Raw genomic sequence first — 57671 nt, 5'->3', positions numbered from 1 at the left:
TGCCCGGCGCCCTCGGCCAGGGCCACCTCGCCGCCCAGGCGGCGGACGGCCTGGGCCATCTCGGCGCCGACCGGCCCGCCGCCGAGGATGAGCAGGCGACGCGGGACAGCCTTCATGCCGGTCACCTCGCGGCTGGTCCAGATACCGTCCAGCTCGCGCAGGCCCGCGACGGGCGGTATGACCGGGTCCGAGCCGGTGGCCACCACCACGTGCCGGGCGGTGTGGGGCACGCCGTCGACCTCGACCACACCCGGCCCGGCCAGCCGGCCGGTGCCCCGGATCAGGTCGATGCCCTTGCCCGCCAGATATTGCTGCTGCCCGGCGTCGGAGTAGTCCGAGACCATGACGTCACGGTAGGCCAGCGCCTCCTGTACGTCGACGCGCGCCGTGGCCGCCGCCTCACGAGCGCCGTGCACCGCCTCGCCGGGCCGCAGCAGCGTCTTGGACGGGATACACGCCCAGTACGAGCACTCGCCCCCGACCAGATCCCGCTCGACCACGGCCACGCGCAGGCCGCCGTCGGCCAGCTCGCCGGCGCAGTGCTCGCCCGGCGAGCCGCCGCCCAGGACGATCACGTCGTGGTCGCTCATCGCTCGGGCAGCTCCTCTCCGGCCTGCTCCCGGACCACGTACTCGGCGTACCAGTCCGGCCGGTCCGGGTCCGGCTGGCCGATCCGGCCCTCGAGCTGGTCATCTACTGGGTGGTACTGGGATCACGGCCGGTCTGCGGACTGGCCGCGCAGTGTTTCCTTCCCCGCGCCCGACCGACTACTGCTCCAGGTCGGGATGGTGCGGCGGGTGGCTGCCGAGCAGCAGCCATCACGGGCCGGGCCGGTCCGCGGCCTCGGCCAGGAGCACGTCGGCGCCAAGGTCCAGGCTGACCATCGGGAGCAGGACCGGACGAGCCCGCATCTCAGCTCAGGCGCTGCCCACGCTCGCGTGCCGGACCGGCCTCGCCGTGTCCGCGCCGCGGGAACGCCGTTGGCCCCGGGGTATGAGGGGGTCGGTGTGCTGGGGGCGGTCTGTTGCCCGGTCAGGGCGGGCGCCCACCCTGGCCGTGTCTCGCGGGCGCGGAAGGTCGAACATGTTCCTGTCGGATTGGGGCAACCGCACCAGTGTGGTTCGACAACTCCCACGCACTGCACTGCTAGCGGTGCTGATGCTGACGATGCGCGGAAATGTCCCGTCGAGCCCGCTACTAACCAACCTTGCCAGCATGAACAGAGAGCGAAGACGGACAGACTGGGATGGAGGCGGACTGAGATGACCGAACGTTCCGGGACGGTCGCCCTGGTCGCCGGAGGTAGCCGCGGCATCGGTGCGGCTACCTCGCGGCTGCTGGCATCGCTGGGCATGCGGGTAGTGGTGAACTACCGGTCCAGCGACGCGGACGCGGACGCGCTGGTCGAGGCGATCCGCGCCGCCGGCGGCGAGGCCATAGCGTTACGAGCCGATGTGCGCGACCCCCGCGAGGTAGACGAGTTGGTCAAGGCGGTGTCCGCGCGGTGGGGCGCGGTCGAGGTGCTGGTCAACACTGTCAGAATCCCGTTTGCCATCAAGTCCTTCCAGGACATGAGCTGGGAGGAATTCGGCGGCAAGCTCCACGACGAGATGCTGGCCGCCTTCACGCTCACCAAGGCCGTCGCACCGGCAATGATCGACCAGGGCTACGGCCGGATCGTTCACATCGCGACCGGCCTGGCTCGGCAGCCACGGACGGAGATGATCGCGCTCGGCACGTCCAAGGCAGCACTGGTGCAGTTCGCCCGCTACGTGGCCCAGGAGCTGGGCCCCTTCGGCATCACCGTCAACGTGGTCTCCCCGGGCATGGTAGAAACCGACGTCGCCGGGAAGGTGTCCCCGCAGGTCAGGGCTCGGTTGGTCGCGGCGACCCCGCTGGGGCGGATCGCCCGGCCGGAGGACGTGGCTGGGGTCGTCGCCTTCTACGCAAGCGACGAGAGCGGCTTCATGACCGGTACGTACGCACCGGTCAATGGCGGCCTCGCGATGGACTGACGGCGCCGGACCGATCGACAGCAACGCAATCCCAACCGCTGCACCGGGGGTGGCACCCGCCATGCAGACACTCGACCTCGCCTATGTCGGGCGGGGGATCCACGAGGAACTGGTCGCCTATGTCGCCGACCAAGAGGACTACTACGCCGACGAGGGTGTACACGTCGCGCTGCGCGACGGCTGCGGCTGGGATATCGAGCGGTTGCGCCGAGGCGCGACGATCGGCCTGGGCCGCGCGATGTTCTCCCGGCTGACCGACCACATCCCGTGGACGGCGCTGAGTGTGAACACCCACCGGCCGCTGTTCTGGTTCCTCGGCCGCGGCGACCTGACCTCCCTGCAGGACTTGCAGGGCCGCCGGCTCGCGGTGCACCACCCGCTCACGCCACCCGGCTGCTTCGCACGCATCGTGCTGCGCCGCAACGGCCTCGACCCCGACCGCGACGTCAAATGTGTCGCCCGTAAGCCCGGTGACTACGGACTGGACCTCCGCGGGCTGCGCAAAGGCTCGATCGACGCCGCACTCGTCGGCAGCACCATGGCACCCGAGCAGGTGGCCGCCGAGGAAGGATTCCAGGTCCTGGCCTTCGTCGGGGACCACTTCCAGATCCCGACCGTCGGGGTGGCCGTGGACCCGACCCACGTCCCGCTCGACACCCCGGCGCTGCACGCCGCGGTCCGGGCCAACCGCCGCGCTCTGCGCACCATCCGGGAACACCCCGAGATCGCCGTGACGCACATGCAGGCGTTCCTGGGCCGACACACCCCGGACGAGGTCCGCCACCACTACGACCAGTTCATCGCGCCGTACTACACCGATGACGGCCAGGCCGACCTCAAGATCGGCGACGCCGCTATCAACACGGTCGCAGCAGAACTGGGCGTCACCGCCGAATTCCGTGCGGCCGAGGTGTACCGAACCGACCTCGTGGCCGCGGACGGCGACGCACCAGTGCCATGACTCGAGCCGGCTGGCACCCATCAACTGGTGATCGGCGTTCGGCTGCTGGAACAGTTACGCCAGTTGCAGGCGGAGACCCATCTGGTGTTCACAGGTGAATGCCGGCCGCGATCGGGCTGGAGTTCCGTCGCCGTGATCACCGCCAGCGGAGTCGAACGCTGCGGTGAACTTCGTGTCTCGGTCTCGTAGCAGGAAGCGCAGCCTGCTGGCGTGCTGGTCGAGGTTCATGAGCAGATTCCGGGCCTGTTGTGTGACCCAGGCGCCGGTCGGGTGGGCGGTGACGCCGGCGATGTGGACCTGTCGGGTGGCGAGTTCGATGAAGAACAGTACATAGATCCGTTTGAGCAGCACGGTGTCGACGGTGAAGAAGTCGCAGGCCAGGATTGTGTGGGCCTGTGCGGTGAGGAACTGCTGCCAGGTCGGTCCGGTCCGGCGGGGTGCCGGGTCGACGCCGGCCCGGTGCAGGATCTTCCAGACCGTGCTGGCCGCGATCCGGTGGCCCAGCCGAGCCAATTCCCCTTGTACGCGGCGATGGCCCCAGGTCGGGTTCTCAGCGGCCAGACGCAGCACCAGGTCGCGGACCTCCCGGTCCACGGGTGGCCGGCCGGGAGGCGCATGCGGATACGTCCAGTGCCGAGCGATCAGCTGCCGGTGCCGGCGCAGCTCGCAGCAGCCGCAGCCGAGCAGCAGCGGCACCACCAGAGCGGTGACAACCAGGTTGGCAAGGCGGGACCGGTGGGGCATCGGCATCTACACATCACGATCGATGGTTCGAATCCGCCGGGGGCACTCTCACCGGGCGGTCAGCTCGGCTGGGTCTCCTGTTTGTTGCGGAGCGCCTGCTCGACGGCCTCCTGCACGCGGGCGTCCTCGCGGAGCTTGCGCCGTGCGCGGCTGCGGCGGACGAGAACGGGGGTCACGACGATGACAGCGATCAGTACGACGACCAGCAGCACCAGCATCCACGGGAGGGCCCAGCTGTGCGTCGTGGCCTGGACCTGCTTGCGCGAGGTGGTGGAGCCCGACGCGTCGGTGAGCCGGGGTGTGAGAGTTGCGGTCGCAGCCAGCCTGAGTGCGGGCGACACGCCGTGGACGGTCGCCGTCACGTTCCAGCTCTCACCGGGGAGAAGCTCCGGCGACGCCGCGATCCCGCTCGCTTCGGTCCGCAGCCACCCGAACGGGCCGGATACCGACACCGTCTGCTGGGCCGAAAGGATGGCGTTGCCGGTGTTGTGGATCGTGTACGTGACGGTCGCGGTGCCCTTCGCGAACGGGTTGAGCGAGCCGGCGTAGTCGACGTGGAGGTCCTCGATCGCAAGGTTCGGCTTGATCTCGCCGCTGACCCGCAGCTTGACCCGGATACCCAGGCGCCGCTCGACGTTGATGCCCTCAGCGTCGTTGGGCTGCGTCAGGGAGGTGACGATGCCGCCCACATAGTCGCCGGGCGTGGCGTTGTCCGGAACGGTGACCGTGAAGGGCACGTCGGCGGACTCCCCGGGCTTGATCGCGATGGTGCCGGGGTTCGCGTGGACCCAGACGCCGATCCCGATGGACTTCTTGTCCTTGGTGATCAGGTCGAGCTGGCCCGTGCCGGTCGTGAAGCCGTCGGCGGCGTAGACGGCCAGGTTGAGCGGAGCCGTGCCACGGTTGGCGACGACCATGGTGTCCTCGACCCGCCCACCGGGGTTGACGGAATAGCTGAAGCTGGACCGATCGGCGCCGTAGCTGTTCGAGGCCGTCCTGACCGTCCAGGCGACGTCGCCCTCCTCGGCCAGGGCAGTGCCCGCACCCAACCCGACGACCGCGAAGGCGGCGAGCAGGGCCAGGACGGCGATACGGACGAGGGCGGCGACGGTTGGCTTCCGACGCGGTGCGGGCGCATGCATCTGGGGGTCCTCGAGCAATCTGGAGCAGGTCTGGAGCAGGTCTGGAACAGGTCTGGAACGAGAGGGCGGGGCGGGCACCCGAAGGTGCCTGCCCCGCCTTGTCAAACGTGTCCGGTCAGCTGCTCAGCGCAGTGATCGTGAGGGTGGCACGGTAGCCACCCTTCTCGACGCTGCCCGGGATCTTCAGATCCAGGTCAGCGCCCAACCGGGCGGTACCCTTGGCGTGGCCCTGGTTGGCCCAGCCGAGACCGCGTGAGACGGACAGGCCCTGGCCGTGGTCGTCGTAGCCGGAGGCCACCGACCCGCTCGCCTGAGCACCAGCGCCGGCCTCGATCACCTGCGGCGTCCAGCCGAGGTAGGCGCCGGAGAAGGTCTTGTCGCCGTCCCGGAAGTCACTCACGCTGGCCGAGATCGACCACGGCGCGAGCGAACGCCGGTTGTCCGACACGACGATCGGGTTGATGTGGCCCGCCGCCGCGAAGTAGTCGCCGTTGTGGTCCTCCGCGGTGCCGAGGTTCACGAGGCCGTTGTAGCCGTCGATCGTCCAGCCGAACTCGCCGGGAGCGGCGTTCGGCACGTTGACCTGGATGGCCTGGCCGTCGCCCTGGTACGGGTGGACGGTGACCGAGTCGACGATCGAACCGACCGGCTGGTTGGCCGGCGAGTTGTTGCACCAGGCGCCACGCTCGACGGCCGCGTTCGGCGCAGCACAGGTGCCGCTGCGGACATTCTCGACGACGAGCTTGTCGCTGCGAACCTGGACCTTGACGTAGGTCCGGACGTGCTCCTGGTTCTGGACCGAGTTGTACCAGTAGCTGTTCGGGTTGAGCGGGTCCGCACCGTTGCCGGCGCCGCTCGTGCCGCTGTTGTCCGGAGCGGTGATGTCGTAGTACTTCGAACCCGAAGCCGAGTTACCCGTAACGTAGATCACACCACCGGGACCGGGGAACACATCAGCGGCGCCGGGCTGCTCGGCCGGGTTCGCCTTCGCGCCGTTCTTGATCTCGTAGCTGCGGGAGTAGCTGTGGTCATGCCCCTGCAGCACCACGTCGACGCCCAGGTTCGAGAAGGCGGTCGGGAAGTCGACCCGACGCACCTTGTTGTCCGAGTCCTTGGCGTGGTCAGCCGGCGAGTAGATCGCGTGGTGGTAGACGAGCACCGTCCACTTGGCCTCAGCGCCGTGCTGGTTGATGACGTCGGTCACGTAGGCGATGTGCGCCTCGTCACCGCCGCCACCCGAAGCGGTGCGGTAGCTGTTGCTGTTCAGGTCGATGAACAGGACATCCTTGTAGATGTACCAGTAGTCACCGCCCGACGTGTTGGACGCCGGGTTCCCGTTGGAGTACAGCCGGGCCGAGCGGTCCGTGTTCGGCGTGAACAGGTGCTGCTCGTACGCCTTGCTACCCACATCGTGGTTACCGATGGTGGCAGCCCAGGGGTACTGGCGCAGCTTGTCAGGTGCGAGGAACGCGGTCCACTGGGACTCTGTGCCCGCCGTCTCGACCTGGTCACCACCCGACACCAGCAGTTCGGCGTTCGGGTTCGCGGCGAGCGAGACGTCCAGGGTGTCCTGCCAACCGGCCTGGTCCTTCGCCACGTCACCCGACGCACCGATCTGCGGGTCGCCGTAGAACAGGAAGTCGTAGTCGCCTTCGAAATCCTGCGTCTTGAAGGAGTACGTCGGGGACCAGTTGCCCTCGGCACCGACCCGGTAGGAGTACGCCGTCTGCTCCTGCAGGCTGGCGAGCGTCGCGTGACGGTTGAAGCCGCCACTGGTCGCGATGTTCGCCCCGCCGATGGCGTCGAAGGTGGCCGCACCGGCCGGGAACTCGCCGTTGGCGAGCGTGGCGGTCGGGGCGAGCTGGACCTTCTGTGCGGTGTCGGCCGACGAGTACCAGGTCACGATGCGCTGGGTCTCGTTCGCGCCGACGCCGAGGATGATGCCGCTGAGCGTGACGGGGTCCGCAGCGCTGGCGGGGGTCGCCAGACCGCCGCCGATGGCCACAGCCAGGCCCAGGAACGCCGCGGTGGTCCCAGCGACCACGCGACGCCGCGCAGGCCCGGAGGCCTGCTTGGAGGTGCTTACTTTCACGGTTTTCTTCCCTTTTCCGATGGAGGTACGGGAAAGCGACCTCAACGTTTCGCCATTCGATGAATCGACCGTGAATTCGATCTTGCGGCCAGTTGCATGTCCATGAAGACCTGCGGCTATTTCAGAGCCCGAACACCCGTTGTGTGAACCAGATCAACCCCATAACGGACACGCCCGCAGAAATTGCGCCGGTCGTCCACAGGCCGGTTTTCGGCGCGCGATGGCGCAGCACGATCAGCAGCGGAAATACGACAGCGATGATCGTCAGTTGCACAACCTCGATGCCGACGTTGAACACGAGCAAAGACCACAGCAGGGTCCACGACCACGCCTCGTCGATCCCCAGCGCACCGGCGAAGCCCAGGCCGTGCACGAGGCCGAAGCAGAACACGACCCCGAGGCGGGTCCAGCCCGAACGATCCAGGCTGAAGTGACCGCGTCCCACCGCCTCGAGGTCGGTGGCATGGTCGCCGCACCGCCAGATCCGCCACAGGTACCAGCCGGCGACCACGGCGATCGACAGCGCGATGACGGGCTCCACGACCCGCGCAGGTACGTCGACCAGACCGAGGGCGGCAAGCATGAACGTCACCGAGTGCGCCAGGGTGAAGCTCGTGGCCGCGAGCACGATCTCACGCAGGCGCCGTGACCCGGCGATGAGCGCCAGCAGGAACAGGATGTGGTCGATCCCGGTCAGCAGGTGCTCGGCGCCCAGGCGGAAGAACTCCCAGAACCGTTCGTACCACGTCTGACCGGTCGAGAAGGACGGCTGATCGGCGTCGAGCGCGGCGCTGCCCGTATGACCGTCGATCTCGTAGGTGACGATCGTCTTTGTGCCGGTGACATAGCCCTCGGCGTCGGGGAACAGCTTGCTGCGCACCTCGTGCTCGTCGCCCCGCTCAGGACAGGCCCAGTCGAGCAGCAGTTTGGCGTACGGCACACCCTCCTGCTCGCCGATCGTGACGTCGCCGACCTTTGTCGGCGTGCAGATCTTGCCGTCCACGGTGACCGAGAAACGCTCCGTGACGTAACCGACGACCGACTTCGCATGAGTGTTGAGCGCCGCGGCCTGTCCGTCGGTGTCGCGGGCGTCGAATGCGGCGGTTCCCGTCCGGAAGAGGGGATCGTCGTCCTCGAAGTCAGCGGCGGACACGACCAGCAGGTCGTACTCGAGCTGCAGCGTCGTCCGGACGTGACCCTCGTCGCCGGCGGTGACGTCGACGTACACGGTCGACGAAAACCCGTGGGCGAGCGCCGGCGCGGCGCTCAGGAAGGCGATCACCGTCGCGAGGATCCCGATGACGGTGAGGCGGGCGCGTTGGGACATGCGGCTCCTTCGGTTGGCCAGTGCACGTTGCACGTCACGGGCGAACACGAGCCGGACCGCCGACGAACCGCTGGCGAACAAACTGCCAGGACGACTTCCGGCGGACTGAACGAGGCAGGAACTGAGATAGGAAGAAGCACGCACGCTCCCCCACCCGAAGGACGATCGCCTTGCGCCCTATGCTTCGGGCCGTTGCCATGCTGGCCACGGCCTCCGCACTGGTCACCGGATGCGGCTCCGGCGACGACTGGTCACAGCCGCGCCCTAAGCCCGCCCCCGTCGGGACGCTCGGCCCAGGGTTCGTCGACCCCTCCGCCTCGCCCACCCCGGAGGCGACCATCACGCCACGGCCCGGTTCCTGGACCGGGGTCCACCCACCGAACAACTACCGTGTGGTACTGCTCACCGTGGGTGACGACGGCCCGACCAGAGCCCTTGTGACGGCGGTCAAGGACTGGGCCGAGGACGAGCACGTCGATCTCAGAACGGTGGTCGCCGGCGACCCGCACAACCTCGTTCCCAGCATCACCAAGGCCCTCGAGATGGGCCCGGACCTCATCGTCACCGCGGGCAACGACCTCATCGACCCACTCGCGCTGGTCACCGCGAGCCACCTGTCACAGCAGTTCCTCGTGGTGGGCGCGGAGCTGGCCGAGCCCACCCACAACGTCACGGCGGTCGACTGGTCCGGCGCGTCGTTCCGTGGCGAAGGGCTCGGCATGTCCTCGACGTACGACCCCGAATCGTTCACCGCCGAGCGCTGCGCGGCCTCCATCAGAGCGGGCGTCGCGGCCGTGCTCAACGACCTGACCGGGATCGTGATCTGGCTCGATCAGCTCTAGACCCGTCTTTCGCACATCGTTGTGAGTGGCGGCGTTTTGGAAAGGTCCTGGTGGGATAGGCGGTCGGGGTAGAGGCGGCAACGGGGACGTCCTGGTGGAGGTCACGATGTGTTCGTCGGGCACCGTTGCGTTGTTCGATCGGGTGACGCGGTGAGTCCGATTCCCTGTCGGCTCAGATGGCCGCGGCGAGCTCGGCGAACGCTGCGGCGACGCGGAGTCCGTGTGTTGCATTGAGCCCGAGTTCGTAGTGGCCGCGGCGGAGATTCTGCATGAACGCGTGTCCGGCGATGATCGTCTGCGCGGTGCGGTCGGTGCGGAGTCCGCGCATCGGTCTGAGCCGGTGCTTGAGTTGGCTGTGGTCGGCTTCCACCCGGTTGTTGGCGTGGCGTTCGACGTGGTGCCACGCGGATGGGACCAGCTCATCGAGGACCGCTGGGTACACCGGTGCAGCGTCGGTGATCACCTCGGTGGGTCGCACCTTCAACGTGGCCATCGCCCTGCGGAAGAACCGTCGTGCCGCCGCGGCATCACGGCGGGCCGAGACGAGCACGTCGATGACCTGGCCGTGCTGGTCGACGGCGCGGTACACGTACCGCCAGACGCCGCTGACCTTGACATAGGTCTCATCGGTGAACCACCTGTCGCCAGGCGCTACCGCAGGTAGAGCCGGACGGTGACCATGATGACGTCGGGTGGAAACCGGAACCCGGCGAACGCCGACCGTGCTGGCTGGGCTGGACGCCGCCGGTTCGAGTGCTTCACCGTTCAAGCCTGCCTGACCAGGCCATCGATCAATGAAACAGACCCCGCTCCCCCAGTAAGAGGCCGACGATTGGCGGCGAGCCACCCTCTCGGCGCCACCCGAACTCCGTGAGCAGGTCCGCAGTGCGCCAGGTGGTGGCGCGGTGCAGCACCAGCCGAACTCGGCGACGCGGCCCTCCGGTTCGCGGAGGCCGGCCGTTGCGCTCAGTCGGCGGGGGCTGCGCTCCTGCGGGCGCCGACAGCGACCGCGGCGGCGGCCTGCCGGACGGCCACCGCGCCGATCGTCAGCACGGTCCGGGCCAGCGACCACGACAGCATCGGCACGAAACGCCACAGCGGCGGCCGGACCAGCGACGTGCGGCCGACCGAATGCCACGCCGCGTCGCCGCCGGTGTCCCGCATCCCCTCCTGCGTCCTGGCGATCACCTCGGGGTCGAAGCTGTAGCCGGCCTTCTTCACGACGACGGCCCGGCCGGTGAACCGGTGCATCGTGTACCGGTAGTTCGAGCACGTCTCATTCTTCGTGTACTTGGTCAGGGCCAGCCCGACGATCGCGTTCGCACCCAGCCGCTCGGCCTGCTGCCGGAGGATGTCCTTGGCCTCGTTCGGATCGTTGGACTCGCCCCAGGCGTCGTGCGACAGCACCCGCACGATGATGAACCCGCGGACCTCGGGCGCCCGGGTCATGATGAAGTGGTCAGGATCGATGTAGACCGGCCGGCCCTGCGGAGTGCGGCCCGACACGGCCACCGAGCGGGCTCGCAAACCCTTGGCCGTCCGACCGGGGGTGAAGGACACCGCCTGACCCGTCGACGGCGCCCCGTGCCCAGTGACGTCGTCGAGGTGGAAGAAGTAGTCCTGCCCGTCGTCACCGGTGATGAAGCCGAAGCCGCGGGCGACAACGAAGTTCCGTACCCAGCCGTGCATGCACCACCCTCCCGCCTGATATTTACCACAGCGGATGTAGTCCACCAAGTACGGCATGTGCATACTGCAGCCTTGCGCCTGCCCGCCACGGGCCGGCCTTCATCGGGGAAGTCGAAGCTCAGCCGGCCGAGCAGGCAGGCGAGCACAGCGTCAAGCATGCCTGTTAGCTGCTGCAGGCCTCCAGGTCCGCCTACTACCGCCGCAATCGTGTGCCCGACCGGGCCCGCACCGACCAGAACCTCACACCGCGCCGCAGCCCCGACCACGACAGGGTTCAACAGTACTGAAGCTGCACGGCTGCACACCGCCACCGCCACCGCCACCGCGCCCGCTGCTGCAAGACGCTGCCGGCCGATCGCTGGGCCTGGACGCAGCAGCGCGAGGCCGACGTCGCCCCGCACCCCCATCAGGCCATCCCGCCGCCACACGGTCGCCGCCCACGCCCGCTCCAACCGCCGCTCGAGCGGCGCCGGCGATGTGGTGACGGTTCTGGCCAGCGGACCGCCGGCGGCGGGCGTGTACGCCGTTCTGGTCACCCGGTTCAGCGCGTCGTAGGTCTCGATCGTGCGGCCCTGGGCGTCGTAGACCGTGGTCTGGATGGTCTGTGCGGTCGGGTTGCCTGCGGTCCAGGCCGTCGCGGTCGCGTGCTTGGTGGTCATGCCCTTGGTCGGCACGGCGCCGTAGGCCTGCCCGTCGAAGGAGTTCCGGGCGTCGGCGATCAGGTCGGCCTCGGTGAGGCTCGCCGGCGTCGTCGATCTTCGTCACCCGGCCGTCGGCGTCGTACTGGGTCGTCTTGGACGTGGTGCGCCACCACGGTGCGTGGTCAAGGGCGACGCCCGAGTGGGTGGTCCCCGGCCCGAGGTGTGTCGCGGTGACGGTGGTGCCGTTGATGGTGCGTGTCGCGGTCGCGGCGGACTGCCAGAAGTCGCCCACATCGCGGGTGAGCACGGCGCCGCTCGGCCCGTTGGCCACGACCGTGCTGCGGACCCGTCCGCTCAGCTCGTTGCCGTCGTTGACAGCCGGGGCGTCGGTGCCGATGTCGGTGGTGTCGCCGTCACCGTTCATGTCGACGGCGGCCAGTTGCACCGACCGGGTGCCCGACGGGAGGTGGTCGCCGTGCATGCCGCGGTAGAAGGTGGTCAGCGTGCCACTTCCGCGACATCTCCACCGAGCTCGAGGCCGTCGGCGGCCAGCCCGTCGGCATCAGCGGCGACGCCGTCGAACGCCAAGCCGAGTTCGCCGGCAAGCACCGGCTCGGCTATCCGCTGCTGTCCGACGCCGACGGGGTGGTGCGGGCGCAGTTCGGGGTTAAACAGGACATGCTCGGCCTCACCCCCACCAACCGGGTCACCTTCGTCATCGACACCGACCGCCGGATCCTCGCCGTCGTGCGGAGCGAGTTCCGCATGGACTCCCACGCCGACAAGGCCGTCGAGGCGCTACGCAACCGCCGGAGCGCCTGACCCCCCGGCCCGCCCCGCGGATGCGAGAACCCCCTCGTGACGCGCGACTGCTGGCACTGCCACCGCGACACGCCGGGTGACGATCCGGCGTGCTCCTGGTGCGGAGTCTGGCTCGTGGCGCCGGATCCGTCTCATGATGACCGTCGAGCACGCACGACTCCGCCTCGACCCCTGGTGACGCGGCGCGGTCGCCGGATCACCGGGACGGCGACGGCGACACCCCGCTGCCGCCCGCGCAGGGCTCGGGGCACTTCGTGAACACGATGGCCCGGAACTGCAGCATGGTCTGGGAGCCCCGCCGATGCACCTCCAGCCCGCCACCGCCACGGTTCTGGATGAACCCTCCGGGCTCGAAGGTGAGGCTGACCGTGTTGCGGACCAGAGCAGGGGCGGAAGGCTTGCCGCCCGGCAGGGTCCAGCTGCCGGCCGCGTCGATCCGGTCCCGGTTCCTGTCGAAATCGGGGGTCAGTGCGTACTGGAAATCGAGGAAGAACTCCGGCGGCACATGCAGCGCCTGCATCGAGCCGTCGGCGGCGAACACGAAGGTGGCGTCACGCCCCGCGTTGCGCCAGGTGCCGACGACCATCTCCGGGGTGACGTCCACGATCGCTTCCGGCCGCGAGTCGACGGTCCGCAGCCCGCAGGCCATCAGCATCAGCGCTACCAGCGCGAACGCTACCTTTCGCATCCACTGTCCTTCCGCACAGGGTACTGGCGTGCCTGGAACGTCGGTGACGGCCGCACGGCCACCGCCGCGTCAGCGGGGTGACGTCGAGGGCAGACCGCTGCCGATGCCGCAGGGCTCGGCACACTTCAGGAACCCGATCCTGCCGGTCAGCAGGATCAGCTGCGACCCCTGCCACCACGCCTCGAACCCGCTCACCCCACTCGCCGGGACGAAGCCGCCCGGCTCGTACCCGATGGTGAGCAGGTTACGGCGCCGGTCGAGGGGTGACGGGCTCCGCCCCGGAACCGCCCAGGTGCCGTGCGTGTCGATCCGATCCCGGGCCGGGTCGAACCCGGGTGCGATCGCGTCGGCGAAGGACGGGAAGAACTCGCGGGGCACGTTCAGCGCCTGAAACGTGTTGTCGGCCGCGAACATGAACGTGGTGTCCCGCTCGGCGTTGCGCCACGTGCCGACGACCATGGCCGACGTCAGGTCGACGGTCTCGTCCGGGCCCGGATCGACGCCGGCGCCGAACCCGCAGGCCATCAACGCCAGTGCCACCAGCGCCAGCGCGACCTTCCGCATGGGCCGTCCTTCCGGCCCGGGAGCATGCTCCCGGGCTGGCTCCACAACGTCCTACAACAGTTCCTTCAGCAGATTGAGCGTGCCGTAGAGTACCGAGGACCCGTTGGGGTCCCGCTCGCAGGGATTGCCCCAGGGCTCCTTGCTGGGAGCCGAGAAGAACGGCTTGGTGACGATCCGGGTCCCGGTCTGCAGGATCGGCCGGCCGTCGGCGGTGAAGGACTCGCGCCAGCGCACCGACTGCTGCAGCCAATGCTCACCCGGCTTGGCGTTGTGGCCGTCTCCGGCGGATTCGTCGGGGCCGTCGTCCTGCACCTTGCCCTTGTCGAGCTTCGCGGAATCCACGGTGCTGGCGTTCGTCAGGTGGAACTCCACGATCGGACCACCGTTCGCGTCCTTGCCGACGACTTCCCACTCCAGGTCGTATGACCCGATGAATGCCAAGGCGTACTGCATTCCTTCCCGCCCGTGGGTCGCGATGCTCAACCCGGTGTTCAGCGCCTCCCATTTGCGTTCCTCGGGCGACATCGACTTCGCAGCCAGGTGGAATTCGGTCGTCCCCTTGCCGCTCGTCTTGCCGGCCGCCATCTCCGCCGCGATGATCTCCCGAGCCCGGCTGATCGTGTAGAGCTGCTTGATCTCCTCCGTGAACGGGTCACCGTCCTGGAAGTACTCGGTCGTGGAGCACGCCTGCATGGGGTCCGCGCAACCCTGCTTCAAGCCGTACACCCACAGCAGAAACAGGTCCTCCTCCGTCTTGGTGTTCTTCCCGCCGCAGTACTCCCCGGTGGGGTGGGGCCAGCTCCACCCCACTGAGCCACACCTGACTCCACTCGCTCCCGGCGACCCCGACCTTTCTCCCGGTCGCAAAAAAAGGCCGTTCGCAGGGCGTCAGCGAACGACCCCGGCCGGTAAGGTGCTCGGCGAGCGCGATCGACGGCGGGCGATGGGGGAACGCATGCTGCTGCTGGTGCTTGATGCCTTGCGCCGCCGTCCGGCGCAGTGGCTGGCGGTTGCGGCGCTGACCGCGTTGCTCTGCGCGATCGCCGCCGCCGGGCCGCAGTTCGCCGCCGCCGCGACCGCCCGGGCCGCCGCGGCCGATGTCGCCGCAGCGCCCGCGGCGCAGCGCATCCTCACCGTGCACCGGGGCACGCCCGTCGGCCGGGACCCACAGGGGGCGCTCGCCGAGTTCCGGGCGGACGTCGAGCGGCTCCTGGACAGCAGCACCGCGCCGGTGCTCGGGTTGACCCGGCCGCTCACCAGCGTCACCGGCGGGTTCAAGCGGGTCGCGCCGGTGGCGTACCGCGACGGCGTCTGCGAGCACGTGCGCGTCAGCGGCGCCTGCCCGGCCGCGGCGGGAGAGGCGATGCTGAGCCGGCGGGCGGCGGACACGCTCGGGCTGCGCGCCGGGGACCAGGTGAAAATGCGGACCCAGTCGGCGACGGAGGTGACGCTGCGGGTCACCGGCACGTACGAGCGGACCGACCCGTCCGGCGCGTACTGGGCCGAGCCGCTGTTCGGGCCCGGGCAGATCACCGCCGGCGAGGAGGCGCTCGACCCGGCGTTCGTGTCGCTGGCGACGTTCGGCGACGAGGGGTTCGACGAGCCGACCGCCGTCTACACCACATCGCTGCCGGCCAGAATAGTGAGCGGCGCCGGGCGGGACGAGCTGCGCGACACGCAGGAGGCACTGGAGAAGGCCGGGTTCACCTTCGTACCGCCGGACCAGAGCCTCCTCGACGCGGTCGACGCGGACCGGGCGGCGGTGCGCAAGGGCATGCTGGTCGCGTGGGTGCAGGCGCTCGTGCTGTGCTGGCTGGCGCTGGCGATCGCCGGGCGGCACACCGCGCAGGACCGGCGGCCCGACATCGCCCTGCTGAAGCTGCGCGGCAGCACCCGGCTGCGGATGCTGCGGCTCACCGCCGGTCAACATCTGCTCCCGATGCTGCTGGCGCTGCCGGTCGGGCTGCTGCTCGGGGTGTTCGGGGCACGGGAAGCCGCGGACGCGGACGTGCCGGCGGCGCAGTTGTGGCCGGCCGCCCAGCTGACCGGGGCGGCGGTGGTCGCGGCGTTCGTGGTCGGGCTGACGGTGCTGGTCCTCGGCGAGGTGGCCACGTTCCGCGCGCCGGTCGCGACCCTGCTGCGGCGGGTGCCGTCGCAACGACGCGGCTGGCAGCGGCGCACCCTCGACGTGGTAGTCCTGGTCGCCGCGGCCGCGGCCCTGTACCAGGCGCACGCCGGCGGGACGACAACCGGCTTGGGGGTGGCCGCCCCCGCGTTGACCGCGCTCGCCGGTGCGGTGCTGGTGGCGCGGCTGCTCGCCGCCGGCAGCGACCGGTTGGGGCGCGGGGCGCTGCGCTTCGGCCAGATCAAACTCGCGCTCACCGCGCTGCGGTTCTCCCGGCAGCCGGGCGCCGACCGGATCCTGGTGCTGATGGCGGTCGCGGTGGCGCTGCTCGGGCTGGCCGCGCAGGGCTTCACCATCGGGCGCACCGCCCGCGCCGACCGGGCGAGCGTCGAGCTCGGCGCCGCGCGGGTGCTCACCGTGCAGGCGGCGAACCACACGGCGCTGCTGGCCGCGGTGCGCCGCGCCGACCCGGGCGGCCGCACGGCGATGGCGGTCGTCGCCGACCTCGGCGCGTCCCCACCGGTGCTCGCGGTCGACTCCGCAAGGCTCGCGGCGGTCGCCGACTGGCGGCCCGAGTACGGTCCGCGCAGCGCGCTGGACCCGACCGCGGCACGGGCCGAGCCGCTGCCCCTCATCAGCGGCACGGGCCTCACCCTTGACGCCCGCAACGACTCCGCCGAGCCGGTCAGGCTGGTGTTGACGCTCCGGCACGGGGTGACCGGCGCGGACGTGTCCGTGCCGATCGGGCCGGTCCCGCCGGGCGAGCACCAGGCGTCGGCGTCGGTGCGCGGATGCGAGAGCGGCTGCCGGATCGTCGGGCTCGTCCTCGCCGGACCGTCCGATGTGGACAAAAGGCCGGTGGGCGCCCCGGCGAACTCGGCGCTGGTCGTGCGGGAGCTGCGCCAGCAGGGGCCGGACGCCGTCATCCTCAGCGGCGCGAGCCTCGGCGACCAGCGCCGGTGGCGCGGCGCCGACACCGGACCGGCGATGAGCGTCGGGGCCCGGCAGGGCGCGCTGACGCTGCGAATCCCGAAACCCGTGGTGGACAACGCGGCCATCGGCGACAACCACGCATACGTGGTGGATGTCGTCGCGGCGGTACCGGTGATCCTGGCCGGACCGGCGCCGAAGGCGTGGCTGGCCGGGGACCCCGCGCTGCCGCTGTTCGGCGGCTCGTCCGTGCCGGTGCGGGTCGCCGCGACCACGGCGGTGCTGCCGGTGCTGGGCCGGGCGGGCACCGTCATCGACCTCGACGCGGCGGTGCACGCCGCGGCCGACGCGGGCACCGCGGGTGTGCCACAGGTGTGGATCGCCGCCGGTACGCCCCAGGCCACCGTCGACGCGCTCACCGCCGAGCTGGCCGCCGCCGGGGTGACCGTGCTCGCCGCCGACAGCGTCGAGCGCCGCATCGAACGGCTCGACCAGGACGGCTCGGCCCTCGCCACCCGCTTCCAGCTGCTGGTCGCGCTGTGCGCGCTGCTGCTCGCCGCGGTAGCCGCGACCGTGGCGGTGACCGTCCAGGAGGCGGCGCGGGCCCGCGAGTGGCGGGCGCTGCGCGCGCAGGGGCTGCCGATGCGCGCCGCGGTCGGCGTCGAGACCGGCGGACAGGCTGCGCTGGTCGCGTTCGGGGTGCTGGGCGGGCTGGTCGTGGCCGGAGCCGCGGCCCGGGTCACCGACGTCCCGGCCGTGTTCCTCGACGACTGGCGGCTACTACCACCACCGGAGACGTTGCAGTTGTCCGTACTCGGCGGGACCGGGCTCCTGGCGTTGACGGTGCTCGGGGCGGCATCGGGCGCGGTGATGCTTGCCTGGATCCGGAACCTGCGCAACAGCGATGGAGGCCGCCGGTGATCTCCCTGGTGCTCGCCATGCTGCGCACCCGCCGCGGCCAGGCCACGACCCTGCTCCTGTTGACCCTCGTCGTCGTCGGCGCGACCGTCGCCGTCCCCGCCTACCTGCGCACCGTCGACCTCGCCGTGGTCCGCAGCGAGGTCGACGGCGCCGCCCCCGGCGAACGCACCATCGCCCTCAGCGCCACCGTCGACAACAGCGACACGAGCACGATCGACTTCACCGACGTCACCAGCGCACTGCTCACCGTGCCCGGCTTCACCCAGGTGTACTCAGCGGAATTCCCGGCCGCCGGCATCGAGCCCGAGCCGCGCGACGCGTCCCGCCTCACCTACCGGCAGGAGGCCTGCGCCCACCTGACCATGCTCGCCGGGCGCTGCTACATCGGCTCCGGCGAGATCGTGATCGGCGAGCGCACCGCCGAACGGCTCGAGCTCGGCGTCGGCGACCCGGTCGCCCTCGCGTTCGCCGTCAGCAAGGGCTCCCCGACCGGACCGGTCTACGCGGCGTTCACCGAGCCCACCCCGTTGACCGTCGTCGGGGTGTACCGGCCGGCCGCCCCGCAGGAGGAGTACTGGGGCTCCCACGACTACTTCGCCGTCGACGTCACCGGCCGCACCGGCGAGCCCGTGTTCACCGGCCAGGCCACCCTCGCCCTGATGCGGCGCACCTCGACCCTCGTCGGCGTCGACGCGACCGCCGCCCCGGCGACGTTCGACGCGGCCCGCCTCGGCCAGCTGCGCGGCCAGCTCGACGAGCTGAAGGACCGCACCGCCAAGCTCAGCCAGGCGTTCAGCGTCACCACCGACATCCCCGACCTGATCGGCCGGGTGGAGCGCAGCCGGGCGCTGGCCCGCCAGACGGTGCCGGTCGGCGCGGTGCCGTTGCTGCTGCTGGCGTACCTGGTGCTGTATCTCGCCGTCGACTACGGCGTGGAGGGCCGCCGCCCGGAGCTGGCGGTCGTCGCGCTGCACGGCGGGACGTGGTGGCACCGGTGGCTGCTGGCGCTCGGGGAGAACATCGCCGCGATCCTCGTCGGCGCGGTCGCCGGGTGCGTCGCGGGGCAGCTCGTCGTGGGCGCGATCGCCGCCTGGCGGTTCCCGGGCATCGGGGTGCCGCTGTTCACCGCCGGCGCGCTCGGCAACGCGCCGTTCGCCGCGCTCGGCGCCCTCGTCGTCGCGCTGCTCGCGCAGCGCCGGCACCTGCTCAGCCCGGTCGGTGAGCTGCTGCGCCGGGTCCGGTCCCGGCGCACCGGGCGGCGGCTGCCGGTCGGTGAGGTGCTCGTCGGGGTCCTCGCCGCCACCGCGGTGGTGCAGCTGTTCCTCACCGGCGGCGGGCTGTCCGGGGTCGGGATGCTCGCCCCGGCGCTGTCCATGCTGGCCTTCGCCCTCGTGGGCGCCCGGCTGTTCGCGCCCCTCGCCGGGCTGCTCGGCAAGCGGGCGCTGCGCCGGGGCCGGCTCAGCGTCGCCCTGGCCGCGCTGCAACTGGCCCGCCGGCCGGGGCCGCAGCGGCTGATGCTGCTGCTGGTCGCGTCGGTGGCGGTGCTCGGGTACGCGGTCGCCTCCGCCGACGTCGCCGCGCAGGACCGCGACCTGGCCGCGCGGATCGGCACCGGCGCGCCGCGGGTCGTGTCGGTGGCGCCGGTCACCCGCGACCACCTGCTGCACGCGGTGCGGGCCGTCGACCCGGACGGCGCCTACGCGATGGCCGCCGCGCAACTGTCCGAGGACGGGTCCGCGCTCGCCGTGGACACCACCCGGCTGGCCACGGTCGTCGACTGGCGCCCCGAGTACGGCGACCTCGACGCGGCCCGGGTCGCGGCGCTGCTGCGCCCGCCGGCCCGCGAGCCGGTCACCGTTCGCGGGCCGGACGTCGCGCTGGACGTCGACGTGTCCGACGTGAAGATGTCGGTACCGGTGGAGCTCACCGTCGTGCTGTCGTCCCTCACCGGCCGCGGTACCGCCACCGTGCCGTTCAAGTTCATCAACGACGGCACCTACGCGTTCCGGGAACGCACCCCGCTGTGTGTCGACGGCTGCCGGCTGGTCGGGCTGCACCTGCGGGCGCAGAGCACGTCGCCGACCAGCACCCGGTTCGTGCTCACCGTGCGGAAGCTCGGCGGCGCCGACCTCACCGACGTGACCCGGTGGCGGCCGACCGGCGGCCGGCTCGACACGGTGCGGGACGGGCTGCGGCTCGCCATCGACGCGCCCGGCGGGCTGCCCGACGGCGCCTGGATCCAGCCGGTCGACGCGCCGTACCCGCTGCCGGTGCTGACCGCCGGCCCGCCGCCGCGCGACGGCACCCTCGCCGGGCTGGACAAGCGGCCGACCGAGGTGCGGGTCACCGGCCGGGCCGGCGCGCTGCCCAGGCTCGGCACCGCGGGCACGCTGGTCGACCTGGAGTACGCCAACCGTGTCGCCACCGACGCCGGCAGCGCCCACCGCTCGGAGGTGTGGCTCACCGGCACCGCGCCGCCCGACCTGCTGACCCGGCTCGCCCGGCAGGGGCTGATCGTGACCGGTGACGTGACCGCCGAGCAGACCCGCCGCCGCCTCGCCTCGCAGGGCCCGGCCCTGGCCACCTGGTTCCACCTGCTGGCCGGCGCGCTGGCGGTGCTGCTCGCCGCGGGCGGGCTCGGGCTGATCGCCGCCGTCGACCGCACCGGCCGCGCCGCGGACGAGGCGGCGCTGCGCGCGCAGGGGTTGAGCCGGGCCGCGATGCGGCGGGCGAAGCTGTGGACGTACCCGGCGCTGGTCGTCGTCGCGGGGCTGCTCGGGCTGGGCAGCGCGCTGGCGGTGTGGCGGCTCACCGGGTGGGCGCTGCCCGTCTTCGGTGAGGACCTGCCGGCGCTGCCGCTGCCGCACTGGCCCGACCCGGTCGCGGTGCCGGCGACCTGGCTGGCCTGCGTCGCGCTGCTGCTCGCCGTCGCGTTGCGCGACGGCGCCTCGAACCCGCCCGGCGCATCGCGGCGCCGCAGCCGGATCGGAGCGCCATAGCCACAGATCGCCGTCACTCGGGGGAGATGGGTCAGGAAACAAGTCCGTACCGGATCCTGGGCCGCGTCTGCTGCGGCGGGTTCGGCCGGGCCACGGAGCTCGCCGGGGTCAAGGTCCGGGCGCTGGTGGTCACCCTGCTGTTACAGGCCAACCGCGCGGTGCCGCTCGACCGCATCGGGCAGGCGCTGTGGGAAGGGGAGCGGCCGGGCGGCGGACCTGCTGAGTAATGATCTTGAGGCATCACCGCCCCTCAACGGGCGGATGGCAGCGAATCATGCAGGTAAATTTCGCATGAATCAAGGGGCGAACAGGACGATTGCGAAGAAAGAACACGGAAACGCCTCATTACCGGGCCGACAGGAACATCGACCCGGCAACGAGGGATCAAACTATCCGAAAGATCTTTCGGGCTAATTGAACACCTGAAGCACGTCCGGATTGTCGGTCCAAATCTTGATGTACGGGAGCGACATCTTCGTCAGTTCGTACCAGATGGCACAGTAGAAGATATCGGTGGTCCCGTCAGTCAACCACTGGGTCCACCGCCCACTGGCCGGGCCGACGGGTCGCACCGAGCCGACCCGGCCCATGATGTCGGCCGGCCCGGCCAGCCGCTTGTTCGCATAGACCTCCCGGTACGCGGATCGGTGGACCGCAGCTTCGAACATCGCATCGCTTTCGATCAGGGCGTCGACGGACCCGAATTCGATGGTGCTGGCGGTATCTTCCGACACCACCAGTTCACCTGTCCGGGTCGCCGACGCGCCGCAGTTTCTATCCGTTTCCACGACATAGGAGATCTCGTCCTCGCCCTCGTACGGGTCGGGTTCACAGACCGGCGCGAAGGTGACTACCGAGTCGAAGAACCGACTGGGATACGTGAGGCCGGCGTATCGAGCTTGAAGACCCTCCAGCCTGTGTATCAGGACTTCGTCCACCGCTCCGCGGACGCTTTCCAGTGCAGTTCGAAGCGCGTCGCCCGTCAACCCGGGATCAACTTCCACACGAGCGGCATGCTGTGCCAGGAAAGCGGTGGCCCGATGGGACAACCCCTGCGGCGAATCCATCACGAAATCCGATGGCACAGCAACCTCCAGAAATCCGCTAGCTACCCATGCGTCATGTTCAGATGACCCAACAACCGCCCACAGAGCCCGCACGGATTCACGATCGTCCTGTGCCGCACCATGCCTATGCTACGGCTTTGGAGCGCCATAGCCGTTGTATGTAGTGGCACGGCACCCAGCTCCCTGATCCTGCGGATGCCCTCGATCTCACTGCACCTCCCATGATGCCCGCACATGAGCAACTCCCTCTGGAGCCGTCTGGGCATTGGACTGGTCGTCCGTACTGCCTGGGTCTGCACGACCACCAGCAAGCCTGATGGCCTGATGCCGATCGTCTCGCCGACTGTGCCTGGGCGGTCGTGTCTGCTGGGAGTGTTGGCCGTAATCTCGTCGACCCGTTCTCCCAGGCGACCGGCGGTGCCGTCATCGACGTTGCCGCCGGGCAACGGGCAGGCCGCACCGTTGTTGTTGTGCACCAGGACCGGCGTTTTGTCGGCGACCACGTAGTACGTGTGCACCTCGGCCACCGTGAGGTCCTGCATGACCTGGCTGTCCTGAAGGTTCCGGACCTCCACGACGACCACGTCCGAGCCGTCGAGTGCGCGCACCACTTCGCCGGGTTGCAGGGTGACGGCATCCACCCACCGCTGCCGGGTCTTGGACCAGAACGGGTGGTGCTGCGTGGTGTGCAGCGTGACGAGGCCGTCTTCGTCCAGCAGGCTGACATCGGTGAGGTCGGAGTCGAGGTTGACATGCTTCCGGGTGACCGGCCGGACCGTCGTCTCACCGGTTTCCGGATCCGTGGCGACGACCTGGTCGCCCTCCGCGACCTCCTGGATCGCCTTCGTGGAACCGTCCGCCATCAGCACCGGCGTGCCGGGGTCGAAGCTGTGGTTACAGCTGCCCGCCAGGTCGTCTGCCCTGTTCGACCCGGCGCCTGCCGCGTCGTCGGCGAGGCCGCCGGGTGCGTCGTCGGCCTTCTTGGCGCCCGCGCCGACCTTCTGCGCGAGTTCGTCGGCCTTCTTTCTGGCTGCGGCGATGAGGTCGTCGGTGCGCCGGATGACGTCATCGGCGATCTTGATGGCGTGCTGCCACGACTGATAGGCGTCGAAGGCTCTGGTGATGCCCTTGACGATGGCCTTGCCGGCCTTGAAGACCTTGCCCCACGGGATCATCCCGATGAGGGTGTTCACGCAGGCCCCGACGTCGCCCTTGGTGATGCAGTTGACGATGTCGGTGATGCCGAGGAAGTCGAGCAGGAAGGACAGGCCCTGTTCGACCAGCATGTCCATCATCGACTTCTTCTTCAGCGCCTCGGCCTCCAGGCGCGCCTTCTGGTCCTCGTCGGACAGCCCGCCGGGGTTGCCGGTCGGGTTGCCCGGCGGCGGCGGCGGGGCCGGCGGCGGCGGGAACGCGTCCGGGTCGGCGGGGAACGCCTCACCGGACGGGTCCGCGTTGGTGACCGGCGCGTTGTTGCCGTACGCGTACCCGTTGAGCCGCTGCGGATCCTCAGGGATCGTCAGCGGATCGACGGAGATGAACCGGCCGAGCTTCGGGTCGTACTCCCGCGCACCGAGATGCGTGAGCCCCGTCGACTGGTCCTTCGTACCGCCGACAAAGCCCTTGTCACCGGGCCAGCCGACGACCGCCGTGCCGCGCTCCTCACCGAACGGCGTCGAGCGACGCTTTTGCACCGTGCCGGTGACGGAGTCCATCGCCACCGTCGCCGTGCCCTGCGGATCCGAGGCCAGGTAGGTCAGCGTGCCGTCGTTCGTGCGAACGGCGACCGTCATCCCGCCGTGGCTGTAGTACCGCGTCGCGGACTTCACGTTGGCGGTGCTGAGGTGCAGTTCCTGACCGGGCAGGTACAGCGTGGTCCCGGTGTCGTCGCGCCGGATCAGCCGGTTGCCGGAGGCGTCGTTGAGGAACCGGGTGATCTTCGAACCCTCGGTGACCTTGCTGAGCTTGCCTTCGGCGTCCCACTGCAGGTCCTGCGTGGCGCCGCCGACGACCCGCTGCGTGGTGTTGCCGCTCGCGTCGTACTGGTACGAGGTGAGCGTGCTGCCCCCGACGCTGGTGGTGTCGAGGCGGTGCCCGGCGGTGGCGTAGTTGTAGGTGGTGGTCGGCTCACCGGGCAGCTCGTGGCGCTGCTCGGTGGTCCGGTTGCCGGTCTTGTCGTAGGTGTAGCTGCTCCAGTACTTCGCCGGGCCGCCCAGGTTCGCGACCGTGCGACCGCTGGCGGCGCAGCTCGCCGTCGCCGGCGTCCACGCCTCGGTCATCCGCCGCAGGTGGTCGTGGCTGAAGCACTGGTAGTCGGCCGCCTGCCCCGACGCGGTCGGCTGGTCGAAGACCGAGACCACGTTGCCGGCGGCGTCGTAGGTGTAGGTGGCGTTGTAGACGCTCGCGCCGCCGTTGGGCCTCGCGCTCGCCGTGATCAGCCGCCTGGTGGCCTCCTCGTAGGTGAACTGCAGCAGCAGCGACTTCTTCCCGGACCCGGTCGCACCGACCGTCACGCTCAGCGGCTCGGCGAACGAGTTGTACGCCGTCGCCTGCACGTAGCTGGACGCACCCACGGTGGAGATCGGCAGACCCCACGCGTTGTACCGGGTGGTCAGTGTCTCCGCCGGCAGCGAGGCGAGCTCCGGCATCATGGTGGTGTCGGGGGTGCCGTCGAAGTTGTACGTGGACGAATAGTCGTAGCTGCCGGCCAGCCCACCCTCGATCATCGGGATCGAGACCCGGGTCTTCGTGGGCCGCTGGAGCATGTCGTACTCGACCACCGAGGTGCGGTACTCGTCGGAGCCGACCCACCGCGACGACGACGTCGGCAGGCCGAGCTTCAGGGTGTCGTACACCCAGCTCGTCAGCTTCTTCTCCGGCGTGGTCGTGATGTCCTTGACCTCGGTCGGCCGGCCGATCGCGTCATACGACATGCCGAGCTTGTCGCCGCGGGCGTCGGTGGTGGTCGCGACCTCGCCGTACTGGTTGTAGGTGAGCGTCGACTCGCCACGGTCCGGTTCCTTCACCCGGTTCGGCCGGTGCAGGTCGTCGTAGAAGTACTCCCACTTGTTGCCGGCGGAGTCCTCGACGACGCTCTGCTGGCCGTCCTTGGCGTAGCTGAACTTCGTCTCGTCGTAGACCCCGGGCGCCTTGTACTGCCACAGCTTCGAGACCCGGCCCCGCGCGTCGTAGGTCGCCGCGGTGGTCGTGCCGCCCGCCGGCGGGGTCACGGTCACCCGGTCCCCGTCATACGCGGTGGTGGTGCGCCACTTCTCGGCCAGCCCGGAGGCGGTGTGCCCGTACAGGATCTCCGCCGTGGTGCGGCCGGCCGCGTCGTATTCGGTGCGGACCTGGTTGGGCAGCGACGCCTCATTGACCGGCAGGAACGTGAAGCCGGGCGGGGCGTCGTTGGTCATCGGACCCGACCGCTTCACGATCCGGTTCTGCGTGTCGTACTCGATGGTGCTGACCGAACGACCACCGGTGGGGCTGGCGATCTGGGTCTGCCGCAGCCGCAGCAGGCCGTCGTACAGCTCGTACTTCGAGGAGTACTGCGGCGCGAGCGTGCCCACCGGCTGCCCCGGCACCTGCGACGGCGACTGGAGCGTCGACGTCATGACAACGGAGTAGCCGGTCTGGCTGATCACGTACGTATACGTGCTGTCCGGCGAGTCGACGCCGCGCTTGCGGGTCGGCCCCCACACGTTGATGACCCGGCCCAGCGCGTCGAGCTCCGCCTCGGTCGTCACGTCGTCGTTCGTGTCGTCGACCATCTTCACCGGCGCACCCCACGCCGGGTCGTTGTCGGTGTAGGTCACGTGCCCGATCGGGTCGGTGGTGATCACCCGCGTGATCGGGCCGTTGCCGGTCCGCACGTAGTCGCTGTGGGTGAGGTTGCCCTTGACGTCGGTCGAGTCCGTGACCCGGCCCGTCGCGTCGTAAACCGCCGTCGACTTCGTCTGGTAGGTCGCCGTGCTCGCCGCCGCGCCCGTGTAGCCGTTGACCTCCTCCACCTTGGTGACCAGCCCGCGGTCACCGATGACGCCGAGGGTCGCGGACTGGTAGTAGTTGCGCGAGTCGGTGAGGACGTCGCCCTTGGCCGGGTTGGTCACCGAGCAGAGCACCGACAGCTGCTGCACCCGGATCGGCAGGTTGATCAGGTACTTGGCGGTGTTGGACGCGAACGTGTACTTCGTGCACTGGTCGTCGCTGCCGTCGCCGACCACACCCTGGTTCTCGATCTGGGTGACGGTGCCGTCCGCGGCGAAGCTCTTGACGACCTTCGTCTCCCGGACCGTGGTCGGCGTCAGGTACGTGTAGCCGTGGCTGACCTCGATGTCGGCCTTCGTGGCGTTGGTGGTGCCCCACGGCTTCGTCTGCGTCGCCTGCGCCGCCGACACCCACGGATCGTCGATGGTGGTCGACAGTTTCGTGGTCTCACCGAGGAAGCTGGTCGTCTCCCGGGTCATGCCGGCGAACCGGTCGTCGTCGGGGATCGTCCCGCCGCGCGAGTCGGTGACGTTCACCGTCTTCGTGCCGCCGGAGCCGTTGCGGTCCCCGTTCATACCCCGGAAGAACCGGGTCTCCGTCTTGCGGCGCAGGCCGTCGAGGCCGTCGCCGGTGCGGGTGATCACCGTGCCGTAGCCGCGCCACTGCGACCAGGTCTTGTCCTCGACGGGGATGATCCCGTCGATCTCGTCGAAGTGCCACGCGGCGTCGCCGACGTACTCGTAATCCGTCACCACCGGCTGCATGCCGCTGTACGCGTCGGCCTGCGTCACGCGGTCCACGACGTACTTGTGGAACCAGTCGATCCGGTTCGGGTACGCCTCGTCCACGCCCTTCACGGGCATGCACCGCAAGGTGTTCGCCTGCGGCGAGACCGGCAGGCTGGTCGTCGAGCAGTTCGTCGGCATGTACCGCACCGCGAGCTTGCCACCGGACTCGCTGGTGATCCCGATGATCCGGCGCCACTTCAACGGCGGGATGTTCGCGCTGAGATTGTCGACCCGGTTGTCCATCGGCGCACCGTCGAAGGTGACCTCGTTCGCGGTGATCGGCGTCGCGGCAGCCAGACCCTTGTGCGTGATCCCTTCCAGCCACATCGCATAGCCCGTGGAGGCGTCGTCACGGATGTACGACTGGCGCAACGTCCACTCGTCGACCGGACGGAACCCGACACCGTTGTTGTTCAACACCTCGGTGCGGATCTTGTTCAGCCGCTTCTTGGTGAAGAACGCCGGCGAGAACGTCTGGTTGCACGGCGCCGCGTCACAGGTGAGGTCGGTCGGCGTGTCCTGGAAATCCGTCGGCGCCGAGCAGCCGCCCACGCACCGGTTCTCCGTGTCGAAGAACACCTTCGCCAAGGGGGGCGTGCTGTAGATGGCGTCGCTGCGCTGCCCGTAGTCGATCCGCTTCAGGTTGCCCGCGCGGACGTACCAGTCCGGGTGATCGGCGTCGCCGTAGCGGGCGTAGTTGTTCGTCTCCCGCTCGTAGAAGTACGACATCGTGTTGCCGTGCACGTCCACGGCGTAGTCGACGTTCCACTTGTACGCCTGCCGACAACCCGACGCCTGGAAATTCGCACCGTTGCACGGCTCACCAGGGTGATTGCCGTACACCGGCACCGTGAAGACCGACTGGGTCTCCTCGCCGCTCGTCCAGCCCGGCAAGCGGTTCTGGCCGAAGAAGAACTGGGTGCCGTCGGGTGAGGTGAACTTCCAGTACTCACCGTTGTCGTCACCGTTGTTGAGCCCGGTGTTGAACAACTGCTCGACCTTCGAGCCGTCGTCGTTCTTCAGCTTCCACGTGTTGCTCGTGCCGACCCGCACGAGCTCGGAGGCCCTACCGTTGAGGGTGATCGAGGCGTTGTCCGAATACCAGCACTGGTCCCCCGTCGGCCGCGTCTTGTTGTTCGCGTCGCCCTCGACGTCCGTCGCACACGGCTTGTAGCGCCGCTCGATCTGCCCGGGCGCGAACTCGAAGCCCATCCCGATCCACGACGCCTGGTTGTTTGCCCCGACCGTCCGGCCGTCAACGCCGCTGGACGCGTAGGCCAGGGAGATCGTCGGCGACGGACCGCCGTTGGCGGGCGGCACACTCAGCGGGTAGGACCAGGTGAAGTCACCCGTCGAACCGCCACCACCCCACGCCGCCGATTCACTCAGCGAGGTCGCCCCGAAGTTGCCTGCTCCGCCGGAACCGCCAGCCTGCAAAGCGAGCATCTTCGACGCCCCGCCGGCCAAGGTCAGGTCGCTGCTGACCACCCCGGCACCGGTGTTGTTCACCGACTGCAGCGGCTTGCCCACCTGGCACTCGCTGCGCTCCGGCGTCGTGGCCGCGCACTCCGGCAGCTCGACCAGGCGCAGCCGGGAGCTCCACGCACCGCCGTACGCGTCGCGGAACGAGCCGTAGTTCACCTCGACCGAGATCCGGTTGTTGCTCAACGTGGAGTCCGGACGGGCCACCTTCAGCAGCAAGCCGTCCACTTTGGACTTCGCCGTGCGCGCACGGTCGAACACCTCGACGCGGACCGCCGCCGGCCCGGCCAGCGGGACCTTCCGCAGATCCTCCTGCACCGCATCACGGGCGTCACCGATGAACACCGGGCTCGCACCCGCCCGCGTCGGACCCGCCTTCGCGGCCCGCACGACATCCGCGTTGGTGCGGGCGGGCTCGGCGGCGAGCCGCCGCGCGGCCAGGTCGACGGTCGCGGACTCGGCCTTCGGCCAGCTCACGGCGGGCGCCGCGGTCAGCCCCAGGCCCTGCTCGGCATCCGCGAACCTTGCCGGTTTCACCCGCTTCGAGGTGTCCTCCGGCACCTTCCGGTCCACCTGATTCGGATTCGCCACCAGCGGATCGACCGGCGCCGCCACCGCGGGCAGCGTCGCCAGCCCTGAGGCCAGCAACGACAACGTGATCGTCAGGACCGTCGCACCGACCGCCCGGCGGCGCCAGCTGCGCCATCGTCGGTGGTCCGGCAATCGTTCTTGAACAGCGTGCAGCATGGACCGCACCGCGGCGTCCTCCCCGTATCGGCAACCGTAGATCCGCTCACAGGCGGATGGCAGACGAATCATGCATGTAAATGCATTGTCGGACAAGGGATTGAGTTCCCTGGCTCCCTTCCATAAGCTGCGGCCGCTGCCATCGACCAGACGGGGAGGACCATGGTGGGCGAGAGCATCCCGCTGCGCCGTGCCCAGAAGTGGGCCATCGCACTCACAGTGACCGGATTAGCCGCTTCGGCGCTTGTCGTCACGCAGTTCGGGCCGGACGGCCGTCACGCTCAGCAGTCAACCGACACCACCGCGTACGCCGCCGGCGCTGCCGGGAGCGGCTCGGAGGCGAACGGTTCGGGCACCGTTCAGGACCCGGTAGATACCACGGAGAGCGTCTCGCCCGCTGCCCTGCTGAACGAGGCAAAGCTCACCAACAAACCTGTCGAGGTGGCGCAACGTCGCACCGCGACGGCACAGACCTTCATCAACCCGTCCGGCACCTACACCACCAAGCAGTTCGCCGCTCCGGTGCGCGTCAAGCAGGACGGCAAGTGGGCCGACATCGACACCACGCTGGTCCGCGACGCGAAGGGCGTGGTGCGGCCGAAGGCCACCACCGTCGATGTCAGCTTCTCCGGCGGCGGCAAGGGTGACCTGCTGACGATCAAGGGCATCGGCGGCACGTTCGCGCTGACCTGGCCGACCGAGCTGCCGAAGCCGACGCTCGACGGGCCCAACGCCACCTATGCCGACCTGCTGCCCGGCGTCGACCTGCGGCTCACCGCGCAGCGCGAAGGGTTCAGCAAGGTCTTCGTGGTCAAGAACCGGGCCGCGGCCGACAGCCAGGCGCTGCGCAAGCTCACCTTCGGGGTGCGCACCGCCGACCTGAGGATCGCCTCGGCGGCGGACGGCGGCTTCAACCTCGTCGACCGCAACGGCACGTCGGTGCTCATCAGCGACGCACCGATCATGTGGGACGAGCCGGTCATCCCGGCCGGGCTGAGCAAGTGGGAGGCGGAGCTCGTCGAGCCGGCCCACCACGCCACGATGCGCTCGGTGATCGGCAAGGACCAGCTGTCGGTCGAGCCCGACCAGGCGATGCTGGCCCGTACCGACCTCAACTTCCCGGTGTACATCGACCCGTCCGGCAACGTCACCAACAACGGCAACTGGACGCACATCAACCAGGCCAACGGCAACACGTCGTACTGGACGACCGACCGCGACCGGGCCAAGGTCGGCTACTCCGGCTACGCCACCACGAAGACGCCGTGGCGCTCCTACTTCCTCTTCGTCACGGACAACCTCGCCGGCAAGCAGCTCACCAACGCGGCGTTCTCGATCACCCTTGACCACTCCGCCAGCTGCGGCGACACCCAGGTGATGCTGTACGGGACCAACAACGTCAGCTCGACCACGGCAGTCACCTGGAACAACTCCAGCGGCGGCAACATCTGGGCGACGCACATCGCCAACGGCTGGGGCCACGCCAACGAGGACACCGGCTGCGGCGGCCAGGCGGCCCCCGACATGACGATGTGGATGGGCGGCTACGACTACCCGCTGGTCCGCCAGCACATGCAGCGCGCCGCCAACGGCGAGTTCGGCGGCCAGATCACCTTCGGCATCAAAGCCGTCGACGAGGGCCAGAAGCTGCAGTGGAAGCAGTTCCACCCGTGGAGCGCGGCGATGACCTTCGAGTACAACACCACGCCCGACGTGCCGCAGGAGCTCAACACCGTCCCGGCGACCACGTGCGGCTCGGAGAGCAGGCCGACCCGGCTGCCGGCGGCGATGCAGAACACGAAGTTCAGCGCGCTGCTGCTGGACAGTGACGCCAACACGGTCCACGGTGACCTGCAGGTGCTGCTGGGCAACACCGAGACCGTGAAGCACAGCACCAGCACCGTCGGCGTGGCCAACGGCTCCGCGGTGTCGTGGCCGGCCACCCCGGCCGGGGTCCTGGCAGCCAACACGGTGTATTCCTACCGGGCCCGCACCGGCGACGGGGTCGGCAACAGCCCGTGGAGCAACCGCTGCTACTTCGTCGTGGACACCACCGGGCCGTCGGTGCCGACGATCAGCAGCACCGACTTCCCCGACGGCAACCCGGTGAAGGACGTCGGCCAGACGGGCAGCGTGCTGCTCAAGCACGCACCCGCCGACACCGACATCGCCGGCTACGCCTACGGGTTCGCCGCGGACAAGCTGACCGGGTGGGTGCCCGCCGACAGCACCGGCGACGCCACCATCCCGATCACGCTGTGGACCGACCCTGACACCGGCTACGCGAGCAGCGACCTGTACGTGCGCTCGGAGGACTTCGCCGGCAACCAGAGCATCACCACCATCAACCCGTACCAGCTGATGGCGAACGACAACGGTGCCGTGCCGCCGAAGAAACGCGGCGACGTCAACGGCGACGGCAAGGGTGACATCTCGGCGATCATCGACGCCGGTGGCGACCGGTTGCGGGCCTGGACGCTGACCTCCAACGGCCTCGACGTCGACAACAACCTCGCCTTCTCCACCCAGACCGTCGGTTGGGACACCGGCCGGGACGGCTCCTCGTTCGTCACGATGCGCTTCGTCACCGGCGACTTCACCGGCCCCGCGGGGTTGCCGGACGGGCTGTCCGACCACGCGCTGTTCCGGCAGGACCCGGACGGCCTGATCCGCATGTTCCTGCTGACCGCCCGGGGCAACCGCTTCGACGTCCTGCAGGACCCGGTCTGGACCAGCCCGGCCGCGCCGGTCGATCCACTGTGGAACATCGCCAACCTGCGGTTCATGCCGGGCGACTTCGACGGCGACGGCAAGGCCGACGTCGCGGCGGTCCGCGGCGACGTGACCGGCACCGGCTCGACCATCTGGGTGTGGCGGCAGAGCTCCGGTTCGACCCAGTACACCGCGACGCAGTGGGCGAGCACGCCGGCGATCAACATCACCACCTCCACCCCGGTCGGCGCCGACCTCGACGCCGACGGTGACACCGACGTCACGTTCATGAAGGCCGACGCGGTCGACAGCATGTCGGCGCTGGTCTACAAGTCCAACGGGGCCGCGCAGACGTTCCAGACGCCCAGCGGGTCGGCCTGGTCGTCGGGAGCGGGCAACTTCGAGTACCGCCGGGCACGGTTCGTCACCGGCAACTTCGACGGCGACACCACCAACGGCAAGGGCAAGATCGATATCGCGGTCCTGTACGACTACGGCACCAGCAGCAACTTGGCCGTGTGGGGCTGGAACGGCACCGCGATCACCTCGCTGAGCGTGTCGCCGACGTGGACCTCGTTCGACGTGCGCAAGGTGAAGGAGCTCCAGGCCTCGGACTTCGACGGGGACGGCAAGGACGACCTGGCGATCTTCCGCGACAGCTCGATCGTCGGCACCACCGAGCTGCACACGGTGCGCAACTCCGGCACCGGCTTCACCGCGGCGCCGCTGATGGTGCGCAGCTGGACGGTGTCGGAGAAGCCCGAGCGGCGGGCCGCGTGGCGCTTCGACGACACGGGCAGCGGCACCGCCGTCTTCGACGAGTATGGCGACTACCCGGCGAAGGTCTTCGCCGGTGGGACCCGGGTCAACGGTCGCAAGTTCTCCACCGACCCGTCCGACCGGGCGCTGTCGCTCAACGGCACCAACCAGTGGGCGGCCACCAGCGGCGCGGTCGTGCGGACCGACCGCAGCTTCACCGTCGCGGTGTGGGTGCGGATCACCGCGACCAACAGCTGGCAGACGGTGCTCGGCTCGCAGGGCACCTGGCAGTCCGGCTTCTACCTGCAGTGCACCATCGGCGGCCAGTGGCGCATGGTGTTCTCCAACGACGACGTGCAGTACCCGGCGGGGTATTACTATGCGGAGGCGAAGACACTGGCACAGGCCAACACCTGGACCCACCTCGCGGGCGTCTACGACGGGGACACCGGCACGGTCAAGCTCTACCTCAACGGCGTGCTGGAGGGCACCGGCGTCCGGGCGACCCCGTGGAACGCCTGGGGCCCGATCCAGATCGGCCGGGGCGAAGGGCGCGTGACCGGCGGCTTCAACTACGTGGGCGGCATGATCGACAACGTCGACATCTTCGACCACGCGGCGTCCTCCTACGAGATCGCCCAGCTCGCGACGCCGTAACCCGTACAGCGGTGGGCTGTCCCTTCAGGGGCGGCCCACCGCCGTTTCCACAGCAGCCGGGCGTCGCGGATGCGCGGGACCATCCACTGCCAAGGTTTTCGACCAGGCGAAGCGCACCGGGCAGGAGGCCGCTCAAGGAGTACGGGGTCCGCTGAGGCGGTTGAGCAGGCCCGCACACCGGGCCTGCTCAACCCCGATCTTTACCGACCCGGGCGCATCGCGGCGGCGCTCACTGGCCCTGTCCCTGGTCGTGCGGAACGGTGACCGTGACGGTGCAGCCGGCCGCGCGGCCGATCTCGTCGTGACCGCGGTAGGTCAGCGTGTAGACCCGGTCGCCGCCGTTGCCGGCGCGCTCGGCGCGCAGCTGCCCGGTCAGCGACGGCTGCCCCGGGGCGAACCCCGTGACGTCCGAAGCGTCGCCACCGGTGACGTCGGCGAGCTGGAACGCGCGTGGTCCGAGGACGCCGTCCGGGAGGTCGACGCTCACGTTGACGTCGACCATGCGGTGGTTCGGTGGCCACAGCCGCGGCCGGTCGACCGTGCAGTTCAGCTGCCGCTCGGGCAGCGGTTCGTCCAGCGTGGCGACCGCGTGCCCGATGGTGGCGGTGAGCCGGGCACCGGCCTCGTAGTACATGTGGACGGTGGTGCCGTCGAAGTAGAAGGTCGGTGCCGCGGAGCGGCCCAGATCCGGCGCGGCTGCCATCGAGTCGTGCACCACGCCCAGGTGAACCTCCTGGTCGAAGTTCTCGCCGACGTCCACCGCGTGCATGTCCCCGTCGGCCGCGTGGAAGATCACCAGGTTGCGGCCCTGCCAACGCAGGTAGAACGGGCCGGAGGCGTTGGGGGCTTCGACGCCCTGCGGGGTGACGATCGGCTGCGGCTGGATCGTCCAGTTCCGGGCGTCGGTGGAGACCGCCCAGCGGATGCGCCGCGCTACCGGACCGGTCGGGCCGGGGAGCGCGTTGATCGGGTTGTCCATGAACAGCATCAGGTACCTGCTGCCGAGCCGCGGAATCGACTGTTCGAAGACCCGGGCGTACGAGGTCTCGCGGCCGGTGCTGTCGTCGCTCTGGACTGCCGCGCCGCCGTATTCGAAGTGGATGCCGTCGTCGGACGTGGCGTACCGGGTGATCGAGTTCTCGCCGTGGAAGTAGAGGAAGAGCTTCTGCTCGCCTTCGATCCAGATGGCGTGCGGCGAGGAGATGTGGCTGACCGTGTTGTAGTACGGCAGCCAGGTGTTGGAGACCAGCGGGTTGCTCTGATATTCGGTCCAGGGGCCGTTGATGGAGTCGGAGTAGGCCAGGGAGATGCCGCCCGGCTTCTCGTGCGGCGCGTAGTACAGGTAGTAGGCGCCGAGCGGGTGCGCGAAGTAGTCGGCCGCCCGGATGACGCTGGGGAAGATGAACTCGTTCGTCGGGTTGTACTTCAGCTTCGTCTTGTCGAACGCCGTGCCGACGTAGGTGAAGCTGGGAAAGCTGAACGGGGTGTCGGCCGGCGCGGCCGTGGCCGGTGTCGCGGCGAGGGCGGCGGTGACGAGTCCGGTCGCCGCAGCGCAGGCGGTACGGCGGACGAGGCGCTGAGATGTCACAGAATTTCTCCCTTGGTGGACGGCGGTCGACGTCGCGCGGCGGGCGAACCGGCGCCGGCGGCGGTCGTTCGACAGGCACGACCGACCGTCCGGGTGATGAACGGTGAACGGTGGAGATCGAGCAGGGGTTCGACATCGGAACCGGGGGTTCCACAATGGACGGTCACGCCGCTGACGGTGGCGGTGGCGGGTGCCGGCTGGTCGTAGCAATACGCCATGTGGCCCTCCTGCCGCTGAGTGTTACCGGCGTGTTTCTCGAATGGTGGTAGGCGCACTCCGGGCAGTCAAGACGATAATACGTATTATCTAGGTACGCTGATGCCCTCGACGGCGGCCGGCGGCACCGTAAGGTGCCCATCGTGACCACCCGGAGCCGCCACAACGACCCCGCCGACCGGTCCGGTGAGCCGTCGGCGTCGGCGGTCTCGTCGGCGGGCTGCTCCTGGGAGGCCAGCTCGGCCTCGACCCGGGCTCCCGCACCGCCTGAGCCCTGTCCTGCCGATCATGGAGCAGTTGATCGATGATGTGTCGGTGGGATCGACGAGGTCGGGACGTTCGACAGCGACTGCCTGCTCAAGCGCGTCGACTGGCTGACGCACTGACCGGTGTGGTGTGCGGTGGCCGCCTCGCCGCCACCGCACGCCGACCCAGTCATACGATCACTTCGGCCACGGCATTTCCCGCGCCTGCTGGTCCAGCCACTTGAGCATCGCCTGGGTTGTTTCTTCCGGCCTTTCCTGCTGGATCCAGTGGCCGCAGTCGAGATTGACCACTTCCACGTTCGGCACGAAGTCGGTCAGTCGTTCCGACTTCGCGACCGCGTCACGGTCGCCGTAGACCATGAGGGTGGGCTGGCGGATGATCGGGTCCACGTCGGCCAGCAGATGCCAGTTGCGGTCGAGGTTCCTGTACCAGTTGATGCCGCCCGTGAACCCCGACGACTCGAACGCGGAGATGAAGACGGCCAGTTCGCGGTCGCCCATCAAGGGATCACCGAGCGGAGTCTCCGCTCTGGCGAGATTGATCAACGACATGCCCGGCTGAGGCTCCGCGGGGGGCTCGTTCTTCCGGTACAGGTTGCGAAGGAACTGGAACGTGTGCGCCTCGAGGACGGCGTCCGCGACGCCCGGCTGCCGATTGAAGTGGACGAAGTAGAAGTCGCCGCCGAACACCTCTTCCATGAACTCGATCCAGGGCCTTGCTCCGCGCTCCTGGTACGGCAGGCTCAGGTTGATCACCTTGTTGACCCGGTTCGGGTGCAGCAAGGTCAGGCCCCAGACGACGAACGCACCCCAGTCGTGGCCGACGAAGGTGGCATCGTCATAGCCGTAGTGGTCAAGCAGCGCGACGAGGTCACCCGCCAGGTGTTCGATGCCGTAGGCGGTCACTTCGGCCGGACGGGACGAGTTTCCGTAGCCCCGTTGGTTCGGGACGATGACGTGGTAGCCCGCTGCGGCCAGGGCCGGCATCTGATGACGCCAGGAATAGGCGAGCTCCGGCCAGCCGTGACAGAGCACGACGGGTCGCCCCGCATTGTGCCTGCCGGCCTCGAAGACTTCGAGCTCCACGCCGTTGACCGCGATCATGGTGGGTTCGGGGAAGTCGGTGATCATGCGGCCATCCTGCCGACCGAAACCGGTCACCTCATGACCGGTTTCTGTGGAAGTGTTGCCGGGGTGCGAGCCGACCGGCTGATGGCCATCCTCCTGTTGCTGCAACAGCGCGAGCAGGTGACAGCGGCAGAGGTCTCCCGGGAGCTGGAGGTCTCCGAGCGCACCGCCCGCCGCGACCTCGACGCCCTGGCCATGGCGGGGGTGCCCGTGTACTCCATGCAGGGCCGGGGCGGCGGCTGGCGCCTCGTGGGCGGCGCCCGCACCGACCTGTCCGGGTTGACCGCGAGTGAGGCCCGCGCCCTGTTCCTGGTCGCCGGCCCGGCCTCGGCTGCGACGCCGGCCGTGAAGGCGGCGCTGCGCAAGCTCGTCCGGGCCCTGCCGGAGCCCTTCCGGGTGCAGGCCGAGGCAGCGGCGGCGTCGCTGGTCACGGACCCGCAACGATGGGGGTCGAGCCGGATCGAGCGCCGGGCACCCCGATTCCTCGACGAACTCCAGGACGCGGTGATCCGCGGTGTCCAGGTGCGGCTCGGCTACGTCGACGGCAACGGCACCGAAACCGAGCGAACCGTCCACCCGCTGGGCATCGTCGCCAAAGGTCCGTCGTGGTACCTCGTCGCCCACACCGAGGCCGGCCGGCGGACCTTCCGCATCGACCGCGTGTCGTCCGCCGACCCGACCGGCGATCCCGTGCACCGGCCCGGGGACTTCGACCTCGCCGCGAGCTGGCGCGAGATCGCCGACGAGGTCGAACGCAGGCGGACACCCCTCGAGATCCAGGCGGTGTGCACACCCAGCGGGATAGGCCGGCTCCGGATGATGCTCGGCGACCGGCTCGAGGTGGGAGGCTCCACGGCCGACGGCCGCATCGAGGTCGTGATCCGCGGCTACAACGAGTACGCGCTCGCCGGCGAGCTCGCCGGGATGGTCGAATGGCTCGAGGTGACCGGCCCTCCAGGCGTACGGGACCACCTGGCCGCGATCGGCAACGCCCTCGTCGAGCGGTACGGCTGAGACCGGGCGCGCGGGCAACACAGGACGTGGGCCCTGGGAGAGTTCACCCAGGGCCCACGCCGTCATTGCCGCCCTACGGGCGCGGTGTGCTTACCGGCGACCCGCGTACAGCTGCGTCACGTGCTCGGCGCTGAGCTCGTAACCGTACAGGCGGAAGTCGTCGATCAGCCCGTCGAACCTCGGGTCACCCCAGCTGGTCCCGCCGATGTAGTTGGCGGTGGTGTTGCCGCCCACGCCGACGTTGCCGATGTTGATGGTGAAGTCGGTACGGGTGGCCTTCAGGACGCCGCTGAAGTAGATCTTCCCGACCGAGCCGTTCTGCGTGAACACGACGTGTGTCCACGCGTTGAGCGGCAGGTCGTTGCCGGCGCCGAGCAGGAGCCGTTCCTGGGTGGCCACGCCCGGTGCCTTGAACGTGGCACCGAACCCGGTGGTGTTGCCGTTGGTGGCGGACTGGAGCAGGAAGAACGTGTCCGTGCTGCTGCCGATCTGCACCAGCGGCACCCAGTTGGGCAGGGTGTCCGGCCGGGCCCAGAAGGACACCGTGAACTGCGTGTCCAGGCCGGCCTCGATGTTGTCGGGCAGCCGGACCTGGTTGCCCGAGGCCGCGTCGCCACCCGGCAGGTTCACCGCGGGGCCGTACTTGCCGGACGCGCTCCACGACGTCGTGCCCGTCAGGGTCGCGGCGCCGATCGAGGACTTCGCGCCCGTGTTCGCGGCGGCGGTGCCCGTGTTCTCGTCGAAGGTGTACCGGACCGAGACACCCTCGTTGTACATCGCGGCCACGTCCGCCGAGGTCAGCGCGGACGTGTAGATCCGGACGTCGTCCATCAGGCCGTCGTACGCCGCGTCGCCGTAGCCGTTGCGGCCCAGCCAGTTGTTGGTCGTCGGACCGATCTCCGTCATGCCGATGGTCAGGTCGGTACGGGTGGCGATCACCTGGCCGTTGAGGTACAGCGTGCCGATCGAGCCCTGGCGGGTGAAGGCCACGTGGTTCCACTGGCCGGCGACCACGTCCTGGGCCGGACTGGCGTAGACCCGCTCCTCGGGGCCGGTCTTGGCCTTGAAGGTGACCGCGAGCCCGGTGCTCCCGCTGGCCTGGGTCTGCATCTGGATCTGGTAGTAGCTGCCGGCGGAGCCGAGCCCGTCACCGATGTGGAACAGGCCGGTCCAGTTGCTCTTCGTGTCGGGGCGCACCCAGAACCCGGTGGAGAAGTTCGCCGCGCCCTGGAGCAGGTTGTCCGGCAGGTCGACGGCGTTCGCGGTGCTGGCACCGGGGAAGTTGATCGCCTTGCCGAGCACGCCGTTGGTGGACCAGCCGGTGGTCCCGGTCAGGACCGCGGCCCCCACCGAGCCGACGGAGCCGGTGTTGGCGGCGGTGGTACCCGTGCCCTCCTCGAACTCGTACCGGATCGGGATGCCGGTGGCCGGCGGCGGCGGGTTGTCGCCCACGATCACCAGGTCGTCGATCATGAGACCGGCGCCGGTCCCCGTGGCCGCCTTCAGGGTGAGCACCTGCGAGGCGGTCGCGGCCGTGAAGGTGCCGACGTACGAGCCGTAGGCGGCCGTCGAGGGCAGTGCGGTCGTGGCCGTGAGCGTGGCGTTGAGGTTGCCGATCGTCAGCGTTCCCGTCGCCGCGGCGGTCCCGGACGACCGGGCGTCGCGGGCGTAGCGCAGCGAGATCCGGTACGTGTTGCCGGGGGTGAGGTCGCTGACGGTGCGGGTGATGTTGCCAGTGGTGCCCAGGCTGAGCTGGTACCCGGTGAAGCCGAGGCCGCCCTGACCCGCGGCGTTGCCGCGCACCAGCTGGACCTGGCTCGCGACGTTCCACGGCGACATCCGGCTGTTGCCGGCGGCGACGTCGACGGTCGCGGGAGCGACGTTGGTGCGCCACTCGGCGGGCAGGCGCGGGTACTCGAACTGGTCGACGACCCGCGGGTTCAGCTGCGTCATGACCACCGCGGGGTCGATCTGCAGGATCTTCGCGACCGACGGGGTGCCGGTGTTGTCCCAGACGTACAGCATGTACGACCCGGGCGGGGCGTAGTTGCCGTTGAGCGGCGAGGTGATGTTCACCGTGCCACCCGACTGGCTGAACGCCAGGTCCTGGAAGTTCTGGTCGTTGTTGAACCCGTGCGTCACGGAGCCGTTGCGGACCAGCGTGACCCGGGAGACCGTGCCGGTCGCGCCGATCTGGAAGTTGCCGTTGTAACCGATCTTCTGCGGCGCGGTGTTGATCACCGGGCGCGGGGCGAGCGCGTCGCCGTTGAACAGGTACCCCGGCGAGTAGTACTCCACGTCCGTGTAGTTGCGCGGACCGGGAGCGCCGCCGCCGCCGACCATGACCCGGCCGTCGGGCAGGAGCAGGGCCGTGGAGTGGTACAGCCGGGCGTGCTCGTGCGGGATGACGACCTCGGACCAGGTGTTGGTGGTCGGGTCCCAGATCTCTGGGTTGGTGACATACCCGCCGTTGCCGTTGTTCTCCCGGCTGCCGCCGGTGATCAGGACCCGGCCGTCGGGCAGGAGCGTCGAGGTCAGCCAGTGGCGCTGGTACTTCATCGGCGGGATCGCCGTGACGACCGGGTTGGCGGTGCCGCCGGTGATGTCGACGGTGAAGCCGGCGCGGGCGCCGTCCGGGCCACCGCCGTTGCCCCACCAGCCGCCGCCGACCTGCATGATCTTGCCCGGGCGGTACATGACCGCCGTGGACGTGGCGCCGACCGGGTTGCCGTTGCCGCCCTGGTTGGAGATGTTGGTGGGCAGCGTGCCCCGCAGCGTGATCTGACCGGTGCCGTTGTTGCCGGCCGGGTTCAGCTCGTACATCTGGGTGCCGGTGATGTTGAACAGCGTGCCGGTGGTCGGCGCGACGAACGCGCGGGGGTACCACCAGCGGTTCTCGTCGTTGCCGGGGTGGTCCGTGCCGCCGTCACCGTAGGCTGCCGAGCTGGTGGCGCCGGTGAGCAGCTTCCAGCCCGTGCCAGACTCCGGGGTGTAGATCTCCGGGGTGAGGACACCGCGCCCACCGGGGCCACCGGTGAGGCTGCCGCCCTGCACGACGACGGAGCCGTTGGGCATGGTCGTGCCCGTCGGGTACCACCGCGGGTAGTTCATGGGCGCCTCGGTCTGGAGCCCGTTGTTCGTGGAGTAGCTGGTGACGCCGATCCCGCCGTCGTTCGGGGCGTTGCCGCCCATGCCGTCGTCGCCGCCGACCGTCATGATGGAGTGGTCGTGCGGGCTCTGCACCTGCATGGAGCAGAACAGGTCGGTGTACGTGGTGTTGGGGATGATGCCGGCGCGGAGGTTCGCCAGGGTGCGTGGCGTGGAGGGGTTCCAGACGTCGACCTCCATCTGGCCGCCCTGGGTGACCCCGTCGTTGCCGGTCCAGTCGTAGGGCGTGGTGTCGTTGGCCCAGCCGCCGACGCTGCCGAAGGACTGCACCCGGCCGTCGGAGGTCAGGGCCATGTTGATCGGGACCAGCGGCCACGGCGTGACGCCGCTCCAGGCGCCGGCCAGGTCCTTCCTCGGCGGCGAGCAGTCCGCCGCGAGGAGCTTCGCGGCGTAGGCGAGGCCGTTCTTCATCTGGGCTCGCATGTACGTCTCGGAGTACGCGGTGCCCTCGTGGCCCATGGAGGTGTACCAGGACCGGCCGGAGTCGATCGTCTGGCACCAGGTGAGCGGGTGCTTGGAGCCCTGCCGGCCCATGCCGTAGGAGGCCTCGTCGGCCTCGACCAGGGTCCGCACGTTGGGCGCCGGGTTGACGACCCAGTCGTACCATTCGTCGCTGCGGGTGATGCTCGTCGTCACGCCCGCGACGAGCGGGTGCGTGGCGTCCGAGACGAACACCCGGCCGGGCCGCACGCCGGGGTTCTCCGGGTGTCCCTCGGAGGCGGCACCGACGAGACGGGCGTAGAACGGGTTGACGTCGTGCTCGCTCTCACCGACCGACCAGCCGGTGTAGTGCATGCCCATGAACCCGCCGCCACCGCGGATGTAGGCCTCGAGCGCGGAGCGCTGGGCCGCGTTGAACAGCACGCCACCGGTCTGTGCGAAGACCACCGTGTCGCGGATGGCGAGGTTCGCGGTCGTGAACGCCGCCGGGTCGTCGGTCTCCTGGATGTCCACCGGCTGGTTGAACTGGGCGCCGAGCTGGGTCGCCAGGTCACGCACGGCCTGCCGGGCCTCCACGTTGGAGGCGTGGAAGTTGGCCTTGTAGAACAACAGCACGCTGAGCCGGCCGTCGTCGGCGGGGGCCGCATGCGCCACGGCGGGAAGCGCGACGGTGGCGGCCGAGCTGGCGATCAGCGCCAGGGCGGCGAACGCCGCGGCGGCCCGGCCGGACAAATACGTCGAGAGGCGGAAGTGGGCTGACCTGCGGGGCACTTTCATAAGAGATCCCTTGAGGTTCGGCGGACGTGGCGGTATGGCGGACACCAACCACGGAGAGCCTGAACGTAGGGCAACATGAATACGTCGTCAAGAACTGCGTCTACGTACGTGAACCGAATTTTTCAATGATTCCTATATGCGAACCAGGTCCGGACGCGACGCAGGCCCCCGGAAACCCGCTCCGGGGGCCTGCGTCGGCGGTGCCTAGCGCAGCTCGGCGATGACGGTCTTGAGCTCCGTGTAGTCGTCCAGGCCGAACGACCCGAGCTCACGGCCCCAGCCCGACTGCTTGAAGCCGCCGCGCGGCAGGGTGACGTCGTCGGCGTGCCACGTGTTGAGCCACACCGTGCCGGCCCGCAGGCGGGCACCGACCCGGTGCGCCGTGCCGATGTTCTGCGACCACACGCCCGCGGCGAGCCCGTACACCGTGTTGTTCGCGGCGGCGACCACCTCGTCCTCGGTGTCGAACGGAATGGCGGTCACGACAGGACCGAAGATCTCGTCGGTCTGCACGGCCATCTGCTCGTTCACGGAGGTGATGAGCGTCGGCGCCACGAAGTAGCCGCGGTCGCCGACCGCGTCGGCACTCCCCGCGTTCAGCACGGCGCCGTCCTGTACCGCCCCGCGGATGTAGCCGAGCACCTTCTCGTGCTGCTCCTGCGACACGAGGGGACCCATCTGCGACGCCGGGTCGAAGCCGTCGCCGACCTTGATCGCCCGAGCGGCCGCGGCGACGCCCTCGACGACCTGGTCGAAGACGCCGCGCTGGACGTAGAGGCGCGAGCCGTTGACGCAGCACTGCCCCTCGTTGAAGTAGCCGCCCAGGACCGCGCCGGCGATGGCCGCCTCGATGTCGGCGTCGTTGAAGACGATGTTGGGCGCCTTGCCGCCGAGCTCGAGGGAGACCTTCTTGAGGTTGCCCGACGCCGCGGCGGCGATCTTCTTGCCGACCTCGGTGCTGCCGGTGAACGCGACCTTGTCCACACCGTGGTGGTCGACCAGCGCGGCACCGGTGTCACCGAAGCCGGGCACGACGTTCACGACGCCCGCGGGCAGGCCGGCCTCGAGCAGCAGCTCGCCGAGGCGCAGCGCGGTCAGCGGGGTCTGCTCGGCCGGCTTGAGCACGACGGTGTTGCCCGCCGTGATCGCCGGGACGATCTTGAAGCAGGCCATGAGCAGCGGGAAGTTCCACGGCACGATGCCCGCGACGACGCCGACCGGCTCGCGGCGGGTGTAGGCGTGAAACTCCCGGCCCGGCACGGACATCGGGATGGAGGTGCCCTCCATCTTGGTCGCCCAGCCCGCGAAGTACCGGAAGAGCTCGGCGGCGATCGCCACGTCACCGTCGCGGGCCGCCTCGACCCGCTTGCCGTTGTCGAGGGCCTCCAGCTGGGCGAACTCGTCGGCGTGGGCGTCGATGAGGTCGCCGATGCGCCACAGCAGGTGGGAGCGTTCGCGCGGGGTCATCCTCGACCACGGGGAGCGGTGCTCGAACGCCGTGCGGGCCGCCACGACCGCGCGGTCCACGTCGACAGCGGACCCGTACGCGACCTGTACCAGCACCTCCTCGGTCGACGGGTTGACGGTCTCGAACGTTCTGCCGTCCTTCGCGTCCACCCACTCGCCGCCGATGAGCAGCTGCTTCGGTGAGGACAGGAACGACCGGACGGCGGGCAGGAGCGCTGGGTTCTCGTGGGGCATGATGGCCTTCCGTAGGTGCCGGGTTCGGCTATTTGATGATCGAGATCTTTGAATAGTCGAGGGTGAGCGCGACGGCGACGACGATGATGACGCCGTAGAGGATCTGCTCGTAGGCCGACGGCACGCCGACGATCGGCAGGCCGACGCGCAGCAGCGTCACGACGAGCGCGCCGGCGAGGCTGCGCCACACGCTGCCGTGACCACCGGTGATCGCGGTGCCGCCGACGACGATCGCCGCGACCGCCGGCAGCAGCAGGTTGTCGGCCATGGTGGGGCCGCCGCTGTACTGGCGGGAGACCAGCATGACCGCGGCGAACCCGGCGCAGGCGCCGGAGGCGCAGAACACGCCGATCTTGACGAGGTCGACGGGTGTGCCGGCGAGCCGCGCGGCCGACTCGGAGTAGCCGGTGGCGGAGATCCAGCTCTGCAGCGGGGTCACCTTGAGGACCAGCGCGATCACGGCGACGACGACGATCGCCATCGCGGCCGACATCGGCACGTAGCCGGCGACGTACAGCTCGAGCCACTTGACCGTCGAGTCGTCCACGACCCGCACCGTGCCGGCGCCGGAGACGACGAGCGCGACCGCGGACAGGATGCTCATCCCGCCGAGGGTGACGACGAACGACGGGATCCGCAGCAGCACGTGCGCCGCGCCCTGCACCGCACCGATCGCCGCCGCGACCAGGATGACCATCGGCGTGGTGAGGCCCCCGAGGTCCGGCAGCCACAGGGCCAGCAGGACCGTCGTCAGCGACGCCAGGGCCGCGATGGACAGGTCGATACCGCCGCAGAGGACGACGAGGGTCGCCCCGGCGGCGAGCACGATGAGCGGCGCGGCGGTCCGCAACACCGCCGTCAGGCTCCGGGTGGTCAGGAAGTCGGGGTCGGCGATGGTCAGGGCGGCCACCAGCGCCACCAGGGCGATGAGCGGCATGAACCCGGTGATCCGCCTGGTACGGCGGGGAGCCGCGATGCCGGACGCGGGTTCGGCGACGGAAGTGCTCATACCATTTCCTTCACGAGGTCGAGCGGGCTCGGCTTGCCGCCGCTCGGGCAGGCGACCTCGGCCGCGACCCGCCCGTCGTTCATGACGAGGATCCGGTCGGCCATGCCGATCGCCTCCTCGAGGCTGTCGGCCAGCAGCACCGTGGCGACCCCGGTCGCGGCGAGCTCCCGCATCAGCCGGTACACCTCGGAGCGGGCGCCGATGTCCAGCCCTCGCGTCGGGTGGTCCAGCAGGAGCAGGCGGATGTCGCCGCCGACCAGCCACCGGGCCAGCACGACCTTCTGCTGGTTGCCGCCGGACAGCCGCTGGATGGCGGTGTCGCGGCCCGGCGTACGAATGGACAGCCGCTCGATCCAGCGGTCCACCAGGCCGGCCTGCTTCTTCGGCGCCACGAACGGGCCGGCGCAGCGGGCCTGCTGCTTGGCCAGGGTCATGTTCTCGGCCACCGACATCGGGCCGACCATGCCCTCGATCTTGCGTTCGGCCGGCACGTAGCCGATGCCGGCGGCGCACGCGGCGCGGGTGCTGCGCAGGTCGATCTTCGTGCCGTCCATCCGGATCTCGCCCGCGGTCGTCGGCTCGGCGCCGAACAGCGCGCGGCAGACGTCCCCGCGGCCCGATCCGTGGACCCCGACGATCGCCACGATCTCGCCGACCCCGACGTCGAGGTCGACGTCGCGGAACGTCTTGCCCGACAGCCCGCGGACCGACAGCCGGGGCTGCTCGGCCGTGACCGGCGCGGCGGCGTTCTCGTGGTAGTGGTCGTCGGACCCGGTCGACCCGATCATCATCCGGTGCAGCTCGCGCGGGACGGCACCGGCCGTGGCGACCTCGCCGACCGACTGGCCGCCGCGCAGCACGGTGACGCGGTCGCAGACGTCCAGCACCTCGTCGAGACGGTGCGAGACGAAGACGACCGAGGCGAACTCGCGCAGCCGGCGGATCTGCGCGAACAGGGTGTCGATCTCCTTGGACTCCAGCACCGAGGTCGGCTCGTCCAGGATGATGACCGGCGGGTGCTGGCTGCGCTCCTCGATGCGCAGCACCTTCGCGATCTCCACCATCTGCCGGTCGGCGAAGGACAGCGAGTCGGTCCGGGCGAGCGGGTCGATGTGCGAGCCGATCTTGTCCAGCTGTTCCTGGGCGAGGCGGCGCATGACGTCCCAGCGGTAGACGCCGCGACGGACCGCGACGCCTTCGCTGCCGAGGAGGATGTTCTCCGCGGCGGTCAGGTTGGGCACCAGCGACTGCTCCTGGAACACCATCCCGATGCCGTGGTTGGCGGCGTCCACGACGCTGCGCAGCTTGACGGCCTCGCCGCGCACGTAGATCTCGCCGGCGTCCGGGGTGACGAGGCCTACGAGGGCCTTGAGCAGCGTGGACTTGCCCGCGCCGTTCTCCCCGGCCAGGCCGAGGACCTCGTGCTGGTTGACCACGAAGTCGACGCCGTCGAGCGCCTTCACCCCGGGGTAGTGCTTGACGAGCCCACGGACCTCCAGCGCGGCGGCACTCATTTGGTCACCTGGTTTCTGCGACGCTGGGGGATGACGGCGGCGGCGACCGCGGTCACGACGATGAGGCCCTCGACGCCGCCCTGCCAGTACGGGCTGACCCCGACCTGCACGAGACCGTTGGTGAGCACCACGACGAGCAGGACACCCACGGCGGAGTGCAGGATGCCGCCGCGGCCCCCGGTGAGCAGGGTGCCGCCGACGACCGCGGCGGTGATGGCCGAGAAGTCGTAGCCGTTGCCGGCCTGGACGAGGCCGGCGCCGAGCTGGCTGGTCACCATCACCCCGCCGAGGCCGTAGAAGGCCCCGGCGAGCGCGAAGACCGCCACTTTGTACGGCTTCACCCGGACACCGGAGAGCGCGAGCACCTCTTCGGCGCCGCCGATGGCGAAGGCGTACCGGCCGAGTCGGGTGTAGCGCTGGATGAGCCAGCCCACCAGGACGCACGCGGCGGCGATCCAGGTGAGATAGGACAGGCCCAGGAAGCGCTCGATCGCCCAGCCCTTGAGCATGGCGTCGGAGATGTTGGGCTGGACGCCGGCGAACATGAGGGTCGCGACGCCGAGCCCGACGGCCGAGACCCCCAGCGTCGCCATGAACGACGGCACCTTCAGCAGTACCAGCGCCAGGCCGCTCAGGCAGCCGAACGCACAGCCCAGCACGACGGCGACCAGGATGCCGAACAGTCCGAAGTCGTTGTCGTTGCGATTGTTGGCCACCAGCAGCGACACGGTCAGGGCGGAGGCGCCCATGACGCCCGCTGAGGACAGGTCGATGGACCCCATCATCAGCACGAACGTGATACCGCAGGTGACGACCGCGAGCACCGCGGCGGCGTCCATGATGTTCTGGGCGTTGCCGATGCTGCGGAACTGCGGGCTCAGCGCGGCGAACACCAGCCAGATGACGACCAGCGCGACCGGTGGGCCGGCGTCTCGGAACGACGCGCCTCGCCGAGAGCTACGGCGAGGCGCTGTGACGACCTCGGCTGTCATGGTCACTTCAGGGGCCCGGCCACACGCTTGAAGACGTTGCCGCACTCGAAGTCCGACGGGTCCGTCTTCGGCGCGGCGAAGTCGGCGGCGTTGGCCTTCGTGATGAGGAACTGCTTGGCGAAGAACGCCCGGTTGTCGGCCGCGATGTCCTTGACGGCCAGCTTGCCGGTGGCCACGCAGTAGCCGATCGCCAGGCCGATGCCGCCCTGCCAGGCGCCGTCGCTGGAGACCGTGGCGGTCATCGTCCCGCCCTGGACGGCCTTGACGGCGTCCGGGACGGCGTCGATGCCGACGACGGCCACCTTGCCGGAGAGGCCTGCCTGCTGGAGGGCCTCCAGGGCGCCGAGCGCCATGTCATCGTTGGCAGCCCAGATACCCTTGACCTTGTCGCCGTGCTTGGTGAGCAGGGTCTTGGTCACCGTGAGCGCCTCGGCGCGGGAGAAGTTGGCGGCCTGCTGGTCCAGCAGCTGGACGCCCGGGTTCTTCTTCAGCGACGCCTGGAGGCCGGCGAAGCGGTCCTTGGCGGCGGCGGTGTCCAGGATGCCCTGCAGCGCGATGATGCCGCCCGAGCCGCCGATCGCCGTGGCGAGCGCGTCGCCGATCTGCTGGCCGGACTCGACGCCGTCGTAGGTGATGTGGCTGACCCACGTCTTGTAGTCGGCCGGCTTCAGGTCGGCCGGCTTGTTCCACTGCGTGACGAGGTAGGCACCGACCTTGTCGGCACCCTTGACGATCGGCGCGGTGTCCGAGTCGCCGTTGGGCAGCACGTTCATGACCAGGCACTTGGTGTTACCGGCCAGCAGCTGGCTGATCTGCTCCTGCTGCTTGGTGGAGTCACCGCCGTACGTGAGCCGCTCCTGGGTCAGGCCGACCGACTTGGCGAAGGCGTCGCCGCCGCCCAGCCACGCGGCCTCGTAGGGGTTGGACTCGTTACGGACCTGACCCACCAGCTTCACGTCGGCCGGCTTGCAGCCGCCCGCGTCGGCGGCCTTGTTGTCGCCGGCCGCCTCCTCGCTGCAGCCGGCCAGTACGGCGGCTGCCAGTGTCAGGGTCAGTAACGCTGCGGCGGGACGAGGGGTGATCGTCATGGTTGATCCTCAATCTCTTCAGTGCCGGTGGGAGCCGGCGGGGTGGCACAACAGAGAGGAGTCGTCTGATCTTGCTGGTTCGGTGCGCTGAAGGCCAGGGTCAGCGGGCCATCCAGCCTCCGTCGACGACCAGGACGTGGCCGTTGACGTAGTCGGCGGCGGCGGAGCTCAGGAAGACGGCCGCGCCTGCGATGTCGGCGGCCTCTCCCCAGCGGCCGGCGGGGATGCGTTCGAGGATGGACCGGGAGCGGTCCGGGTCGGCACGCAGCGCGGTCGTGTTGTCGGTGGTCATGTAGCCGGGCGCGATGGCGTTGATCTGCACGCCGAGCCGCGCCCACTCGTTCGCCAGGGCCTTGGTGACGCCGGCGACGGCGTGCTTGCTGGCGGCGTACGACGCCACCCGGAGCCCGCCCTGGAAGGACAGCAGGCTGGCGACGTTGACGATCTTTCCGTGCCCACGCTCGGTCATCGGCCGCCCGAACGCCTGGCAGAGGAAGAACAGGCCGCTCAGGTTGGTGTCCACCACGCGGTCCCACGACTGCCGGCTCACGTCCACCGAGTCCTGGCGGTCGATGATGCCGGCGTTGTTGACCAGAATGTCCACCTGACGGCGGCCGTTGACCTCGGCCGCGACCCGGACGACCGCGTCGTGGTCGCTGACGTCGAGGTCGACGACCTCCACGTCCCGGCCGAGGCCGGCCACCTGCTCCCGGGTGGCCGACTGGCTGCCCGGCCGGCCCAGCAGGACCAGGTCGGCGCCCGCCTGGGCGAGCCCGAGCGCGATCGCCTGCCCCAGGCCGCGACCGGCGCCGGTCACGACGGCGCAGCGGCCGGTCAGGTCGAACGGCGAGGTCACAGATCCTCCAGCGGCACCGGGGTCAGATCGGTGTAGTCGTTGTTCTCGCCGCCCATCGCCCAGATGAAGGCGTACGAGCCGGTGCCGACGCCGGAGTGGATCGACCACGGCGGCGAGATGACGGCCTCGCGGTCGCGCACGACGAGGTGGCGGGCGGCGCCGGGCTGGCCCATCAGGTGGAAGACCCGGTCCTTCTCGTCCAGGTCGACGTACATGTAGACCTCGGTGCGCCGGTCGTGCAGGTGCGGCGGGAACGTGTTCCACACCGAGCCGTCGGCGATGACGGTCACGCCGAACTGCAGCACCGAGGTCTGCAGCTCCTCGCCCCAGGCGTACTTGTAGAGGTTGCGCTCGCTCGCGCCCTGCGCCGTGCCCAGCTTGATCGGCTCGATCGCCGAGTGGCTCAGCAGGGCCGTCGGGTACGCCGCGTGCGCCGGGGCGGAGACGAAGTAGAACGCGGCTTCGGGGCCGGTGAAGACGACCTCGTTGCCGCGGCCGACGAACAGTCCGTCGAGGTGGCGGAGCTCGAACTTCTCGTTGTTGACCAGCACGTGACCGGACTGGCCGACGTTGACGATGCCGAGCTCGCGGCGCGCCAGGTGCGACGGCGTGCCGAGCACGTCCCAGGCCGGCAGCTCGAGCTGGCCGTCACCGGGAACCGCGCCGCCGACGACCAGCCGGTCGTCGTGGGTGTACACCCCGTGCACCTCGCCGGTACGGAACAGGCGCTCCACGAGGAAGTTCTTTCGCAACTCCGCAGTCGTTGCCGTCTCAACCGTGGACGGCGATGCGGAGTACCTCACTTCGATCAAAACTTTCTCCTCGTTTGTGAACCGCGTTCCGCTACGTGAACTGAGGCGACGATACCTATGGCTCCGATCACAGGTCAAGGGGCTGAAGTCTGTTCTTCTATGTGAACTGTGGTTTAGTGTTGGACGCTGGGCGCACACGCACCGTTGATGAGGAGGCCTCGGGTGGACACGGACAAAACGGCTGCAACCTCGCAGGTGAAGTCGGCTGCACGGGTCCTCGACGTCCTGGACGACATCGCCGCCCACGGCCCGGGCACCCAACTGCAGCTGGCCACTCGCCTGGGCATCCCGAAGAGCAGCCTGCACGCGCTCCTGCGCACCATGTGCGCCCGCGGATGGCTGGACACCGACCAGACCGGCAGCGTCTACCGGCTCGGCGTGCACACACTCACGGTGAGCTCCGCGTACATCGACGGCGACCCGGTCCTGTCGCGCGCCAGCGCCGTGATGGACGAGATCGCGGCCGCCACCGAGGAGACCGTGCACCTGGGCCGCCTGGAAGGCGCCGAGGTCATCTACACCGCCAAGCGCGAGTCCAAGCATCCGTTGCGCATGTACTCGGCGGTCGGCCGGCGCCTTCCCGCCTACAGCACGGCTCTCGGCCGGGCGATGCTCGCCGAGATGCCCGAGGACGTCCGCGAGCCGCTCGTCCCCCACCAGATCAAGGCCATAACCACCCAGACGACCACGGACCGGGACGCGCTGCTGGCGATCATCGACAAGGCCGCCCAGGTCGGCTACGCGGAGGAGAGCGAGGAGTCCTGCCTGGGCGTGCGCTGCTTCGGCGTCGCGCTGCCCTTCTCCCGCCGGTCGGTCGACGCGCTGAGCGTCGCGGTCCCGATCAGCCGGCTCAAGCACGGCCGGGAGGACTTCATCATCGAGACCCTGCTGAGCGTGAAGGCCCGCCTGTCGGCGATGCGCGACAACAGGCTGGTGCGCTGACGCACTCCCACACATGACGATGGGGCCGACCCGGCTGCGGGTCGGCCCCATCGCGTATGAGCAGCGGCCTCAGCGACCTCGGCGATCTCAGCGCTTCTCGAGCGCGGCGACCACGCCGGCGCGGGAGGCGTCCTCGCTGGCCAGGACACCCCCGTTGGCCACGTCGTCGGCGGTGATCTCGGTGAACACCATGCGGACGTCCTGCAGACGGGCCCCGAGGATCTCGACGGCGTTGTCGGCCACAGCGCGGGCGAAGGCCCTGCGCTGCTCCATGGATCGGCCCGCGAGCAGCTCGACGGTGATGTTCGGCATGGTGCCCCTCTCCTACCAGCTGTCCATCATATGGACTTGAGTTCACTAGTGTGAACGCACACTACCGTGCTGCCTGGATCACCACAATGCGATGCCCGTATCAGTTCACATACTTGACATCGGTTCGGCATGTTGGTCGAATCTCTGCAACCCACACTCGTCCTGAGGCGCGAGGATGCGACATGCGGCGCAATGAGATCGGACCTGCCCGGACCCCGGCTCGACCGTGGTCGCGGCGCGCCGCGCGGGCCGGCGCCGCCGCGGTGGTCGTCGGCCTGGTGGGGATCGCGTCCCCGGCGGGCGCGCACGTCACGGTGACGCCTTCCACCACCGCGGCCGGCGCCCACGCCCTCCTCCAGTTCGCCGTCGGGCACGGCTGCGGGGACTCGCCGACCACCAGGATCACCATCCAGATCCCGGCGCAGATCACCTCGGTGACCCCCACCCGGACCGCGCTGTGGAAGGTCACGAAGCAGACGGAGACCGTCGACCCGCCCGCGGTGGACGCCCACGGCAACAAGGTCGTGCAACGGGTCGCCTCGGTCACGTTCAGCACGGACACCCCGCTGCCGGACGGCTACCGCGAGGTCTTCGAGCTCACGGTCCAGCTGCCCGAGGCCAAGGGGACCAGGCTCGTCTTCCCGACCATCCAGACCTGCGAGCGGGGCGAATCCGCCTGGACGGAGGTTCCGCAGGACGGGAAGGACGTCGGGGAACTCCAGCTGCCCGCCCCGAGCTTCGTCGTCGCCGCTCCCCTGAACGGCACGGAGGGCCCGGACGGCACGGGGGGCGCGGGGGGTACGGACGGCACGCACCACCACACGCTCGCCGGCAACTCGGCCGCCACGCCCGCGCCGGCCAGGGACGACACCCTGACGCTCGCCGCGCTGGCGGCCGGCATCCTCGGCTCGCTCCTCGGCGGCGCGGAGCTCGTCCGACAGCGCCGCCGGACATGACCGGCCGAGGGCCGCGCCGGGTCGGGGCGACGGCACTGCTGATCCTGGTCTTCGTGCCGGCGATGCTGCTCGGGCTCGCCCAACCGGCGCACGCGCACGCGCACCTCACCCGCAGCGACCCGGCCGAGGGCGCGGTGCTGCAGACCGCGCCCGACCGGATCCTGTTCACGTTCGACGAGGCCGTCCGCGGCGTCCCGGGCGGCGTGCAGGTCTTCGACGCCCAGGGTGCGCTGGTCGAGGCGAGACCGGCCGTCAAGGGCACCGAGCTCGAGGTCGGGCTGCCGGGACGCCTGGGCAACGGCACGACCGTGATCACCTGGCGGGTCGTCTCCGAGGACGGGCACCCCATCAGCGGCGCCCTCACGTTCTCCGTCGGCGCGCCCACCCCCGTCACCACCCCGGCTCCGGACGGCTCGGACAGCGTCCCGGCAGCCCCCTGGACGCTGACCCTGGCCCGCGGGGTGGGCTACGCCGGTCTCCTGATCGCGGCCGGGCTCGTCGTGTTCGCCGCCATGTTCCTGCCCACCGGCCCCGGCGTCGACCGCCCGCGCCGCCGCCTGGTCGTCACCGCGCGCACCGCCGCGGCCGTCGCGGCCGTCGCGTGGCTCGCCGCGTTGCCGATCACCGCGGTCTACCTGCTCGGCGGCGGGCCGGCGCTGCTCACCGAGGGCTCGACGTGGACGTCGCTGCCGCCGGTCGAGTACGCCGTCGCCGCGGCCGTCGCCGGCGGACTGGCGCTCGCCGTGGTCCTGCTGGGCCCCGGGCCGGCAGCGCGGCGGCGACGCGTCGCGGCGGTGACGGCCGCCGCGGTCGCGGTCGCGGCCCCCGCGCTGGTCGGGCACACCCGCGCGGCGAGCCCCGCGCTCCTCGCCGTCGGTGCGGACGTGCTGCACCTCCTCGCGGGCGGCGTCTGGCTCGGCGGACTCGCCGGCCTGGCGCTGACCCTGCCGGCCCTCTCCGGCCGGGACGCCACCGCCGCCGGGGTGCTCGCCCGCTTCTCCACCGCCGCCGCCGGCGTCCTCGCGGCCCTGGTCGCCACCGGCTCGCTGCTCGTGTGGCGGATCCTCGGGTCCTGGACGGCGCTCGTCGACACCACCTACGGCCGGCTGGTCCTGGCCAAGATCGCCATCGTGCTGGTCACCGTCGCCATCGCGGCGTGGAACAGGTGGTCGCTCCTCCCCCGGCTCCAGCGGGCGGCGAACAGGAACAGCCGGGAGGCGCGCTCCCGCCCCGTCGTGCGCGCCACCGCGGTCGAGGGCGCGCTCCTCGTCGTCGCCCTGATCGTCACCGGCTTCCTCGTCGACACGAGCCCCGAGGGCGGCTCCCGGCCCGCGAGCGTGTCGGCCGAGGCCGCTTCCGACACCCACACGACCACCCTGGGCGACATCACGGTGCGGGCCTCCCTCACCCCGCTCACCCGCGGCCCCAACACCGTCACCCTCCGGCTGAGCTCCGCGGCCGGCGAACCCGCCGAGGGCGTCGCCCCGCCGGTGGTGCGCCTGTCGACCGACGGGACGACGCTCGGCGACATCCCGCTGACGCAGGTGTCGGCGGGTCTCTACACGGCGCAGGTCGTGCTCCCGGTGTCCGGGACGTGGCGGATGCAGGTGTCCCTGCGGGTCACCCAGTTCGCCAACCCCGTGGGCGAGCTGGAGTTCCTCGTCAGAGGATGACCGCGCCGGTCTTCTTCACCATGCGGTCCGCCCGCGCCTGGCTGCCGCCCTGGACGTAGATGTCCTCGGCCTGGCGTAGCAGCGACGCCTCGTCGCCGCACCGAGCCCGGGCACAGGCAACCAGCGCGTCCGCTTCGAGCATCCGGTACCCGCCCCGGCGGGCCAGCCGCAACGCCTCTCGTGCGGCGTCCATCGCCGTCGCGATCGCCCCCTCGTGCAGGTGCACGGCCACCAGCCCGATCAGGGCGCGGCACTGCAAGTAGGGCGCGGCGACCGCCGTCGCGAGCTCGTGACCCTCCCTGATGCACGCCGCCGCCTCATCGGGCGATCCGGCCTCGAACAGGAGAGCGCCGATGCTCACCAGAACATCCGCCTCCGAGGGCCGGTCCTGGTTGGCCCGGGTCAGCTCCAGGGCGGTGCGAGCCATCTCGATCACCGGGCCGTCCGTCGGGCCGACGGCCGACTCCAGCAACGCGAGCTGTACGAGCATCGCACCCTTCCCATACCGTGAGCCGATCTGCTCGTAGATCTCGGCGCTGCGCTCCAGCTGGATCCGCGCCTCGGCGTATCGGCCCATCTCCCGCAGCACCAGGCCGAGATTGAGCCGGTTGACTCCTTCGCCGTCCACGTTGCCACCGTGCTCGTTGAGCCGCAGCGCATCGGTGAGGTACTCGGCCGCCAGTGCCAGCTGACCCAGCTCCCAGCACATCATGCCGAGGTCGTTGACTGTCACCGCCTCCACATACTGGTGACGATGCTCCCGGCAGACGGTGAGCGCGTCGAGGTACGCCGCGCGGGCCGCCTCCGGCTCGCCCAGCGCCAAGTGGACCAGGCCGATGTTGTGATTCAGGTAGCCGACGGCCTCCGACCAGCCGACCGACTCGGCCAGCGTCAGCCCGAGGCGGTACTGCCGCAGCGCCTCCTGGAAGTCGCCGATGGACCACGCCGCCTGGCCCAGCGTCTGGTGCATGGCAGCCTGCGCCTGGTGATCGTCGCACGCGCGGGCCGCGTCGAGCCCGGCCTGCCCGGTCGCGAACCAGGGCGCGGCGAGTCGCGTACTGAAGAAGTAGCCCCGCAGCTGATCGGCCAGCATCCAGGCGAGTGGGCGTGGACCCCGCTTCGCCACGTGTTCGACGATCGCGACGATCTGCGGCATCTCCACCTCGATCCAGGCCATCACGGCGGCCGGATCGGCGAACCGGTCGGCGATACGGTCCGGACTCGGCAGACGCACCATGTTGGGATGCTGGCGCTGGGCCGCTTCGGCCACCCGGTCGGCGTAGTGGGCGTACAGCCGGTCGATCGCGCCGGCCTGGGCGGTCGGCCCGTCGTCGGCCGCCGAGAGATTGCGGGCATAGAGCCGCAGCAGGTCGTGCAGGACATACCTACCCGGCGACGGCGTCTGGAGCAGGCTGCTGTCGACCAGGTCGTCGAGGAGATCTTCGGTGTCCCGCTCGGTCCGGCCGAGCAGCGCCGCGGCCGCCGGCACGGACCAGGAATTGATCGGGTCCAGCGCCAGCAACCGGAACGCCTGTGCGGCGGGCTCCGAGAGGTCCTGATAGCTGAGCCGCAGGCTGGCGGCTACCTGCAGATCCCCTGCCCGCAGCTCGTCGAGCCGGCGCACCTCGTCGTCGAGGCGGCGGGCCAGGGTGTCGACCGTCCAGTTGGGACGGCTGGCGAGCCGGGCGCCGGCGATGCGGATGGCGAGAGGCAGCCGTCCGCACAGCCGGACCACCGTCGCCGCCGCGGCGGGGTCCGCCAGCACCCGGGACGGGCCTGCGATCTTGGCGAACAGGTCGACCGCGTCCTCGACGGGCATGGTCTCCAGATCGACGGCGGTCGCGGCCTCCAGGTCCACCATCCGGCGACGGCTGGTGACGATCACGCCGCAACCACCCCAGCCCGGCAACAACGGCCGGACCTGCCGGGCGTCGCGGGCGTTGTCCAGCACGATCAGCAGACGCCGCACCGCGACCGTGGTCCGGAACAACGCCGAACACTCCGCCTCGTCGGTCGGGATCGACGCCGCCTCCACGCCCAGTCCGCGCAACGCCTGGCTGAGCACGTCGACGGGGCGCGCCGGATCGGCTCCGTCGCCGCGCAGATCCGCGTAGAGGTGACCGTCCGGGAAGTCGGCCCGCATGAGATGCGCGGCCTGCAGGGCGAGGCTGGTCTTGCCCACCCCACCCGGGCCGGCGATCGTGCAGATCCTCACCGGGATCGGGACCGGCGCCGCCACGTCATTGCGCATCAACTCGCACAACAGCCGTAGCTGCGCCGTTCGACCGGTGAAGTCACCGACCGGTGCCGGGACCTGGAACGGCCGGACTCGATCGGCCGCCGGTCCGGTCACGTCCGTCGCCGGTGGCGGTGGCGGCTGGGGCGGGACCGACGGGGGCAGGACCGATGGGGGCGGTGGCGGCTGGGGCGGAATCGACGGGGGCGGCGGGGGCGGTGGGGGCGGTGGGGGTGATGGCTGCGGGGGTACGGCAGGTGCCTGCTCGCGGGCCGGCGACGCCCGCCAGTCGTCGATGGCCTGCCGTGGTTCGCTGCGCCAGTGCTGGCGCAGCACCCGGCGGTGGAATTCGGCAAGCTCCGGCCCGGGGTCGATGCCCAGGTCGTCGGCGAGCCGCGCACAGATCTGCGCGTAGGCCGCCAGGGCTGTCGCCTGCAGGCCGCCGGCCGCCAGTGCGAGGATCATCCGCCCCCACAGCGGCTCGTGCAGCGGATGCGCGTCGCTCAGCGCCCGCAACATCGCCAAGGACCGTTCGTGCCGGCCGACCTGGTCGGCAAGGTCGGCATGTCGCAGCACGGCCATGATGCGCTCGTCGGTCAGGGCCACCGCCCGCGGATGCGTGGCCAGCGCGGCGACGTCGCAAACCGCCTCGGCGCGCCACAATGCGAGGGCCTCGTCGAGGAGATCCAGGGCGGCCGCGGGTTCCGCGGCACGGGCCCGCTCGACCAGCTCGCGAAAGTGCAACAGATCCAGCTGATCGGCACCGGCGCGCAACATGTACCCGCCGGGCACGGAGCGGAGCATGGACGTCTGGTCCGAGTCGGCCGCGACCGGTCCGAGGAGGTGACGCAGTCGCGTCACGTACGTCTGGATGAGGTTGACGGCCGATTCCGGTGGCGCGGAGGGCCACAGCAGGTCGATCAGCTCGGTGCGCGGCACCGCCTCGTTCGGGGTCAGGGCCAGGCGGCCCAGCAGACTTCGCTGCCGGTCGGCGCCGAACCGCCGGTCGGCGCCGCCGCGACGCACCACCAGCGGGCCGAGGATGAGCACACGGACCGAAGCATCGGGCATCTCGCCGGCCGGGCTGCCCGGAGACGCCGGCCGCACCGCCGCCCGCTGGAACGCCGCGGCGGCCTCCCCGGTCAACCTCAACGCCTCGCACAGCCGGCGCACCGAGCCCGGGTGCGGATGCGAGGTGCGTCGCTGCTCGAGGTCGCGAACCGTCGCCACGCTCACCCCGGACAGCAGTGCGAGCTCACGCTGGGTGAGCGCCGCCATTTCCCGCGACATTCGGAGCAAATCGCCGAAGGGCACGGCCCCGGCATCGCCCATGCGCTTCACGCCCGCCCCCGTGGTCATCGTCGCAAGTGGATTCATCGTAGTACGGGTCTGGTACGGGTGGTGCCCCGCAAGTTCCGCGGTCCGCACCCGTCCTGGCATGCGCGAACGCGATACGAGACCGGTACGGGCACCGCCGGGTACAGCCGGCGTCCAGTACCGAGCCGAATGCTGTGAGCACCGCCGGCGAAGGGCACCGGCGGGGACGGCCACAACTTCGGAAGGGCTCGACATGACCATTGGAATTCGCGACCGCATCCGCCACGCATTGCTGTTTGCCGGCGGCCTTGCCTTCGCGCTCGCCGCCTCGCTCGTCGTCGGTGCGGGTGCGGCCCGTGCCGCGCCCAGCCCACCGGCGCCCGACCAGGTGCCGCCTGCGCTCGCTGCCGTCACCTGCGGATACAACGGTGCCGAAAACAAGTGGATGCCCCGATCCATGGCGGTGACCCGGGCGCGGAGTTGGATCGGCAAGACGCCGTACAGCCAGACCAGGTGCTACCGCAACAGCTACGGCGACTACCGCACCGACTGCTCCGGCATGGTCGCGATGGCCTGGGGCCTCGGCGGACAGGGCAGCGACTGGTGGACCGGCAACCTCGACGATGTCAGCACCCCGATCCCGGCGTCGCAGCTGGCCGCCGGCGACGCCCTGCTCTACCACGACGGCACCTCGAACGGCAGCCACGTGGCGCTGTTCGTGTCGTGGAAGGACAGCGCGCACACCCAGCCGATCGTGGTGCAGGAGAACGGCTCCACCGACAACACCATCGAGGGTGTCCCGACCAACTTCAACTGGCGCAACTACACCCCGGTGCGCTACGACCGCATCGTCGAGGATCAGCCGCCGGCGGTGTCGCGTCCGCGGCCGGGTTCGGGTCTGGTCCGGTGGGGCGACCAGCTGCAGGGCTTCGAACGTCGTGCCGACAACACCCTGCAGCAC

Annotated in this window: 35 protein-coding genes and 2 pseudogenes (1 of these 37 running past the window's edge); 13 read left to right on the top strand and 24 right to left on the bottom strand. The window is 70.1% G+C overall.

All coding sequences use genetic code 11. The features are described from left to right. Positions 1-590 carry the 5' end (the start) of an NAD(P)/FAD-dependent oxidoreductase gene (locus tag ABZ321_RS46430; RefSeq protein WP_354902667.1) on the bottom strand. 766 nt of this gene lie to the left of the window's left edge, so 590 of the gene's 1356 nt are visible here — the first part of the coding sequence; the start codon lies at positions 588-590; the stop codon falls past the left edge of the window. A gap of 672 nt (positions 591-1262) precedes the next feature. On the opposite strand from ABZ321_RS46430, the gene ABZ321_RS46425 reads away from it, so the two are divergent. Continuing rightward, positions 1263-2015 (top strand): SDR family oxidoreductase, encoded by a 753-nt coding sequence (locus ABZ321_RS46425; RefSeq protein WP_344502132.1) that lies wholly within the window; start codon positions 1263-1265, stop codon positions 2013-2015. A 61-nt stretch (positions 2016-2076) separates the two neighbouring features. Beyond that, a complete protein-coding gene (locus tag ABZ321_RS46420; RefSeq protein WP_344502131.1) occupies positions 2077-2976 on the top strand; it encodes an ABC transporter substrate-binding protein in 900 nt (299 codons plus the stop codon). A gap of 54 nt (positions 2977-3030) precedes the next feature. Here ABZ321_RS46420 and ABZ321_RS46415 read toward each other — a convergent pair whose 3' ends face one another. From ABZ321_RS46415 to ABZ321_RS46400, 4 genes are all read right to left on the bottom strand, one after another. After that, positions 3031-3570 (bottom strand): hypothetical protein, encoded by a 540-nt coding sequence (locus ABZ321_RS46415; protein ID WP_354902664.1) that lies wholly within the window; start codon positions 3568-3570, stop codon positions 3031-3033. Between the two features lie 209 nt (positions 3571-3779). Further along, positions 3780-4862, bottom strand: coding sequence for a DUF916 domain-containing protein (locus ABZ321_RS46410; RefSeq protein WP_344502129.1), 1083 nt, complete (start codon positions 4860-4862; stop codon positions 3780-3782). Between the two features lie 115 nt (positions 4863-4977). After that, complete coding sequence (locus tag ABZ321_RS46405; RefSeq protein ID WP_354902661.1) at positions 4978-6906, bottom strand: metallophosphoesterase family protein; 1929 nt, start codon at positions 6904-6906, stop codon at positions 4978-4980. A 169-nt stretch (positions 6907-7075) separates the two neighbouring features. Continuing rightward, on the bottom strand, positions 7076-8329 hold the full coding sequence (locus ABZ321_RS46400; RefSeq protein ID WP_354902658.1) for a HupE/UreJ family protein: 1254 nt from the start codon (positions 8327-8329) through the stop codon (positions 7076-7078). 149 nt (positions 8330-8478) lie between these two features. Here ABZ321_RS46400 and ABZ321_RS46395 point away from each other — a divergent pair, with 149 nt between their 5' ends. Next, positions 8479-9123 (top strand): hypothetical protein, encoded by a 645-nt coding sequence (locus ABZ321_RS46395; protein ID WP_354902657.1) that lies wholly within the window; start codon positions 8479-8481, stop codon positions 9121-9123. A gap of 172 nt (positions 9124-9295) precedes the next feature. On the opposite strand, the pseudogene ABZ321_RS46390 reads toward ABZ321_RS46395, so the two are convergent. After that, a pseudogene (locus tag ABZ321_RS46390) lies at positions 9296-9804 on the bottom strand (IS6 family transposase). Between the two features lie 285 nt (positions 9805-10089). Next, positions 10090-10869 (bottom strand): cold shock domain-containing protein, encoded by a 780-nt coding sequence (locus ABZ321_RS46385; RefSeq protein ID WP_354902655.1) that lies wholly within the window; start codon positions 10867-10869, stop codon positions 10090-10092. Positions 10870-11972: 1103 nt separating this feature from the next. Here ABZ321_RS46385 and ABZ321_RS46380 point away from each other — a divergent pair. After that, a complete protein-coding gene (locus ABZ321_RS46380) occupies positions 11973-12275 on the top strand; it encodes a redoxin domain-containing protein (RefSeq protein WP_354902720.1) in 303 nt (100 codons plus the stop codon). Positions 12276-12471: 196 nt separating this feature from the next. On the opposite strand, the gene ABZ321_RS46375 is transcribed toward ABZ321_RS46380, so the two are convergent. From ABZ321_RS46375 to ABZ321_RS46365, 3 genes are all read right to left on the bottom strand, one after another. Then, positions 12472-12963, bottom strand: a complete 492-nt coding sequence (locus ABZ321_RS46375; RefSeq protein WP_354902653.1) for a hypothetical protein — start codon at positions 12961-12963, stop codon at positions 12472-12474. 69 nt (positions 12964-13032) lie between these two features. After that, positions 13033-13527, bottom strand: coding sequence for a hypothetical protein (locus ABZ321_RS46370; protein WP_354902650.1), 495 nt, complete (start codon positions 13525-13527; stop codon positions 13033-13035). A gap of 51 nt (positions 13528-13578) precedes the next feature. Further along, positions 13579-14337, bottom strand: a complete 759-nt coding sequence (locus ABZ321_RS46365) for a hypothetical protein (protein ID WP_354902647.1) — start codon at positions 14335-14337, stop codon at positions 13579-13581. Positions 14338-14482: 145 nt separating this feature from the next. Between ABZ321_RS46365 and ABZ321_RS46360 the strand changes: the two genes are divergently transcribed. From ABZ321_RS46360 to ABZ321_RS46350, 3 genes are read left to right on the top strand one after another with little or no spacing between them, the layout of a single operon-like run. Further along, positions 14483-17503: an FtsX-like permease family protein gene (locus tag ABZ321_RS46360; protein WP_354902644.1), complete on the top strand. Its 3021-nt coding sequence runs from the start codon at positions 14483-14485 to the stop codon at positions 17501-17503. Further along, complete coding sequence (locus tag ABZ321_RS46355) at positions 17500-20502, top strand: FtsX-like permease family protein (protein ID WP_354902642.1); 3003 nt, start codon at positions 17500-17502, stop codon at positions 20500-20502. The genes ABZ321_RS46360 and ABZ321_RS46355 overlap by 4 nt, the downstream gene beginning before the upstream one ends. A gap of 26 nt (positions 20503-20528) precedes the next feature. Continuing rightward, positions 20529-20729 carry a hypothetical protein gene (locus ABZ321_RS46350; RefSeq protein ID WP_354902640.1) on the top strand — a complete coding sequence of 67 codons (201 nt, stop codon included), beginning with the start codon at positions 20529-20531 and terminating at the stop codon, positions 20727-20729. A gap of 183 nt (positions 20730-20912) precedes the next feature. Here ABZ321_RS46350 and ABZ321_RS46345 read toward each other — a convergent pair whose 3' ends face one another. Both ABZ321_RS46345 and ABZ321_RS46340 read right to left on the bottom strand, forming a co-directional pair. Then, complete coding sequence (locus ABZ321_RS46345) at positions 20913-21587, bottom strand: hypothetical protein (protein ID WP_344502112.1); 675 nt, start codon at positions 21585-21587, stop codon at positions 20913-20915. Positions 21588-21610: 23 nt separating this feature from the next. Beyond that, positions 21611-28576, bottom strand: a complete 6966-nt coding sequence (locus tag ABZ321_RS46340) for a polymorphic toxin-type HINT domain-containing protein (RefSeq protein WP_354902637.1) — start codon at positions 28574-28576, stop codon at positions 21611-21613. Between the two features lie 441 nt (positions 28577-29017). Here ABZ321_RS46340 and ABZ321_RS46335 point away from each other — a divergent pair, with 441 nt between their 5' ends. After that, on the top strand, positions 29018-32704 hold the full coding sequence (locus ABZ321_RS46335; RefSeq protein ID WP_354902634.1) for a LamG-like jellyroll fold domain-containing protein: 3687 nt from the start codon (positions 29018-29020) through the stop codon (positions 32702-32704). A 229-nt stretch (positions 32705-32933) separates the two neighbouring features. Here the strand turns inward: ABZ321_RS46335 and ABZ321_RS46330 are convergent, their stop codons facing one another. Both ABZ321_RS46330 and ABZ321_RS46325 read right to left on the bottom strand, forming a co-directional pair. Then, on the bottom strand, positions 32934-34292 hold the full coding sequence (locus ABZ321_RS46330; RefSeq protein ID WP_354902631.1) for a hypothetical protein: 1359 nt from the start codon (positions 34290-34292) through the stop codon (positions 32934-32936). Between the two features lie 659 nt (positions 34293-34951). Further along, positions 34952-35905: an alpha/beta hydrolase gene (locus ABZ321_RS46325; protein ID WP_354902628.1), complete on the bottom strand. Its 954-nt coding sequence runs from the start codon at positions 35903-35905 to the stop codon at positions 34952-34954. 81 nt (positions 35906-35986) lie between these two features. On the opposite strand from ABZ321_RS46325, the gene ABZ321_RS46320 reads away from it, so the two are divergent. Beyond that, positions 35987-36916, top strand: coding sequence for a WYL domain-containing protein (locus tag ABZ321_RS46320; RefSeq protein WP_354902625.1), 930 nt, complete (start codon positions 35987-35989; stop codon positions 36914-36916). A gap of 90 nt (positions 36917-37006) precedes the next feature. On the opposite strand, the gene ABZ321_RS46315 is transcribed toward ABZ321_RS46320, so the two are convergent. From ABZ321_RS46315 to kduI, 8 genes are all read right to left on the bottom strand, one after another. Next, positions 37007-41302 (bottom strand): LamG-like jellyroll fold domain-containing protein, encoded by a 4296-nt coding sequence (locus ABZ321_RS46315; RefSeq protein ID WP_354902623.1) that lies wholly within the window; start codon positions 41300-41302, stop codon positions 37007-37009. 204 nt (positions 41303-41506) lie between these two features. Beyond that, a complete protein-coding gene (locus ABZ321_RS46310) occupies positions 41507-43003 on the bottom strand; it encodes an aldehyde dehydrogenase family protein (RefSeq protein WP_344502105.1) in 1497 nt (498 codons plus the stop codon). A gap of 28 nt (positions 43004-43031) precedes the next feature. Further along, positions 43032-44012: an ABC transporter permease gene (locus ABZ321_RS46305; RefSeq protein ID WP_354902620.1), complete on the bottom strand. Its 981-nt coding sequence runs from the start codon at positions 44010-44012 to the stop codon at positions 43032-43034. Then, complete coding sequence (locus tag ABZ321_RS46300; protein WP_354902617.1) at positions 44009-45526, bottom strand: sugar ABC transporter ATP-binding protein; 1518 nt, start codon at positions 45524-45526, stop codon at positions 44009-44011. Before ABZ321_RS46300 ends, ABZ321_RS46305 begins: the two co-directional genes overlap by 4 nt. Continuing rightward, on the bottom strand, positions 45523-46419 hold the full coding sequence (locus ABZ321_RS46295) for an ABC transporter permease (protein WP_354902614.1): 897 nt from the start codon (positions 46417-46419) through the stop codon (positions 45523-45525). The genes ABZ321_RS46300 and ABZ321_RS46295 overlap by 4 nt, the downstream gene beginning before the upstream one ends. Positions 46420-46520: 101 nt before the next feature. Then, positions 46521-47606 (bottom strand): sugar ABC transporter substrate-binding protein, encoded by a 1086-nt coding sequence (locus tag ABZ321_RS46290; RefSeq protein WP_354902612.1) that lies wholly within the window; start codon positions 47604-47606, stop codon positions 46521-46523. Positions 47607-47706: 100 nt separating this feature from the next. Beyond that, a complete protein-coding gene (kduD, locus tag ABZ321_RS46285) occupies positions 47707-48462 on the bottom strand; it encodes a 2-dehydro-3-deoxy-D-gluconate 5-dehydrogenase KduD (RefSeq protein WP_344502100.1) in 756 nt (251 codons plus the stop codon). Then, complete coding sequence (gene kduI / locus ABZ321_RS46280; protein ID WP_354902609.1) at positions 48459-49214, bottom strand: 5-dehydro-4-deoxy-D-glucuronate isomerase; 756 nt, start codon at positions 49212-49214, stop codon at positions 48459-48461. Before kduI ends, kduD begins: the two co-directional genes overlap by 4 nt. A 222-nt stretch (positions 49215-49436) precedes the next feature. Here kduI and ABZ321_RS46275 point away from each other — a divergent pair, with 222 nt between their 5' ends. Then, a complete protein-coding gene (locus ABZ321_RS46275) occupies positions 49437-50216 on the top strand; it encodes an IclR family transcriptional regulator (protein WP_354902606.1) in 780 nt (259 codons plus the stop codon). An 87-nt stretch (positions 50217-50303) separates the two neighbouring features. Here the strand turns inward: ABZ321_RS46275 and ABZ321_RS46270 are convergent, their stop codons facing one another. After that, positions 50304-50528, bottom strand: a complete 225-nt coding sequence (locus tag ABZ321_RS46270; protein ID WP_344502098.1) for a tautomerase family protein — start codon at positions 50526-50528, stop codon at positions 50304-50306. Positions 50529-50710: 182 nt separating this feature from the next. Here ABZ321_RS46270 and ABZ321_RS46265 point away from each other — a divergent pair, with 182 nt between their 5' ends. Further along, the gene (locus ABZ321_RS46265) at positions 50711-51484 is read left to right on the top strand and encodes a YcnI family protein (protein ID WP_354902603.1); all 774 of its coding nucleotides are present in this window, start codon (positions 50711-50713) and stop codon (positions 51482-51484) included. Beyond that, positions 51481-53157, top strand: coding sequence for a copper resistance protein CopC (locus tag ABZ321_RS46260; protein WP_354902600.1), 1677 nt, complete (start codon positions 51481-51483; stop codon positions 53155-53157). The genes ABZ321_RS46265 and ABZ321_RS46260 overlap by 4 nt, the downstream gene beginning before the upstream one ends. Here the strand turns inward: ABZ321_RS46260 and ABZ321_RS46255 are convergent. Then, positions 53147-56725: a BTAD domain-containing putative transcriptional regulator gene (locus ABZ321_RS46255; protein ID WP_354902717.1), complete on the bottom strand. Its 3579-nt coding sequence runs from the start codon at positions 56723-56725 to the stop codon at positions 53147-53149. The genes ABZ321_RS46260 and ABZ321_RS46255 overlap by 11 nt on opposite strands. Positions 56726-56963: 238 nt before the next feature. On the opposite strand from ABZ321_RS46255, the pseudogene ABZ321_RS46250 reads away from it, so the two are divergent. Further along, a pseudogene (locus ABZ321_RS46250) lies at positions 56964-57671 on the top strand (hypothetical protein); the annotation flags it as partial.

This window comes from Dactylosporangium sp. NPDC006015, from assembly GCF_040614215.1.
Classification (GTDB): domain Bacteria; phylum Actinomycetota; class Actinomycetes; order Mycobacteriales; family Micromonosporaceae; genus Dactylosporangium; species Dactylosporangium maewongense.
Note: the sequence above shows the minus strand (reverse complement) of the source record. Positions and strands in the feature narration are given on the sequence as shown.

Excerpts from the sequence above, each read along its gene's own strand:
- ABZ321_RS46375 (WP_354902653.1), bottom strand. The coding sequence starts at position 12,963 with ATGCGAAAGGTAGCGTTCGCGCTGGTAGCGCTGATGCTGATGGCCTGC.
- ABZ321_RS46420 (WP_344502131.1), top strand. The coding sequence starts at position 2,077 with ATGCAGACACTCGACCTCGCCTATGTCGGGCGGGGGATCCACGAGGAA.
- ABZ321_RS46300 (WP_354902617.1), bottom strand. The coding sequence starts at position 45,526 with ATGAGTGCCGCCGCGCTGGAGGTCCGTGGGCTCGTCAAGCACTACCCC.
- ABZ321_RS46360 (WP_354902644.1), top strand. The coding sequence starts at position 14,483 with ATGCTGCTGCTGGTGCTTGATGCCTTGCGCCGCCGTCCGGCGCAGTGG.
- ABZ321_RS46315 (WP_354902623.1), bottom strand. The coding sequence starts at position 41,302 with ATGAAAGTGCCCCGCAGGTCAGCCCACTTCCGCCTCTCGACGTATTTG.
- ABZ321_RS46395 (WP_354902657.1), top strand. The coding sequence starts at position 8,479 with ATGCTGGCCACGGCCTCCGCACTGGTCACCGGATGCGGCTCCGGCGAC.
- ABZ321_RS46310 (WP_344502105.1), bottom strand. The coding sequence starts at position 43,003 with ATGCCCCACGAGAACCCAGCGCTCCTGCCCGCCGTCCGGTCGTTCCTG.
- ABZ321_RS46320 (WP_354902625.1), top strand. The coding sequence starts at position 35,987 with ATGGCCATCCTCCTGTTGCTGCAACAGCGCGAGCAGGTGACAGCGGCA.
- ABZ321_RS46425 (WP_344502132.1), top strand. The coding sequence starts at position 1,263 with ATGACCGAACGTTCCGGGACGGTCGCCCTGGTCGCCGGAGGTAGCCGC.
- ABZ321_RS46385 (WP_354902655.1), bottom strand. The coding sequence starts at position 10,869 with ATGCCGTACTTGGTGGACTACATCCGCTGTGGTAAATATCAGGCGGGA.
- ABZ321_RS46370 (WP_354902650.1), bottom strand. The coding sequence starts at position 13,527 with ATGCGGAAGGTCGCGCTGGCGCTGGTGGCACTGGCGTTGATGGCCTGC.
- ABZ321_RS46325 (WP_354902628.1), bottom strand. The coding sequence starts at position 35,905 with ATGATCACCGACTTCCCCGAACCCACCATGATCGCGGTCAACGGCGTG.
- ABZ321_RS46290 (WP_354902612.1), bottom strand. The coding sequence starts at position 47,606 with ATGACGATCACCCCTCGTCCCGCCGCAGCGTTACTGACCCTGACACTG.
- ABZ321_RS46255 (WP_354902717.1), bottom strand. The coding sequence starts at position 56,725 with ATGGGCGATGCCGGGGCCGTGCCCTTCGGCGATTTGCTCCGAATGTCG.
- ABZ321_RS46340 (WP_354902637.1), bottom strand. The coding sequence starts at position 28,576 with ATGCTGCACGCTGTTCAAGAACGATTGCCGGACCACCGACGATGGCGC.
- ABZ321_RS46410 (WP_344502129.1), bottom strand. The coding sequence starts at position 4,862 with ATGCATGCGCCCGCACCGCGTCGGAAGCCAACCGTCGCCGCCCTCGTC.
- ABZ321_RS46265 (WP_354902603.1), top strand. The coding sequence starts at position 50,711 with ATGCGGCGCAATGAGATCGGACCTGCCCGGACCCCGGCTCGACCGTGG.
- ABZ321_RS46350 (WP_354902640.1), top strand. The coding sequence starts at position 20,529 with ATGGGTCAGGAAACAAGTCCGTACCGGATCCTGGGCCGCGTCTGCTGC.
- ABZ321_RS46260 (WP_354902600.1), top strand. The coding sequence starts at position 51,481 with ATGACCGGCCGAGGGCCGCGCCGGGTCGGGGCGACGGCACTGCTGATC.
- ABZ321_RS46305 (WP_354902620.1), bottom strand. The coding sequence starts at position 44,012 with ATGAGCACTTCCGTCGCCGAACCCGCGTCCGGCATCGCGGCTCCCCGC.
- ABZ321_RS46270 (WP_344502098.1), bottom strand. The coding sequence starts at position 50,528 with ATGCCGAACATCACCGTCGAGCTGCTCGCGGGCCGATCCATGGAGCAG.